The organism is Sphingopyxis flava (assembly GCF_900168005.1).
Lineage (GTDB): Bacteria > Pseudomonadota > Alphaproteobacteria > Sphingomonadales > Sphingomonadaceae > Sphingopyxis > Sphingopyxis flava.
In genome coordinates this window covers 1-45,703 of sequence record NZ_FUYP01000028.1, presented here as the reverse complement: position 1 = coordinate 45,703, position 45,703 = coordinate 1, and the positions used below count along the sequence as shown (strand labels likewise).

General features: G+C 63.1%; 48 protein-coding genes and 4 pseudogenes. 26 read left to right on the top strand and 26 right to left on the bottom strand.

The annotated features are described in order from the left end of the window. Window positions 1–205: 205 nt before the first annotated feature. The 4 genes from B5X69_RS17125 to B5X69_RS17110 are packed head-to-tail and all read left to right on the top strand — an operon-like array spanning window position 206 to window position 2,834. The gene (locus B5X69_RS17125) at window positions 206–1,393 is read left to right on the top strand and encodes a thiolase family protein (RefSeq protein ID WP_079639808.1); all 1,188 of its coding nucleotides are present in this window, start codon (window positions 206–208) and stop codon (window positions 1,391–1,393) included. Beyond that, window positions 1,390–1,650, top strand: a complete 261-nt coding sequence (locus tag B5X69_RS17120) for a hypothetical protein (protein WP_079639807.1) — start codon at window positions 1,390–1,392, stop codon at window positions 1,648–1,650. The genes B5X69_RS17125 and B5X69_RS17120 overlap by 4 nt, the downstream gene beginning before the upstream one ends. Window positions 1,651–1,708: 58 nt before the next feature. Next, window positions 1,709–2,446, top strand: coding sequence for a hypothetical protein (locus B5X69_RS17115; protein WP_079639806.1), 738 nt, complete (start codon window positions 1,709–1,711; stop codon window positions 2,444–2,446). After that, window positions 2,367–2,834: an RcnB family protein gene (locus B5X69_RS17110; RefSeq protein WP_079639805.1), complete on the top strand. Its 468-nt coding sequence runs from the start codon at window positions 2,367–2,369 to the stop codon at window positions 2,832–2,834. The genes B5X69_RS17115 and B5X69_RS17110 overlap by 80 nt, the downstream gene beginning before the upstream one ends. Window positions 2,835–2,903: 69 nt before the next feature. On the opposite strand, the gene B5X69_RS17105 is transcribed toward B5X69_RS17110, so the two are convergent. Next, the gene (locus B5X69_RS17105; RefSeq protein ID WP_079639804.1) at window positions 2,904–3,365 is read right to left on the bottom strand and encodes an SH3 domain-containing protein; all 462 of its coding nucleotides are present in this window, start codon (window positions 3,363–3,365) and stop codon (window positions 2,904–2,906) included. A 165-nt stretch (window positions 3,366–3,530) separates the two neighbouring features. On the opposite strand from B5X69_RS17105, the pseudogene B5X69_RS17100 reads away from it, so the two are divergent. Beyond that, a pseudogene (locus tag B5X69_RS17100) lies at window positions 3,531–4,058 on the top strand (ISAs1 family transposase); the annotation flags it as partial. A 358-nt stretch (window positions 4,059–4,416) separates the two neighbouring features. Here B5X69_RS17100 and B5X69_RS17095 read toward each other — a convergent pair. Both B5X69_RS17095 and B5X69_RS17090 read right to left on the bottom strand, forming a co-directional pair. Further along, on the bottom strand, window positions 4,417–5,361 hold the full coding sequence (locus B5X69_RS17095; RefSeq protein ID WP_079639803.1) for a nucleotidyl transferase AbiEii/AbiGii toxin family protein: 945 nt from the start codon (window positions 5,359–5,361) through the stop codon (window positions 4,417–4,419). After that, window positions 5,358–5,969: a type IV toxin-antitoxin system AbiEi family antitoxin domain-containing protein gene (locus B5X69_RS17090; protein ID WP_079639802.1), complete on the bottom strand. Its 612-nt coding sequence runs from the start codon at window positions 5,967–5,969 to the stop codon at window positions 5,358–5,360. Before B5X69_RS17090 ends, B5X69_RS17095 begins: the two co-directional genes overlap by 4 nt. A gap of 191 nt (window positions 5,970–6,160) precedes the next feature. On the opposite strand from B5X69_RS17090, the pseudogene B5X69_RS17085 reads away from it, so the two are divergent. The 3 genes and pseudogenes from B5X69_RS17085 to B5X69_RS17080 all read left to right on the top strand — a co-directional run. Continuing rightward, window positions 6,161–6,514, top strand: a pseudogene (locus B5X69_RS17085) (ISAs1 family transposase); the annotation flags it as partial. An 8-nt stretch (window positions 6,515–6,522) separates the two neighbouring features. Then, a pseudogene (locus B5X69_RS22485) lies at window positions 6,523–6,681 on the top strand (ISAs1 family transposase); the annotation flags it as partial. Window positions 6,682–6,744: 63 nt separating this feature from the next. Beyond that, window positions 6,745–7,743, top strand: a complete 999-nt coding sequence (locus B5X69_RS17080; RefSeq protein WP_079639816.1) for a 2-hydroxyacid dehydrogenase — start codon at window positions 6,745–6,747, stop codon at window positions 7,741–7,743. A gap of 40 nt (window positions 7,744–7,783) precedes the next feature. On the opposite strand, the gene B5X69_RS17075 is transcribed toward B5X69_RS17080, so the two are convergent. The 3 genes from B5X69_RS17075 to B5X69_RS17065 all read right to left on the bottom strand — a co-directional run bounded on the left by B5X69_RS17075 (window position 7,784) and on the right by B5X69_RS17065 (window position 11,272). Then, a complete protein-coding gene (locus tag B5X69_RS17075; protein ID WP_079639801.1) occupies window positions 7,784–9,187 on the bottom strand; it encodes an NAD(P)H-dependent flavin oxidoreductase in 1,404 nt (467 codons plus the stop codon). A gap of 82 nt (window positions 9,188–9,269) precedes the next feature. Further along, on the bottom strand, window positions 9,270–10,454 hold the full coding sequence (locus B5X69_RS17070) for a glycosyltransferase (RefSeq protein ID WP_079639800.1): 1,185 nt from the start codon (window positions 10,452–10,454) through the stop codon (window positions 9,270–9,272). Then, window positions 10,427–11,272 carry an alpha/beta fold hydrolase gene (locus B5X69_RS17065; protein WP_245798787.1) on the bottom strand — a complete coding sequence of 282 codons (846 nt, stop codon included), beginning with the start codon at window positions 11,270–11,272 and terminating at the stop codon, window positions 10,427–10,429. Before B5X69_RS17065 ends, B5X69_RS17070 begins: the two co-directional genes overlap by 28 nt. A 182-nt stretch (window positions 11,273–11,454) precedes the next feature. On the opposite strand from B5X69_RS17065, the gene astD reads away from it, so the two are divergent. The 6 genes from astD to B5X69_RS17035 all read left to right on the top strand — a co-directional run bounded on the left by astD (window position 11,455) and on the right by B5X69_RS17035 (window position 17,076). After that, window positions 11,455–12,906 carry a succinylglutamate-semialdehyde dehydrogenase gene (astD, locus tag B5X69_RS17060; RefSeq protein WP_079639799.1) on the top strand — a complete coding sequence of 484 codons (1,452 nt, stop codon included), beginning with the start codon at window positions 11,455–11,457 and terminating at the stop codon, window positions 12,904–12,906. 163 nt (window positions 12,907–13,069) lie between these two features. Next, window positions 13,070–13,867 carry a uroporphyrinogen-III C-methyltransferase gene (cobA, locus tag B5X69_RS17055; RefSeq protein ID WP_079639798.1) on the top strand — a complete coding sequence of 266 codons (798 nt, stop codon included), beginning with the start codon at window positions 13,070–13,072 and terminating at the stop codon, window positions 13,865–13,867. Next, on the top strand, window positions 13,855–14,151 hold the full coding sequence (locus tag B5X69_RS17050) for a DUF2849 domain-containing protein (protein WP_079639797.1): 297 nt from the start codon (window positions 13,855–13,857) through the stop codon (window positions 14,149–14,151). The genes cobA and B5X69_RS17050 overlap by 13 nt, the downstream gene beginning before the upstream one ends. 1 nt (window position 14,152) lies before the next feature. Further along, window positions 14,153–15,787 carry a nitrite/sulfite reductase gene (locus B5X69_RS17045; RefSeq protein ID WP_079639796.1) on the top strand — a complete coding sequence of 545 codons (1,635 nt, stop codon included), beginning with the start codon at window positions 14,153–14,155 and terminating at the stop codon, window positions 15,785–15,787. Beyond that, complete coding sequence (locus B5X69_RS17040; RefSeq protein WP_079639795.1) at window positions 15,780–16,205, top strand: DUF934 domain-containing protein; 426 nt, start codon at window positions 15,780–15,782, stop codon at window positions 16,203–16,205. Before B5X69_RS17045 ends, B5X69_RS17040 begins: the two co-directional genes overlap by 8 nt. Then, complete coding sequence (locus B5X69_RS17035; protein ID WP_079639794.1) at window positions 16,198–17,076, top strand: phosphoadenylyl-sulfate reductase; 879 nt, start codon at window positions 16,198–16,200, stop codon at window positions 17,074–17,076. Before B5X69_RS17040 ends, B5X69_RS17035 begins: the two co-directional genes overlap by 8 nt. A 44-nt stretch (window positions 17,077–17,120) precedes the next feature. Here the strand turns inward: B5X69_RS17035 and B5X69_RS17030 are convergent, their stop codons facing one another. Next, window positions 17,121–18,632 (bottom strand): replicative DNA helicase, encoded by a 1,512-nt coding sequence (locus B5X69_RS17030; protein ID WP_079639793.1) that lies wholly within the window; start codon window positions 18,630–18,632, stop codon window positions 17,121–17,123. A 127-nt stretch (window positions 18,633–18,759) separates the two neighbouring features. Here B5X69_RS17030 and B5X69_RS17025 point away from each other — a divergent pair, with 127 nt between their 5' ends. The 7 genes from B5X69_RS17025 to B5X69_RS16995 all read left to right on the top strand — a co-directional run bounded on the left by B5X69_RS17025 (window position 18,760) and on the right by B5X69_RS16995 (window position 23,859). Continuing rightward, window positions 18,760–19,257 (top strand): UPF0262 family protein, encoded by a 498-nt coding sequence (locus tag B5X69_RS17025; RefSeq protein ID WP_079639792.1) that lies wholly within the window; start codon window positions 18,760–18,762, stop codon window positions 19,255–19,257. A gap of 9 nt (window positions 19,258–19,266) precedes the next feature. Then, complete coding sequence (locus B5X69_RS17020) at window positions 19,267–20,025, top strand: glycoside hydrolase family 25 protein (RefSeq protein WP_079639791.1); 759 nt, start codon at window positions 19,267–19,269, stop codon at window positions 20,023–20,025. Then, the gene (locus B5X69_RS17015; RefSeq protein WP_079639790.1) at window positions 20,018–20,476 is read left to right on the top strand and encodes a cytidine deaminase; all 459 of its coding nucleotides are present in this window, start codon (window positions 20,018–20,020) and stop codon (window positions 20,474–20,476) included. The genes B5X69_RS17020 and B5X69_RS17015 overlap by 8 nt, the downstream gene beginning before the upstream one ends. A 38-nt stretch (window positions 20,477–20,514) precedes the next feature. Further along, the gene (dcd, locus tag B5X69_RS17010) at window positions 20,515–21,069 is read left to right on the top strand and encodes a dCTP deaminase (protein ID WP_079639789.1); all 555 of its coding nucleotides are present in this window, start codon (window positions 20,515–20,517) and stop codon (window positions 21,067–21,069) included. Window positions 21,070–21,190: 121 nt separating this feature from the next. After that, entirely contained in the window at window positions 21,191–21,706 is a 516-nt protein-coding gene (locus B5X69_RS17005) for a DoxX family protein (protein ID WP_079639788.1), read from the top strand. A 70-nt stretch (window positions 21,707–21,776) separates the two neighbouring features. Beyond that, window positions 21,777–22,949: a saccharopine dehydrogenase family protein gene (locus B5X69_RS17000; RefSeq protein WP_079639787.1), complete on the top strand. Its 1,173-nt coding sequence runs from the start codon at window positions 21,777–21,779 to the stop codon at window positions 22,947–22,949. A gap of 103 nt (window positions 22,950–23,052) precedes the next feature. Further along, window positions 23,053–23,859 (top strand): acyl-CoA thioesterase, encoded by an 807-nt coding sequence (locus B5X69_RS16995; protein ID WP_079639786.1) that lies wholly within the window; start codon window positions 23,053–23,055, stop codon window positions 23,857–23,859. Window positions 23,860–23,891: 32 nt separating this feature from the next. Here the strand turns inward: B5X69_RS16995 and B5X69_RS16990 are convergent, their stop codons facing one another. The 10 genes from B5X69_RS16990 to phhA all read right to left on the bottom strand — a co-directional run bounded on the left by B5X69_RS16990 (window position 23,892) and on the right by phhA (window position 33,573). Further along, on the bottom strand, window positions 23,892–25,229 hold the full coding sequence (locus B5X69_RS16990; RefSeq protein WP_079639785.1) for a sensor histidine kinase: 1,338 nt from the start codon (window positions 25,227–25,229) through the stop codon (window positions 23,892–23,894). Further along, window positions 25,226–25,960: a response regulator gene (locus B5X69_RS16985; protein WP_079639814.1), complete on the bottom strand. Its 735-nt coding sequence runs from the start codon at window positions 25,958–25,960 to the stop codon at window positions 25,226–25,228. The genes B5X69_RS16990 and B5X69_RS16985 overlap by 4 nt, the downstream gene beginning before the upstream one ends. Window positions 25,961–26,095: 135 nt before the next feature. Next, complete coding sequence (locus B5X69_RS16980) at window positions 26,096–26,707, bottom strand: EF-hand domain-containing protein (protein ID WP_079639813.1); 612 nt, start codon at window positions 26,705–26,707, stop codon at window positions 26,096–26,098. Window positions 26,708–26,880: 173 nt separating this feature from the next. After that, a complete protein-coding gene (locus B5X69_RS16975) occupies window positions 26,881–27,789 on the bottom strand; it encodes a fumarylacetoacetate hydrolase family protein (RefSeq protein ID WP_079639784.1) in 909 nt (302 codons plus the stop codon). Continuing rightward, a complete protein-coding gene (locus B5X69_RS16970; RefSeq protein WP_079639783.1) occupies window positions 27,777–28,913 on the bottom strand; it encodes a cupin domain-containing protein in 1,137 nt (378 codons plus the stop codon). Before B5X69_RS16970 ends, B5X69_RS16975 begins: the two co-directional genes overlap by 13 nt. Continuing rightward, on the bottom strand, window positions 28,913–29,926 hold the full coding sequence (locus B5X69_RS16965; RefSeq protein ID WP_079639782.1) for a carbon-nitrogen hydrolase family protein: 1,014 nt from the start codon (window positions 29,924–29,926) through the stop codon (window positions 28,913–28,915). The genes B5X69_RS16970 and B5X69_RS16965 overlap by 1 nt, the downstream gene beginning before the upstream one ends. After that, complete coding sequence (gene kynU / locus B5X69_RS16960; protein ID WP_079639781.1) at window positions 29,923–31,161, bottom strand: kynureninase; 1,239 nt, start codon at window positions 31,159–31,161, stop codon at window positions 29,923–29,925. The genes B5X69_RS16965 and kynU overlap by 4 nt, the downstream gene beginning before the upstream one ends. Further along, window positions 31,158–31,787, bottom strand: coding sequence for an arylformamidase (gene kynB / locus B5X69_RS16955; protein WP_079639780.1), 630 nt, complete (start codon window positions 31,785–31,787; stop codon window positions 31,158–31,160). The genes kynU and kynB overlap by 4 nt, the downstream gene beginning before the upstream one ends. Further along, window positions 31,784–32,689: a tryptophan 2,3-dioxygenase gene (locus B5X69_RS16950; protein WP_079639779.1), complete on the bottom strand. Its 906-nt coding sequence runs from the start codon at window positions 32,687–32,689 to the stop codon at window positions 31,784–31,786. Before B5X69_RS16950 ends, kynB begins: the two co-directional genes overlap by 4 nt. Beyond that, on the bottom strand, window positions 32,686–33,573 hold the full coding sequence (gene phhA, locus B5X69_RS16945) for a phenylalanine 4-monooxygenase (RefSeq protein WP_079639778.1): 888 nt from the start codon (window positions 33,571–33,573) through the stop codon (window positions 32,686–32,688). The genes B5X69_RS16950 and phhA overlap by 4 nt, the downstream gene beginning before the upstream one ends. 196 nt (window positions 33,574–33,769) lie before the next feature. On the opposite strand from phhA, the gene B5X69_RS16940 reads away from it, so the two are divergent. Next, window positions 33,770–34,243, top strand: a complete 474-nt coding sequence (locus B5X69_RS16940; RefSeq protein ID WP_079639812.1) for an Lrp/AsnC family transcriptional regulator — start codon at window positions 33,770–33,772, stop codon at window positions 34,241–34,243. A gap of 61 nt (window positions 34,244–34,304) precedes the next feature. On the opposite strand, the gene B5X69_RS16935 is transcribed toward B5X69_RS16940, so the two are convergent. Both B5X69_RS16935 and B5X69_RS16930 read right to left on the bottom strand, forming a co-directional pair. Continuing rightward, window positions 34,305–35,117, bottom strand: coding sequence for a Crp/Fnr family transcriptional regulator (locus B5X69_RS16935; RefSeq protein WP_079639777.1), 813 nt, complete (start codon window positions 35,115–35,117; stop codon window positions 34,305–34,307). Window positions 35,118–35,276: 159 nt separating this feature from the next. Next, the gene (locus tag B5X69_RS16930) at window positions 35,277–35,867 is read right to left on the bottom strand and encodes a DUF4142 domain-containing protein (RefSeq protein WP_079639776.1); all 591 of its coding nucleotides are present in this window, start codon (window positions 35,865–35,867) and stop codon (window positions 35,277–35,279) included. Between the two features lie 287 nt (window positions 35,868–36,154). On the opposite strand from B5X69_RS16930, the gene B5X69_RS16925 reads away from it, so the two are divergent. Next, complete coding sequence (locus tag B5X69_RS16925) at window positions 36,155–36,913, top strand: SDR family oxidoreductase (protein ID WP_079639811.1); 759 nt, start codon at window positions 36,155–36,157, stop codon at window positions 36,911–36,913. Between the two features lie 72 nt (window positions 36,914–36,985). Here the strand turns inward: B5X69_RS16925 and B5X69_RS16920 are convergent, their stop codons facing one another. After that, a complete protein-coding gene (locus B5X69_RS16920; RefSeq protein WP_079639775.1) occupies window positions 36,986–37,351 on the bottom strand; it encodes a hypothetical protein in 366 nt (121 codons plus the stop codon). Window positions 37,352–37,464: 113 nt separating this feature from the next. Here B5X69_RS16920 and B5X69_RS16915 point away from each other — a divergent pair, with 113 nt between their 5' ends. After that, on the top strand, window positions 37,465–38,244 hold the full coding sequence (locus tag B5X69_RS16915) for a Crp/Fnr family transcriptional regulator (protein ID WP_079639774.1): 780 nt from the start codon (window positions 37,465–37,467) through the stop codon (window positions 38,242–38,244). A gap of 4 nt (window positions 38,245–38,248) precedes the next feature. Here B5X69_RS16915 and B5X69_RS16910 read toward each other — a convergent pair whose 3' ends face one another. Together B5X69_RS16910 and B5X69_RS16905 are read right to left on the bottom strand one after the other, a co-directional pair. Continuing rightward, complete coding sequence (locus B5X69_RS16910; protein ID WP_079639773.1) at window positions 38,249–39,556, bottom strand: glycoside hydrolase family 130 protein; 1,308 nt, start codon at window positions 39,554–39,556, stop codon at window positions 38,249–38,251. Then, on the bottom strand, window positions 39,537–41,864 hold the full coding sequence (locus tag B5X69_RS16905) for a glycosyltransferase family 4 protein (RefSeq protein WP_079639772.1): 2,328 nt from the start codon (window positions 41,862–41,864) through the stop codon (window positions 39,537–39,539). The genes B5X69_RS16910 and B5X69_RS16905 overlap by 20 nt, the downstream gene beginning before the upstream one ends. 216 nt (window positions 41,865–42,080) lie before the next feature. On the opposite strand from B5X69_RS16905, the gene B5X69_RS16900 reads away from it, so the two are divergent. Beyond that, a complete protein-coding gene (locus B5X69_RS16900) occupies window positions 42,081–42,578 on the top strand; it encodes a hemerythrin domain-containing protein (RefSeq protein WP_079639810.1) in 498 nt (165 codons plus the stop codon). Between the two features lie 256 nt (window positions 42,579–42,834). Here the strand turns inward: B5X69_RS16900 and B5X69_RS22480 are convergent, their stop codons facing one another. After that, a complete protein-coding gene (locus B5X69_RS22480; RefSeq protein WP_079639771.1) occupies window positions 42,835–43,392 on the bottom strand; it encodes a CinA family protein in 558 nt (185 codons plus the stop codon). A gap of 131 nt (window positions 43,393–43,523) precedes the next feature. Between B5X69_RS22480 and B5X69_RS16890 the strand changes: the two genes are divergently transcribed. Next, window positions 43,524–43,928, top strand: coding sequence for a low affinity iron permease family protein (locus B5X69_RS16890; protein WP_079639809.1), 405 nt, complete (start codon window positions 43,524–43,526; stop codon window positions 43,926–43,928). A 186-nt stretch (window positions 43,929–44,114) separates the two neighbouring features. Here the strand turns inward: B5X69_RS16890 and B5X69_RS16885 are convergent, their stop codons facing one another. The 3 genes and pseudogenes from B5X69_RS16885 to B5X69_RS16875 all read right to left on the bottom strand — a co-directional run. Continuing rightward, a complete protein-coding gene (locus tag B5X69_RS16885; protein ID WP_079639770.1) occupies window positions 44,115–45,023 on the bottom strand; it encodes a HEPN domain-containing protein in 909 nt (302 codons plus the stop codon). Beyond that, window positions 45,007–45,321 carry a hypothetical protein gene (locus B5X69_RS16880; protein WP_079639769.1) on the bottom strand — a complete coding sequence of 105 codons (315 nt, stop codon included), beginning with the start codon at window positions 45,319–45,321 and terminating at the stop codon, window positions 45,007–45,009. Before B5X69_RS16880 ends, B5X69_RS16885 begins: the two co-directional genes overlap by 17 nt. Then, window positions 45,318–45,587 (bottom strand): annotated as a pseudogene (locus B5X69_RS16875) (zincin-like metallopeptidase domain-containing protein); the annotation flags it as partial. The pseudogene B5X69_RS16875 and the gene B5X69_RS16880, both read right to left, overlap by 4 nt. Window positions 45,588–45,703 lie beyond the last annotated feature (116 nt).

Below are 45,703 nucleotides of genomic sequence, written 5' to 3'. Positions count from 1 at the left end.
TGCGCGCTCAGGACGATAAGCACAGCATCAAGGTCCGGCGAAGACTCGCCAATCTCTACCCAGACTACCTCCAAAAACTCCTCACCAAAGACACCGTGTTAACCTGAAGCGATTCCCCTGCCCGCTTGCCCCTCCCCTCTTTCGCAGGTGCAGCATTTCGGCTAATTCAACCTCAGACCTTCTTTCCCCTACGGAGTCTTAATCCATGACCGCCACCGATCCCGTCGTTTTCCTCTCCTATGCCCGCACCCCAATGGGAAGCATGCAGGGCGCGTTGTCGGACGCGAGCGCGACCGATCTGGGCGCCACCGCGGTCAAGGCTGCGGTCGAGCGCGCGGGCGTCAAGGGCGACGACATCGAACGCATCTACATGGGCTGCGTGCTGCCCGCCGGGCTCGGCCAGGCTCCGGCGCGGCAAGCTGCGATCAAGGCGGGCCTTCCCAAGTCGGTTCAGGCCACCACCGTCAACAAGGTGTGCGGTTCGGGGATGCAGACCGTGATCATGGGCGCCGAGGCGCTTGCAGCGGGCAGCATCGACCTCGTCGTCGCAGGCGGCATGGAATCGATGACCAACGCGCCATACCTCCTCAAGAAGCACCGCTCGGGCGCGCGCATCGGGCATGACACCGCTTATGACCATATGTTTCTCGACGGGCTCGAGGACGCCTATGAAGCGGGACGCGCAATGGGCACCTTCGCGCAGGATACGGCCGACGCCTATCAGCTCAGCCGCGAGGCGCAGGATGAGTACACGCTGGAGTCGCTTGGCCGCGCCAAGGCGGCGATCGCCGACGGCGCTTTTGCGAGCGAAATTGCGCCAGTGACCATCGCCGGTCGAAAGGGTGATGTCGTTGTCGATACCGATGAAGCGCCGGGCAAGGCGATGCCCGACAAGATCCCGACGCTGAAGCCGGCCTTTGCCAAGGACGGCACCATTACCGCCGCAACCAGCAGCTCGATTTCGGACGGTGCCGCCGCAGTTGTTCTGACGCGGCAATCGGTCGCCGAGGCTAAGGGCAAAAGACCGGTCGCCAAGCTCGTAGCGCATGCCGCGCATGCACAGGATCCCAAGGATTTCACCATCGCTCCGATCGGCGCGATCAACAAGGTCCTGGCCAAGGCGAGCTGGACGATCGGCGATGTTGACCTGTTCGAAATCAATGAGGCTTTCGCCTGCGTTGCGATGTTTGCCATGCACGATCTTGGCATCCCGCGCGACAAGATCAATGTGCACGGGGGCGCGACGGCGCTCGGCCATCCCATCGGGGCGAGCGGCACCCGCATCATCACGACGCTGATCGCCGCGCTGCAACGCCACGGCAAGACGCGGGGCATCGCGAGCCTTTGCATCGGTGGCGGCGAAGCGACCGCAGTCGCCATCGAGCTGGTTTGATACGCGGGCTTACTCCTGCACTCGCTGGCGCCGCGGCGGCCGCGACGCCCGTGCAGGCGAAGCCAGGCGAGGTTTTGCCCGCACCCATGTCAGCCAACGACGCAGAAGCCGTTCAGACGGCGGGCAGCCCGGCCCAAAGTCTTTACACATATGATCAGGCCGCCTGGCCCACGACCGACGCGCTCTTGGCAGCGGTGCCCGAGGCGACATTGGAGACGATCCGCGGCTGGGTGCTCACGCCCGAGGGCGAGAGCTAGCGGGTGACCCATTATACGGGGGGATCCCGGCTCCCCTCACCGCGCTATCTTTTTCCCGGTGTGGATTGGCAAAACGAAGGTCGAGGACGCAAGACTGCGCATCGAAGGCGACGATCGACTTTCCGCCGAGGAAGCACGGCTCGTCGCTGCGTCGGATGCTGTTTCCTCCGAAGGGAAGATGCAATGCGCCGACCGGCCATTCAACCGCGTCATTTTGCCTCATGCGGGAACGGCCGGCGCCGATCTTGTCTATTTGTTGACCCCCCAGACGCAGACGAGCAGCATTCCGCTCGGTGGTCATTATCGCGCCGAGGTGAAGCATGGCAGGATTATTGCCGAGCGCATTTTCACCAACGCTTGCCTTGAGCTGCCCGTCGACAAGGGAGCAGAGACGCTTGTTGTTTCGCATCTGCTCGACCCGATTCCCACCGAAATCCACATCTTCTCGGTCTTTGCAGCGCGCAGGCCGATCTATGTGATTACCGCGAAGAACGAGCGGATATGGGCCGCAGAGGTTTCCGGGGGGAGAAGCGCGGGTGCGCCTTGTCAGATAGGGCTGCGGGCCCCATGGCGCTGCGACAAAGTCGCGACACATTGCGACACTCCTGACCCGAATATAAACGCGGCATTCCAACGCCGTTCAAATCGGGCCGCCTATTCCTTTCTCAGTCATCGGGCAGATCCCCTCCCCCTGACGGATGCAAAGGATTGGCAATATGAAGAAGATGAAATTTCTCACCGCCGGCCTGATTGTCGCGATGATGGCACCCGCGGCGGCACAGGCACAGACCGGTGAGCTTCGCCGTGACCGCCAGGAGATCCGCGAGCAGAAGCGCGACGTACGTCAGGCCATACGTCACGGCGACGCGCGCGACGTGCGCAAGCAGCAGCGCGATCTGCGCGAAGCGCGCAAGGAATATCGCGAGGATTTGCGCGACTGGCGCCGCGATAATCGCTATCAGAACTGGCGCGCACCATTCAAATATCGGCAGTTCCGGATTGGATCGACGCTGCGGCCCACCTACTACGCACCGGCCTACCGGTTAAATTACGACAGTCGCTGGGGCCTGCCTAAGGCGGGACGAAATATCGCCTATGTCCGACACTATAATGACCTGCTGCTGGTCAACGTGCGCAGCGGCAAGGTGATCAAAGTCTATTATAACCACTTCCGCCGGCGCTGAGCGAGGAGACAGTATGAGGGCCGGACAGGCGACCGTCCGGCACTCTCCTGCGCACTGCTGCAGGGGGCATCAGTCGCCCCAGATATGGTCGGCTTCGATCCAGCCGCGCTTCCCCTTGACGTCGAACAGGCACCAGCCCTTCTTGCAATCGGTGATGCGCCCCACCACGCCGGCCTCGGCGCGATAGGAGACCGCTGCTGCAGGATCGGGCGACTGGCGCATCGGACGCACCCCGCCGGTGACGATCGCGGTTCGCGTGCGGCTCAAAAGGCGCGCAGCCATCCAGCCCCGCGTGCCGTCGGGATCCTCGACCTTGCGCCAGTTTTCATGTCGCGCAATCACCTTCACTGGGAGGTCGCGGCGCCGATATTCCCAGATCACCGGCACGTCGGGCGACGGCCCCTTTCGCATCCGTGCCTCATCGACGCTGATCGAGGCCCAATAGGGCAGCTCGGGACTGGACGACTGAGCAGCGGCGGGGCCGATGACGGCAAGACTGAGCGAAATCAGGGCAAATCTTCGGCTGGTCATGGCCAACCCTTGTCAAAATCGGCATAGATTATCAACCGGCCGCAGCGTGCAAACGACCCGTCGTCCACAGCCCTTCGCGGCCAGCGGAATCGCATTTGAAAAATATAGTAGCGCGATGAGTTGATATGGATTCTTTGGGTGTCCTTCACAGTAAGGAGGATATCCATGTCCTGGTTTGCCGCGGCGTTTGATGATCTTCGCGATCCGCGAACGGGCAACGCGCGGCGTCACGATCTGCTGGAAGTGCTGACGATGGCGCTGACGGCGTCGATTTGCGGGGCGGAGAGTTGTTCGGATTTTGCGGATTTCGCGGTGGATCGCGAGGATCTGTTCCGGGAATTTCTGCGCCTTGAGAATGGGGTTCCCAGCCATGACACCTTCTCCCGGATTTTCCGGCTGCTGGATCCGGCAGCCTTTGCACGCTGCTTCGAGCAGTTTCTGACCGCTCTTGGCGAAGCGGGTGCCGGTGTTGTCGCCATCGACGGCAAGACACTGCGGCGCTCGTTCGACACGGCAGCCGGCCGATCGCCGCTGGCGGTGGTGACGGCCTTTGCCTCGTGGACACGCACCGTCATCGGCCAGGAAAGCTTCCGTCCGGGGGAAGGCGACAGCGAAATCCTTGCCGCAAGAGCGCTTCTGGAATGCCCGCATCTCACGGGCCAGCTTGTCACCGCCGATGCCCTGCACTGCCAGACAGTGCCGCGACCGGCTGCTTCATTCTGTTTCCGGCCTCGAGCAAGGGCGCGTCGATCTCGATCAAGGAGACCAATGCTGCCGTCAGGAGCATCAGCCGAAAGAAATAGGCTTGGCGACCAAGCGGGGACGTCGACCGATGACGTGTTCATCAACTTTCCTTTGGCAGCGGCTATGCGCCGACCTTTCGCGCGCTGATCTTCACGATTTTTGTCTGCGGGTTCCGGCTGCACCCGGCTAGGGAGATGGATGACGCCGGGCAGACGGCAATGACAAGCTCTACAACTTGATCGATGAATGCCGTTAGGGCATTCGACTGACTAACAACGGGCAGCCTGGCTAGTTTGCTGCTCGGTTCTTATAGTTGATTCCATCCACGACCGGGGAACCAGTGAAGCTGTCCGCCCCCTTCGGCCGCCGACAGTTCGTGCATAACGGGACCGAGGAAAAGCCGTAGTCGGTCGATCAGTTCGGGAAAGGACGGCGGCTCCAGCGTCGGCGCGGCGCGATTGAGGAAGGCTCGCCATTGAGCGAGCTTGTCCGGCCGCTTCCCGAATTCCGGAGTCAGGCCGGCGGGCCAGTTGACCGGGATCGGCCTAGCGCGCGCATTGAGCGTCCGGCGCACCGCTTCGAGCAGCGTTCCCGCATCGAAGGGGAATGTCTCGGTGATCGCCCATATGTCGTAATGATCCTTGAGCCGCGTCGTGTCGGCATCGAAGCGGACCATCGCATCGAACTTCTCCGCGATCACGCTTTCCGCGGGATAGGCCCGGATATGCGCGGGGGGCAGATCGGGGATGAGGCGCGGATAGTCGAGATCGAGCGGCGCGGGGTGGACCGGATCGCCAAAGCCAATGTCGATCAGGATGGGGATGCGTGTGCTCTTCAGGCACGCTTCGAGCCGGACATGCAGGCCGCGATAATCTTCATCCTCGCGCGTGCGTTCAACCTTCACGCTGTCCGCGACGAAGATCAGGCCATCCGCCGATGCGTCGGTGTCCGGTTCCAAGCGACAAAGGTCCGCGAAGATCGTTCGCGCTGCGTCCACATCATCGTCCCCGAAGCCTAGCAGGTCGAGGTCGCCGGTGGCCCGGAACGGCGCATCCGCCCATGCGGCGAACAACATCGCGCCTTTCAGGACATAGCGGTTGCGCGCATTCGTTCGGGACAGACGATACAACAGCCGTTCGATGCCGTAGCGGACAAGGAGGCGCTGAAAGTCCTGACCGGAGGCGCGCGCCTGGTCGAGCAGGCGTTGGCGGACCGACACCGCCATATCGCGCTTCTGCGGCGGCTTCGTCACGACAGGCTTTCCAAGTAGGGACGCATGACGTTCTGGACGCGGCAGATCGTGGCGTAGCGTCGGAGATCGGCATGAGTCGCCTTGCGCCGACGCAGACCGTCGCGCAGTGCCTCGATCGCCACGTCGAGACCAACCCGGCTGCGATACTTAAAGCAATCGACGATGGTTTTGGCCGGATCGTAGATCGGCACGGCGACGCCTTCGATTTCGGCCGTCATGCGGCCCGCTTCAAAGGCTTCACCCGACGCACGCACCGTTTCGATGCGGAAGGGCAGCGTTCGCGGAATTCGCGCCTTGTGATGGAAGCAGATCCAGACTGTGTGTGGGAGCTGCGTGGTCAGTCCATGATATTGCAGCGCGGACAGGAGCGCGATGACGCCGTGCGGTGCGAGCCGCGCGGCTTCGGCGAGGCTATGCGCCGCGTCAATGTCCTCGGCGTCGGCGAGCTGATACAGCCCGCGCGCAAGCCGGACGAGCTGCCCCTGTTCGCACAGGCGCGCGATGCTCGCCGGCGGGATGCCCGCTTCGCGGAAATCCCGCGCCCGCGCGATCCCGCGCGAACGGGCAATGGCAATAGCCTTGTCTGACAGGGTTGCTGCTACGTTCATGCGGCCTTGATGATACAAAATGTCGGCACTTGTCAATAAGTGCCGACATTTGGTGTCGGTCGTCGCGTAGGCTTTTGAGCCAGTGACGCTCAAGCCAACCCGCCCAGGCGAATCGCATTTGAAAAATATAGTAGCGCGATGAGTTGATAGGGATTCTTTGGGTGTCCTCCGCAATAAGGAGGAGGATATCCATGTCCTGGTTTGCCGCGGCGTTTGATGATCTTCGCGATCCGCGAACGGGCAACGCGCGGCGTCACGATCTGCTGGAAGTGCTGACGATGGCGCTGACGGCGTCGATTTGCGGGGCGGAGAGTTGTTCGGATTTTGCGGATTTCGCGGTGGATCGCGAGGATCTGTTCCGGGAATTTCTGCGCCTTGAGAATGGGGTTCCCAGCCATGACAGCTTCTCCCGGATTTTCCGGCAGCTGGATTCGGCAGCCTTTGCACGCTGCTTCGAGCAGTTTCTGACCGCTCTTGGCGAAGCGGGTGCCGGCGTTGCCGCCATCGACGGCAAGACATTGCGGCGCTCGTTCGACACGCCAGCCGGCCGCGCCGCAGCCGAAAGGACCATGCCCCCGAAAATCTCGCAACCTTGCGCAAGCTCGCCCTCAATGTCCTGCGAACCGCCAAACCCGAAATCTCCATCAGGAGAAAACGCAAACGCTCCGGATGGTCCAACGCCTTCCCCAAAACCATCCTCGGTCAAATGCGATCGCCCTGCCTTCGCGGCCGCGGCCTCTTGACCCCCGGCGGCGGCCGCGCTCTATCGGCGGCCATGCTCGATTCGCCTCGCCCCAAACGCCCGCGCGTCATCGTCACCCGCCAGCTCATGCCGCACGTTGAGGCGCGCATGGCTGAGCTGTTCGAGGTCGTGCTATCGGCGCACGACCGCGCCTTTTCGGTCGAGGCGCTGAAAGCCGCCGTCGCGGATTGCGACGTCCTGGTGCCGACGGTGACCGACAATATTACCGCTGAAATTCTCGACGCCGCCGGGGAGCGGCTCAGGCTGATCGCCAATTTCGGAGCCGGGGTCGACCATATCGATCTTGCCGCGGCGCGCGCGAAAGGCATCATGGTCTCGAACACGCCGGGGGTCTTCACCGAAGACACCGCGGACATGACAATGGCGCTGATCCTCAGCGTCCCTCGCCGGCTCGCGGAAGGCGAAAAGCTGATGCGCTCGGGCAAGTGGGAGGGCTGGGCGCCCAGCACGATGCTGGGCCACCGCGTTGGAGGCAAATTGCTCGGCATCATCGGCATGGGTCGCATCGGGCTGGCGGTCGCCCGCCGCGCCCGCGCCTTTGGCCTTTCGATTCACTATCATAACCGCAAACGCCTGCCCGCCGAAGTCGAGCAGGAACTCGGCGCGAGCTATCATGCGAGTATCGACACGCTGCTTCGCATCAGTGACGTGGTCACAATCCACTGCCCGCACACCAGCGAAACGCACGAAATGGTGAACGCCGCGCGCATTGCGGCAATGAAGCCGACCGCCTACCTCATCAACACCGCGCGCGGGGAGATCGTCGACGAAAAGGCGCTGATCGCGGCGCTCAAGAGCCGCCGGATCGCGGGCGCGGGCCTCGACGTCTATGCGCAGGAGCCGGTAGTCGACCCCGAATTGCTCGCGCTCGACAACGCCGTTCTCCTTCCGCACCTCGCGTCAGCGACAATCGAAGGACGCGAGGCATCGGGCGAAAAAGTCATCGCCAACATCCGCGCCTGGAGCGACGGCCACCGGCCGCCGGACCAGGTGCTGGAGGGATGGGTCTGACATCCATCGTCCCGGCTTGCGCTGAGACGAGGTATCAGAATTAATCCCCCGTCAAAATCCGGTCGACCAGCTGCTTCACCGTTGGGGTGAAGTTGTTCGAATAGAAGGGGTCGGTCTTGAAGTTGAACGCGGCATGACCTGCAAACATCAGATTCTGTTCGGTGTCGCCGCCGTGCGCGATGTCCTGCAGCGTTTTCTGGATGCAGAAGCTGCGAGGGTCGGCGAGATAGCCGGTCGAATAATCATCATGGTCCTTCCACGATGAAAAGCCGCAGTGCGAGAGGCATCCCATGCAATCAGCCTGATCCTTGCGGATCATCGCCTTGTCGTCCTCGGTCACAAAGACCACCGTGTTGTCGGGGGTCTTCAAGGCTTCGCTATATCCCTCGGCCACCCAGTCCCGCGCGCGGGCGCGATCGTGGGGCGTAACCCAGAAATTCTTGCCCTTCACCCCGACATCGAGCTGAACGATATGGTCGCCCGCCTCCTGCTTTGAATAGGGAATCTGGCGTTCCGAGCGCATCTCGAGATCGCGCAAGAAGGGGTTTCGCACCGCGCTGGAATAAAATCCCGTGGGCGAGAAGCGGTGAAGCAGCACGTCGCCTTCGTCGAGGGTGCGGAGGCGGTCTTTCCATGCCTGCGGGATCGGGCTTTCTTCGGTCAGCAGCGGCCGCGTCCCATATTGGAAGGCGATCTGGCCAAGCTCCGGATTGCCGATCCAATGCTCCCAGTCGCGCAGGTACCAGACGCCGCCTGCCATCACGATCGGCACATCGTCTGCAATTCCCTCGGCGCGCATCGTGTCGCGCAGCGCCTTGACGCGCGGATAGGGATCCTCGGGGACCAGCGGGTCCTCGGCATTCGATAGACCATTATGTCCGCCGGCGAGCCAGGGATCCTCGTAGACGACCGCTGCCATGAGGTTGGCAACCTTGTGATAGGCTCGCTTCCACAGCGCACGAAACGCGCGCGCCGACGAAATGATCGGCAGATAATGAACATTATGCCGCGCCGCGATCTCGCTCAATTTATAAGGCATGCCTGCCCCGCAGGTGACGCCGGTGACGAGCCCCTTCGTCCTTTCGAGCACACCTTCGAGCACGCGCTGCGCGCCGCCCATTTCCCAAAGCACGTTGATGTTGATGGCGCCTTTGCCGCTTGCAATGTCGTAGGCGCGCTTCACCTGCTCGACCGCACCGTCGATCGCATAGCTCACAAGTTCGTCGTGTCGATCACGCCGTGTCAGGGCGCGATAGATTTGCGGGATGATCTTGCCTTCGGCATCATAGCTGTCGGCGTTCACGGCCGACACAGTGCCGATGCCGCCTGCCGCGGCCCAAGCGCCGCTCGACCGATGATTGGTCGCCGATACGCCCTTGCCACCCTCGACCAGCGGCCAGACTTCGCGTCCGCCGTAGACGATGGGCTTCAAACCTTTGAACACTTCAGAACCTCTTTCTGTCCGCCGGCTGCGCACCCGCGAGCCGACCCCTACCGTTTCCGTAAGCGGAAGACGGTCCTCTTTGTCAATCGATCCCCATCCAGCGTCCGCTGAAAAGACCATAGCCTTCAAGCGAGCGAGCATAGAGCCTTTCATAGGAATCGACCATCATTGATTCGTCAAATCCTTCTGCGGCCGCGCGCCGGTTCGCCGCGCCAAGGGCCGCGCGAAGCGCTCCATCGTCTGCCAGCCTCAGCAGTGCGGCGCGAAACGCCGCTTCATCGCCCGGGATGAACGGCCGGTTTTCGTGCGCCACCATCGCTGCGACGTCGCCGACATCGGGGCTGATGACCGGAAGGCCCGCCGCCATCGCTTCGATTACTGCAATCGGTGCCTGTTCGCTAAGCGAGGACAGGGCAAGCAGGTCGAAATGGCCGATCCAGCGCGCTGGCTCGGGCATGAAGCCGGGCATGACGAGCCGATCCTGCATGCCGCAGGCCACCGCCTCGGCGGCAATCGCCGCGCGCTCGGGACCCTCGCCAACGATTACCAGTCTCACATGCGGCGGCAGAATTGCCACTGCGCGAACGAGCCGCGGCAAATCCTTGACCTTGCGCAGGCCGGCAACCGTGCCGATCACGACCTCGCCCGCACGCCGCACGAGGCCGGGGATCAGCATGGTCGGACTTCGAGAATAGGCAGACACGTCTATCCCGTTGCGGATCAGCCGCGTGCGCGCACTCATCTTCCATTCGGCGGCGGCGATCTTTTGGAGCAGAACCGACGGCACGACCAGCGCCTCTGTAGCCGGGAGCGCGAGACGGCGAAACGCATTGCGCTTCCAGTTGCGCTGGACGCTCTCATCCTCGTTGAACCCGTCCTCATGGTGAACGAGCGGCGGCAAGCGCATAAACGGCGCAAAGACGCGGCGCGCCATAACTGCGTCCATCGCCCCCCAATTATAGCTGAGAACGAGGTCGAAGTGCTGCATATAGGCAGCCAGGTCGCGGTAGCGGGCGAGCGACGGCTTGCCGTAAAGCGGCGGCGCATCGTGCGGGAAATTCACCTTTATCCCCGGCGCGATCGCGTCGCGCGCGCCGAGCGCGCCGGGCATTGCCGAGAGGATCACATGCTGCGCACGATCTCCCATGAGGTTCATCAGGCGCACCGCGCGCGCTTCCTTGCCGCCGAGCGAGAAGCTCGAATGGAGGTGCAGGATGCGGACCGGGTGCTCGCGGCCGGTCACGATGCGGGCAGGTCCGCGAGCCAAGCATCGACCGCCGCAACGGCGGCGGGTTCGTCCATCGTCGGCGCGTGCCCGACGCCGGGCACTTCAACGACCCGCGCGCGCGGCAGCATCCTGGCCATCTTCGCTGCCGCCCGCCTTGCCAGAATGTCCGAAAGCGCGCCGCGCAGCACCAGCACCGGAATGTCGCCGAAGGCCCGGTAGGCCGGCCACAGGTCGACTGGCTGCTCGGGCGCTGGCAGGCGCAGCGGGGCCGCGATCTGCTTGTCATAATCCGTGACGATCCGCCCCTCAGGCGTCAGCCGATGGGTGCGTTTGGTGAGGCGCAGCCAGTCGTGAAGACCATAATCGGGATACACGGTCGAATTGAGTTGCGCCAAGGCGCGCGCCGCATGGACCCATGTCGGCTGGCTGCCGCCGGCCCCGATATAGTCGCGGATGCGTTCGAGCCCCTTCGCTTCGAGTTCGGGGCCGACGTCGTTGAGGACGGCGCCGACGAGCCGCCCGGGCATGCTGGCCGCCATCAGAATCGATACCAGCCCGCCGAGCGATGTGCCGATTGTCGCAAAGCGGCCAATCTGGAGCTCATCCAAGAGCAGCGAAACATCCTCGACATAGATCGGCGGGACGTAGGTCATAGGATCCTTGGCATAGGCGCTTTCACCGCGGCCGCGAAACTCGACAACGATGGTTCTGCGCGTCTTCGCAAGGTGCGGCGCGAGCGCCTCGAAGTCGCGGGCATTGCGCGCAAGACCGGGCATGCAGAGTATGGGCGGCGCGTCCCCGGCTTCCCCGGGGCGGGCATAGACGCGGGCGTGCAACCGGATGCCGTCGGCGGACATCCAGAAATGATCTGTCCAGTCGCGCCCTGCGGCCCGGATGTCCTGCTCGACCGAAATGGCCCGTCCCCTTTTTGCGCGTTTCCAGACGCCGTCTATCGCCAACCCGGCGGCGCCGTGCAAGCGGTGCATCGCGGTCGGCGCGGTTGCCGCCACTCGCTTTCACCGATAAGAGGCGAGCGACCATGAGCGAAGAGCTGCTTTCTTTCGAACCCGCGACCGGCGAAAGCCTATGGCGCGGGCCCGTCAGCCGCGTCGACGACGAGGTCGAGATTGCCCGCCGTGCATGGCCCGCCTGGGCGGCACAGGCCGTCACCTTTCGCGCCGAAGCGCTCCGCCGGTTCGCCGACCGGGTGAAAGCGGAGGCCGAGACGCTCGCCGATCTGATCGCGCGTGAAACGGGCAAGCCCCTCTGGGAAGCGCGCACCGAGGTCGAATCGGTCGCAAACAAGGTCGACATTTCGGTAAAGGCCTATGCCGAGCGCACCCCGAACCGCCGCATCGAGGGCGCGATGGGGCTGCGCAACGCGGTGCGCCACAAACCGCACGGCGCGCTGGCCGTGCTCGGCCCCTATAATTTCCCGGCACACCTGCCCAACGGCCATATCACACCCGCGCTGCTCGCGGGCAATTCGGTTCTGTTCAAGCCGTCCGAAAAAACCCCGGCGACCGGCGCGAAACTTGTCGAACTCTTCCATAGCGCGGGCGTCCCCAATGAGGTGCTGCGCCTGGTGATCGGAGGCCCTGCGACGGGAAGAGAGCTCGCTTCGCACGAGGGGATCGACGGGCTGCTCTTTACCGGCTCGGCACGCACCGGGCTTGCCCTCAGCCGCCAGTTCGCCTCAACGCCCGGCAAGATGCTTGCGCTCGAAATGGGGGGCAATAACCCCATTGTGGTCTGGGACACCGCCGATCTTCGCGCCGCCGCCATTCTCGTCGTCCAGTCGGCCTTTCTGAGCGCGGGGCAGCGCTGCACCAATGCCCGCCGGCTGATCATCAAGGACGCCCTGGCCGACGGGTTGCTCGAAGAAGTGAAGTCGCTCGCGAATCGGTTGATCGTCGATCATCCGCACGCCGATCCCGCACCCTATATGGGACCGGTGATCGACAATGAGGCGGCGGACGGCCTGACTGAGAGCTTCCTCGTCCTGATGTCGAGCGGCGGCCAGGTCATCCGCCACATGACGCGGCCGCAGGCAGGCCGCCCCTTTCTGACGCCCGGTATCATCGACGTCACCGCCATGGCCGAGCGCCCCGATATCGAGCTGTTTGGGCCGTTGCTGCAGGTCATCCGCGTCGAAAGCTTCGAGGCCGCGATCGCGGAGGCCAACAACACGGCCTTTGGACTTTCCGCCGCGCTGATCGGCGGGACACCACAGCTTTACGACCAATTCTGGGCGAACGCACGTGCCGGCGTTATCAATTGGAACCGCCCCACCAACGGGGCCTCTTCCGCCGCTCCTTTCGGAGGCATCGGCCTCTCGGGCAATCATCGCCCCAGCGCCTTCTATGCCGCCGACTATTGCGCCTACCCGGTCGCGAGCAGCGAAAGCGACGCGCTTCGCGCCTCGATCGGGGTGGGACTGCGCGATACGCAGGATGGCAAACCCCCATTGATCCGCAAGGGGTTTCTGTAACCAGCTTCCGGCATGGAGGCGATCCCTAGTCTGCGCTGCGCTCTCGATCTGCGGGCGCCGGCACCGGGTCTGCTTTGCGGACGATCGTGGGCGCAATTTTACCTTCACCGGCATCAAAAAAGCCTGCTTTGCCATATGGACGCCCGCCGCTCATCTACGCGGCATGGAAAAGACTCCTCCGCTTGCAGGCAAGCTGTGGCTCGTCGGCGCCGGTCCCGGCGATCCCGACCTGCTGACGCTGCGTGCCGCCCGACTGCTCACACGCGCCGATCTCGTCGTTCATGACGGGCTTGTCAGCGACGATGTGCTCGCCTTGATCCCGCCCGATGTGGAACGGGTCAGCGTCGCCAAACAGCGCAGCCGTCACTCGATGCGGCAGGAGAAGATCAACGAGCTGCTCGTTCGCGAGGCGCGCGCCGGCAAGCAGGTGGTTCGCCTGAAGGGCGGCGATCCCTTCATTTTCGGGCGCGGCGGTGAGGAGCTTGACGCTGCGCGCGAAGCGGGCATCGATTGCGAGGTTGTCCCTGGCATCACTGCAGCGGCGGGCTGTGCCGCCCAGGCCGGCCTCCCTCTCACCCACCGCGCCGACGCAAGCGCCGTAAGCTTCGTTGCGGGGCAGTGCAAGGATCTGACGGACCAGAACTGGTCAGGGCTCGCCGGGCACGGCCGCACGCTTGTCATTTACATGGGGCTCGCAACGGCATCGGCGATCGCCGACAAGCTGATTACCGACGGGGTCTCGCCTGGACTGCCGGTTGCGGTGATCGAGCGCGGCACCGCAGCCGATGCGCGGGTGCTTCGCACGCTGCTGACCGACCTCGGCGACCTTGTGGAACGCGAAGCGGTCAAGAGCCCTGCGCTCATCGTCGTGGGCAAGGTAGCGGCGCGCGCCGACGCGCTCGACTGCCTCGGCGCCGCGGCCTTCACGACTTCAACGAGGGATTTTTCATGCAGCTTTTGACGGGCAACGACCTGAAATCGGGCGCTGTGATCTGGTGGACCGGCCGCGGCTGGTCGCGCCATGTCGAGGACGCCGTCGACGTCGGCGATCAGGGCGAGGCGATCCTCGCCGCCGAGGACGGCGCGCGCCGGGTGAACGGCGGCTATATTATCACCGCCGAGAATACGCCGGACGGGCCGCGCCCTTCCCATATCAAGGACCGCATCCGTGCCCTTGGGCCGACGGTCCGCCCCGACCTGACACTGAAACCCGCCGATCCGGCGGCCGGCGACTGGGTGATCTGACATGTATAAATATGACCAATATGATCAGGCGATGGTCGACGCGCGCGTTGAGGAATTCCGCGACCAGACCCGCCGCCGCATCGCGGGCGAGATGAATGACGACCAGTTCAAGCCGCTCCGGCTCAAAAATGGTCTCTATCTGCAGCTTCATGCCTATATGCTGCGCGTCGCCATTCCCTACGGCACGCTCAATTCGAGCCAACTTCGCAAGCTTGCGGAAATCGCGCGCAAATATGACCGTGGCTACGGGCATTTCACCACGCGCCAGAATCTCCAGTATCACTGGATCAAGCTTGAAGAGGCGCCCGACATTCTTGCCGAGCTCGCGACGGTCGAGATGCATGCGATCCAGACCAGCGGCGAAAGCATCCGCAATATTTCGGCCGACCAATATGCGGGCGCCGCCGCTGACGAGATCTGCGACCCGCGTCCGTGGGCAGAGCTCTTGCGGCAGGCGACAACCTTTCATCCCGAATTCAGCTACCTGCCGCGCAAGTTCAAGATCGCGGTCATCTCCTCCGCCGCCGACCGTGCGGCGCTGCGCTGGCACGACTGTGCGCTGCGTATCGTACGCAACGACAAGGGCGAGGAGGGCTTTGAAGTCTACGCAGGCGGCGGCATGGGGCGCACACCCTTCATCGCTTACAAGATTCGTGACTTTTGCCCCGCGTCGCAGATTTTCTCCTATATCCAGGCGATCCTGCGCGTCTGGAACCATCACGCGCGCCGTGACAATATCCACAAGCAGCGGATGAAGATACTGGTCCATGACCTCGGCGAGGAGGAGTTCCGCCGCCAGGTCGAGGAAGAGTTCCAGCATTTCCTGACGCTCGGAACGGACTTTCCGCAGGCCGAATATGACCGGATCGCGGCCCATTTCGCGCCGCCCCCGTTTGAAACCGGCCTAGCCGATGAGATTGACCGAGCCGACCCCGATTTTGCGATCTGGGTCGATCAGCAGGTGATCGCGCACAAGGCGCCGGGATATGCGATCGCGAATATCAGCCTGAAGCCGATCGGCGGCATCGGCGGCGATATCACCGCCGAGCAGATGGAGATCGTCGCCGGCCTCGCCGAGCGCTACAGTTTTGACGATGTCCGCGTGACGCATGCGCAAAATCTTGTCCTGCCGCACGTCCGCAAGGTTGATCTTTACGCGGTTTGGGAAGCGTTGCGCGATGCAGGGCTCGCGGACGCCAACCTCGATCTTGTGACCGACGTTATCGCCTGCCCCGGGCTCGATTATTGCACCCTTGCCAACGCACGATCGATTCCGGTCGCGCAGAAGATCCAGCAGCGGTTCGCCGACCTCGACCGCCAGCGCGACCTCGGCGAGCTCAAGATCAAGATCTCGGGCTGCATCAACGCCTGCGGTCACCACCATGCGGGGCATATCGGCATTCTCGGCGTCGATCGCAAAGGCACCGAGAATTACCAGCTGCTGCTTGGGGGGTCGGGCGCGGAGGATACCACGCAGGCCAAGATTACCGGACCCGGTTTCGACGAAGACGGCGTGGTCGATGCCGTCGAGCGCGCGATCGAATGCTACCGCAGTCATCGCACCGAGGGCGAACGTTTCCTCGATACCTATCGTCGCGTCGGCTTCGACGCCTTCAAGGAGGCTATTTATGGCTGAGGCTCTGCGTTTCCGGAACGACGATCCGGTCGAGGAACCCGCGGTCTCGCTCGATGCTTTCCTGGCGCAGGATAGCGCAAGCGCGGTGCGGATCGAGGCGGGCGACGATCCGCGCCGACTGATCCCCCATCTTTCGAGGGTGAAACTGGTTGAGATCGGGATCCCGCGCTTTCGCGATGGCCGCTGCTTTACCTCAGCGCGAATCTTGCGCGAGGCGGGCTATGAGGGCGAAATCCGTGCCGAAGGCGATGTGCTCGTCGATCTCGTCTTCTTCATGCGCCGCTGCGGTTTTGACAGCTTTGCCCCGCAGGCGGGGCTGAACCGCGCCGATGTTGACGCCGCGCTCAGCCGATATCCGCATGTCTATCAGCACGCCGCCGACGGCGCTGTGCCGATCTGGAAGCTCCGGCATGGCTGACACCTCCAAGATCCCGTTCGCATCGAGCGAAGTCGAGGCTGCTCATGGTCACCCCCGACCGGCAGATGTCTCGGCGGCGCGCGCTGCGAGCGGCGACAAGGGGGAAGAACGACATCGCGACCGGATAAATGTGGCGCCGCGCTTCACCCAAGCCGACGTCATCCGCCTCAACAATCTCTTCCGCGGTCAGGACGCAGCGGAAGCGGTGGCAAGCGTGCTTGGAGCGGGACTGATCGGCGATACAGCGATCGTCTCGAGCTTTGGCGCCGAAAGCGCGGTGCTGCTCCATCTGGTGACGCAGATCGCGCCCGACATCCCGATATTGTTCCTCGACACGGGCAAACATTTCCCTAAAACGCTCGCTTATCGCGACGAGCTGGCGGCGCGCCTCGGTCTCAACGTCGTCAACCTGACCCCCGATACAGAAGAGCTTGCGAAGAAGGACGCGACCGAACTGCGCTGGTCTTATGACCCCGACGGTTGCTGCGAGATACGCAAGGTCAAGCCGCTCGAAAAGGCGCTGACCGCTTACGACGCCTCCATCACGGGCCGCAAGGGCTTTCAGTCGTCCACCCGTCAAGGCCTGCCCCGCTTCGAGCTCGATGGGAGCAGCGGACGGCTGAAGTTCAATCCGCTCGCGAACTGGACGCGCGAGGATCTTGATGCCTATTTCGAGGCGCACAAGCTTCCGCGTCATCCGCTCGAGGCACAAGGCTATCCTTCGATTGGCTGCTCGCCGTGCACCTCGAAGGTCAAGCCCGGCGAGGACCCGCGTGCGGGCCGTTGGCGCGGCTGGGACAAGACAGAATGCGGCATCCACGAGGCCGTGACCCCGCTCGCCGAAGACCCCGCGAACGATCCGGCCTTTTAATCACAGTCGCAAGGACGACGCTTAGCTTTCGATCGGAGGAATGCCTACTCATAGTCGGCATAGGCCTGGCTTTCGTCGGCCAGATCGCTGAATTTCGTCGTCTTGGCGTCGAAGTGCAGGCGAATTTTGCCAGTCGAGCCGTGACGCGATTTGGCGACGATCACTTCGGCGAGCCCGAATACCCGCTCCATCTCGGCCGCCCATTCCTCGTGCGCTGCGTGGATCTTGACATCGTCGCCTTCAACCGGACGCTTGGGTTCGCGCGCCGCGACATAATAATCTTCGCGAAATACGAAAAGCACCATGTCTGCGTCCTGCTCGATCGAGCCGGACTCGCGAAGGTCCGAGAGCTGCGGGCGCTTGTCTTCACGGCTCTCAACCTGACGGCTGAGCTGCGATAACGCCATCACGGGCACATTAAGTTCTTTAGCCAACGTCTTGAGACCACGTGAGATTTCCGAAATCTCCTGCACGCGGTTGTCACCGCTTCGCGAGGATCCTTGAAGAAGCTGAAGATAGTCGACCACGATGAAGCCGATGCCGTGACGCCGCTGAAGCCGGCGCGCGCGGGTGCGCAGGCCGGCGATCGTCAAGCCGGGTGTGTCGTCGATGTATAAGGGCAGGGTTTGAAGTTGCTGCGCAGCGCGGCTTAGCTGCTGGAACTGATCCTTGCTGATCTTGCCCATGCGCAATGCCTCGCCCGATACGCCCGACTGCTCGGCAAGAACGCGCGTCGCGAGCTGGTCAGCCGACATTTCGAGGCTGAAGAAAGCGACCTTTGCGCCCATATTCTTTTCAGGTGGAATGCCGTCTTCGTCGTCGCGGCGATATCGCTCGGCGGCGTTATAGGCGATATTGGTCGCCAGCGACGTTTTGCCCATGCCCGGACGACCCGCAAGAATCATCAGATCGCTGTTGTGCATGCCGCCGATCTTGGCGTTCATGCTGCTGATACCGGTGGTGATACCCGACAAATGTCCGCCGGAATTGAGCGCGCGTTCGGCCGCTTGGAGCGCTGTGAGGCTCGCAGCGCTGAAGCTCTTCACCGAGCCCATCTCGGCTTCGCCGCCCGCTACGCGATAAAGCGCGGTCTCGGCCTCTTCGATCTGCGCCTGCGGATCGACGCTTTCGCTGGTATCCAGCGCGCTGTCGACCAGCGTGCGGCCGACATCGACCAGCTCGCGCAGCAGCGCAAGGTCGTATATCTGCCGTGCAAAGTCGCGCGCACCGATCAGTCCCGCACCGCTCCCGGTGAGCTGCGCAAGGTAGCCGACCCCGCCGACTGCCTTCATCGCCTCGTCATTTTCGAAATAGGGCTTGAGCGTAACGGGTGTGGCAATGCTGTTGCGCTCGATCAGCGCCATCGCCTGCGCGAAAATGCGGCCATGAAGCGGCTCGAAGAAATGTGCAGGGGTGAGCTGGACGGGCAAATCCTCGACGACGCGATTGTCGATCAGAATCGCGCCCAGAAAAGCCGCTTCAGCCTCGACATTGCGCGGCAATTGACGGTCGTCCCCGGACGAAGCCGGGGCGGGAATGAGGGCAAGCTCGGGCATAGGGTCTTCATGCTTTGCTGGTCGCTGCAGCGCAACCGGCGATATTCTCAAGTCTATCATAACTGTGGAATGCTGTGAATAAGTCGCCCTTGCCCTTCGCTGCGCGCCAAGTAGAAGCACAACCGGCATGACCGATCTCGACCCCTCGAAGCAGCGCATCATTTCGGTCGAGCTCGACGAGAGTTCGATCGTCTGGCGCAACCCCGATGTCGAGCAGGAGCGCCGGGTCGCGATTTTCGACCTTATTGAAGATAATAAATTTGTCCCTCAGCGTGGACATCCCGACGGTTATGCCGGGCCCTACCGGCTGCGGCTGCGGGTCGAGGAAGGGCGGCTGATCTTCGAAATCAGCCGCGAGGACGGATCTGCGCTCGAGGCGATTATCCTCGGACTTGGGCGGTTCCGCCGCCCGATCCGCGATTATTTCGCCATTTGCGACAGCTATTATCAGGCCATCAAGACGGCGACCGCGCAGCAGATTGAGACGGTCGACATGGCGCGGCGCGCGCTGCACAATGAGGCGGCCGAGATGCTGATGGACCGCCTCGACGGCAAGATCGCGGTCGATTTCGATACCGCAAGACGGCTCTTCACGCTGATTTGCGTTCTCCATATCAAGGGCTGACGGGTGGCAATGGGGGCGACATTCACGAGGCGCAAGGGGCGGGCCAAGCCTCGGCGAAATTGGCGCGGGGCGATTCTGCACTGGCTGCGCCGCACGCTCGCGCTCGCTGCGCTTATCCTGCTCGCGATCGGGCTCGCCCTCTGGTGGGCGGCGCGCTGGACCCCGCCACGCGAGAGATATCCGCTGCAGGGGGTCACGATCGACGCGGACAACGGCGACGTGCACTGGGGATCGATCAAGGCCGCGGGCGCGGACTTTGCTTATATTTTTGCGACCGACGGCGACCGCCGGGTCGACCCCATGTATGCGCGCAACATGGCCGCAGCGCGCGAAGCAGGGATGCGCACAGGGCCAATCCATCGCTACGATCTTTGCAGGCTTGCGACGGATCAGGCTGCGAATTTCATTCGCCAGGTACCGCGAAGGATCGATGCACTGCCGGCGGCCGTCTGGCTCGACTATGACAATCGGTGCCCCGACCGGCCCACGCGCGCGCTGCTGTTGAGCGAACTTGCGACCTTCCTTGCCCAGATCGAGGCGCATATGGGCAAGCGCAGCCTGATCGCGCCCGGTCCGAAGCTGGAGGCCGACTACAAGGTGACAAGCGGGATCGCGCGCACCACATGGCTGCGCCGCAATTTCTTCACCCCCGATTATGGCGCTCATCCCTGGGCGATGTGGCAGGCCAATGACTATGTGCGGTTGTCGGGCGCTCGTGGTACCGTCGGCTGGAACGTCGTCCGCGCCGAAGGATTGAGTGATGAGTGACCATGAAGCCCGCGACGCTCTGATCGCCGCCGCACGCGACGCCGCAGCCCGCGCTTACGCCCCCTATTCGGGCTTTCAAGTGGGCGCCGCGCTGCTCCTCGACAATGGCGATGTCGTCACCGGCGCGAATGTCGAAAATGCAAGCTATGGCCTGACGCTGTGCGCCGAAACCGCCGCGATCGCCAAGATCGCCAACGAAGGCTGGCTCGACCGGCTTAGCGCGGTCGCGATTATCGGAGGACGAGCGGAGGGCGATGCGCTGCTTGGGAGCGACCCGGTCCACCCCTGCGGCCGGTGCCGGCAGATATTGAACGAAGCTGCGGAACGTTCGAAAAAGGACATCGCCGTCCACTGCGCCTCAGCCGATGGCCGCACCGTGAAGAGCTATAGGCTGAGCGAACTCTTGCCCGCAGCCTTCGGCCCCAAGGATCTCGGGCTCATCGCTGACTGACCGCTTGCGCAACGCGCGCCGTGCCGACAAGAGAAACCATGGCCATTCTTTCCGACAAATGGATTCGCCAAGCCGCCCGGACGCAGGGCATGATCGAGCCGTTCGTCGAGGCGCAGCGCCGCGACGGTTGCATCAGCTACGGGCTCTCTTCCTACGGCTATGACGCGCGCGTCGCGCCCGAATTCAAGATCTTTACCAATGTCGACAGCGCCGTCGTCGACCCCAAGGATTTTGCATCGAACAGTTTCGTGGACCGCGAAACCGACGTCTGCATCATCCCGCCAAACAGTTTCGCACTCGCCCGCACGGTAGAATATTTTCGTATCCCTCGCGACATCCTTGTCATCTGCCTCGGCAAATCGACTTACGCACGCTGCGGGATCATCGTGAACGTGACCCCACTCGAGCCCGGCTGGGAAGGCCATGTGACGCTCGAATTTTCGAACACCACCCCGCTTCCGGCCAAGATCTATGCGAACGAGGGCGCGTGCCAGTTTCTGTTCCTCCAGGGCAATGAGCCATGCGAGACGAGCTATGCCGATCGGGCAGGAAAATATATGGGGCAGAAGGGCGTGACCCTGCCAAAGCTCTGAACGGGCGGGCCGACGGCAGCCAAAGCTCTGATCTCCTCGCCCCCGTCAACAGGCGGAACCTCCCGGCGTCCCGAGCGTCCTTCGCACAAGCGGACGGGGCGCGAAAAACGGAGGATCCCCCATGTCCATGATCGCCGTCTTCTTCGGCCGCCTGTTCATCGCCGTCATTTTCCTCGTCTCCGGGATCAGCAAGCTGATCCATGTGTCGGACACCCATGCAATGATTGCCGCCGCAGGGCTTCCCGGCGCCCTCGCTGTGCCGACGGGCTTATTCGAGCTTCTCGCGGCCTTGTGCCTCATCTTCGGGGTCGCCACGCGGCTGTGGTCGATCCTCCTTGCGGTCTTCGTGCTCCTCACCATCCTCTTCTTCCACCGCGAGTTCACCGACCCGGTGCAGGCAATGGCCGCCATGAAGAATCTTGCAATCGCCGGCGGCCTGCTTTGCCTCTTCGGCTATGGTCATACGCGCTGGAGCTATGACGCCCTTCGCCAGCGCCGGCGCGACGAGCATGCAAAATATGAGGCCGAACGCCGCGCCAGCGAAGCTGAGCTGCGCGCCGCGCGCGCAGAAGGCCGCGCCGAGATGGCCGGCGAATCCGCCGTCATCGTGGAAAAGCGTCCTTTCTGGCGTCGATGACGCTTCGCGCTTGGCATCTCTTTCGGCCTGCGCTAGCCTCCACTTAACGTTTACGTAAAGGGAGGCTCCCATGGCGGACACGCGCGAGTTCGACATCATCGTCTATGGCGCCACGGGATTCACCGGGCGGCTCGTTGCGGAATATCTTGCCGCGCATTACGCAGGGAGAGGAGACGCGCCCAAATGGGCGATGGCGGGGCGCAGCGCGGGCAAGCTCGCCGAAGTGCGCGAGCTGATCGGCGCGCCCGGCAACACGCCGCTGGTCATCGCCGACGCGGGCGACCCACAAAGCCTCGATGCGATGGCAGCGCGCACTCGCGTCATCCTGACGACCGTCGGTCCCTATCAGCTCTACGGCAGCGCACTCGTCGCCGCCTGCGTTCGCCAAGGAACCGCCTACGCGGATCTGTGCGGCGAGCCGGGTTGGATGCGCGAGATGATCGACACGCATCAGGCGGCCGCTCAGCAGTCGGGTGCACGCATCACCTTCAGCTGCGGGTTCGATTCGATCCCGTTCGACCTTGGTGTGCTGTTCCTGCAGGCGGAGGCGGTGAAGCGCCACGGCATCCCCGCACCGCGCGTCAAGGGCCGGGTGCGCAAGATGCAAGGCGGCGCCTCGGGCGGCACTATCGCGAGCCTCAGCGAAACCTTGAGGGCTGTTGCCAAAAAGCCTTCGCTCGCGCTTCTCCTCCAGTCATCCTTTGCCCTTACCCCCGGGTTCGAGGGACCGCATCAACCAACCGGCCTCATCCCCGAATATGATCCCGCGGCGGGGACCTGGACGGCGCCATTCGTGATGGCGCCGATCAACACCAAGAATGTCCACCGCACCAATTTCCTCCTCGGTCATATCTGGGGGAAGGACCTCGTCTATGACGAGATGGTGATGACAACGATCGGCGATGCCGGCAAGGCGATGGCCGAGGCGATGGCGAAAGCCAATCCCTTCGGCGACGCGAAGCTGAAACCTGGCGAGGGCCCGAGCAAGGAACAGCGCGAACAAGGCTTTTACGACATTCTCTTCATCGGCGAGTATCCAGACGGCCGCGAGGTCCGGGCAAGCGTTCAGGGCGACCGCGACCCGGGCTATGGCTCCACTTCAAAAATGCTCGCAGAAACAGCTATGGCATTGCTCGAAAGCAAGGGCGAAGGCGGTGTTTGGACACCCGGCGCGCTATTGGGTGAGCTGCTCATCGGCCGGCTGACGCGCGAGGCCGGTTTGACTTTCCAGATCGAGGATTGACCGCCAGTCCCATCGCTTGTTTCGGACTTGCCCGATGCGTCGAGGCGCAGCGCAAACCCTCGTCCCGGCAAGGCACGATGAGCCATCAAAGAAGAGCCCTCCCATGACTGACCGCCCCTCCCTGTCTGCTCTCGACACGCTTCTTGCCACACTGAAGGTGGAGGATGGCCGCGCCAGGGCCCATATCGATGAAGGCTGGATGCAAGGCCGCACGGCCTATGGCGGGATCAGTTCAGCGCTCGCGCTCGCCGGCACGATGGCGATCCATCCGAGCGAGGCTCCGCTGCGCTATGCGCAGATCAGCTTTGTCGGGCCGGTGGGCGGCGACTGCACCATCGAAACGCGCGTGCTGCGCCAGTCGAAATCGAGCCTGTTCGTCGATGCAGGGGTTACGAGCGCCTCGGGCTTCGGGACGGCTGCGGTTTTCGCCTTCTCGCCCGACCGGCCAAGTCACCTCGACCACAACCGGCTGACAATGCCCGAGGCCCCGGACCCGGAAACGCTCGCACCGGTCCCCGACCATAAGGTCCGGCCGGCCTTCACCCGGCATTTCGACATGCGCCCGACCACCGGCCCGCGCTTCGCGTGGAGGAGCGACGTCGGCGAATATCTGACCTGGGTTCGCTTTGTCGAGGAACCCGCCTGTCACCCGGCGGTCGCCCTCCTTGCAATGGGCGATGCGCTACCTCCCGCCGCGATGGCGCTGTTCACCGAGTTTGGCCCTATCAGTTCGATGAACTGGACGGTCAACATGCTGACCGCAACCCCGCGCACCGAGGGCGGCTGGTGGCTCCTGTCGGCAAAGACGGGCTATGCGCGCGCCGGCCTCTCGGTGCAGGACATGATGCTGTGGAACCGCGCGGGTGAGCCGGTTCTCAGCGGAAGCCAGGCCATCGCGATTTACGCTTGACGTTCATCTTCCCTCCAATCTGGGGGCTGAACTCAAGCGGCCGGCAAGGTGATCACCGCATCGAGGCCGCCGCCCGCACGGTTGGCAAGCGTCAAGCTTCCGCCCTCGCCTTGCGCGATCTCGCGCGCGATGGAGAGCCCAAGACCCGCGCCGCCGGTCGCCCGGTTGCGCGACTCCTCGCCGCGCGCGAAGGGTTCGACGAGCGTGCGAATCTGCTCGTCGGTGAGACCTGGACCATCGTCTGACACGGTAATCCGCGCCCAACCATCGGCCGCGCCAACCGACAGGCGGGCGCGAACGCCGTAGGCGACCGCATTGTCGACCAGATTGCGAAGCGCCCGGCGCAGCAACAGGGGCCGGGCCGTGACGGCGGCGTCGACCGCGCTTTCCACGATGACATCGAGACCCTGCTCGCGGTAGTCGGCGACAAGATCGGTAACGAGCCCGTCAAGCGCGACGCGTTCGCGGGCATCGGTCCCCGCTCCCGCGCGCGCGAGCGCCAGAATATCGGCGAGCATCGCCGTCATTTCCTCGATCGAGGCAATCATCTTGTCGCGCAGCAAAGCATCGTCGACCTGCTCGACGCGCACGCGAAGGCTCGCAAGCGGCGTGCGCAGATCGTGCCCAACCGCACCGAGCATCCGGTCCTTGTCCGCGAGCATCGCCGCGATCCGCGCCCGATAGGCGTTAAAGGCACCGATAAGGTCACGCACGTCCGAGGGGCCTGCCTCGGCGAGCGGCTCGGCATCGCGCTGCGCCGGGTTGGCCCGCGCTGCGCGCGTCAAGCCGCGCAGCGGCGCCGCTGCGCGCCATGCAATCACGAGAATTGGAATGAGGAGCAAGAGATAGAGCGAGAGCGTCTGCCACAGCAGGAAGCCCTGCAGGCGATTGCCTCCCGCCGGAATGCGGCTGCGAACGGCATAAAATTGGGCGCCTACTTTCGCAACGACGATGACTGTTTGCCCGGGAAAATTGGCGCGTCGGCGGAGGTTTCGCGGTGGGAGGGCCCATGCCTCCACCGAATCCGCCTGCACTTCGGCCTCGGCCATCAGCCCTCCGACATATCGAGCAAGATCGGGACGCGGAACGGCATGAGGCGGCACGCTCGGCGGCGCCCCCGAAATGCGAAGCCGCTGGACGCGCTCGCGCCCCTCGCCCGCATGACCCCGCGCCTCGCGCTCGCCGCGCCGGTCCCGTTCGACCGCATCGATGATCCGCGCCACCGCCATACCGCCGCCATGGGCAAGCTGCTGCTGTTTCTGCCCGCGGACCAGGAGCGCAAAGTTGATCGCCTGGGCGACGAACAGCGTGACCGCCACGGCAAAGACAAGCTGACCGATCAGGCTCTTGGGCCACAGGCGCAGCGTCATGATGCGGGGCCCAGCCGCCTGACCTCGCACGCCAGCGTGTAGCCGCCGCCCCACACCGTCTTCACGAACTGCGGTCGCGCGGGGTCTTCTTCGATCTTCTTGCGCAGGCGGCTCACCAGATTGTCGATCGCGCGGTCAAAAATATCGGCCTCGCGGCCCCGCACCATGTCGAGCAGGCGGTCGCGGCTCATCACCTGCCGCGGATGGCGTACCAGCGCGCGGAGCAGGTGATATTCGCCCGAAGAGAGCGTCACTTCCTCACCCGCCTCATTCACAAGCACGCGCTCGACTTCGCGCAGGACCCAAGGCCCGAAGGCGTAGCTCGTACCGCCCGGGTCGAGGGCGCGGCCGCCCTGCTGCGTGCGGCGCAGCACTGTCCGGATGCGCGCGACCAGTTCGCGTGGATTGAAAGGTTTGACGACATAATCATCGGCCCCGATTTCAAGCCCGATGATCCGCTCGGTGTCCTCGGCGCGCGCCGTGAGCAGGATCACGGGGATGCTGCTGGTCTCGCGCAGATGCCGGGTCAGCGAGAGTCCATCTTCGCCCGGCATCATGATGTCGCTGACGACAAGGTCGATGCTCTTGGCACGCAGGATCGAACGGGCTTCCGCTGCACTCGCCGCATCGCTGACGGCGAAGCCCTGGGCTGCAAGATACTCGCCAAGCGGCTCGCGGATCGACGGTTCATCGTCGATCAACAGAATGCGGGGCGCGTCGCTATCGGTCATCATAACCCTGCTTTGGATACCGGTTCGCCCACCGGCCGCGGGGGCCGGTGGGCGATACCGTGCTGGCAGGGACCAGGCGCAAAGGCAATGCCAGGGAGAAGAGGAAAGCCTGCCTTCAGCCGGTCTTCGGCCAAATTATTCGGAGGCCGGAGCAGCGGCGCGCTGCCCCCGCTTTGCCTTCCATGCCGCGCGCTGGGCCCGGCGTTCTTCGGCCGTCACCTGGCCGTCCTTGTTTGTATCGAGCCGGTCAAAGCGCGCGAGCGCAGCAGCCTCGAACTCGGCTTGACTGATCGCCTTGTCGCCGTTGGTGTCGGCCTTCATCATCATGCCCTGATGGCCTCGCATGCCGTGATGACCGCCCCGCTTGCCGTGCAGGCCGCGCAGGCCGCGCTTGCCCTCACCGGCCTCGCTAGCCTCGGCACTACGCTTTTCCTTCCTTTCGGCGCGCTTGGCCTCACGGCGTGAATTATGCTGGTCCCACTCGGTCTTGCTGATGCTGCCGTCCGAATTGGCGTCGAGCGCGGCGAAGCGCTTCGCCTGCATCGCGGCCTGGCGCGCTGCCTGGTCGGCTGCATCGAGCTTGCCGTCCTTGTTGATGTCCATCTTGGCGAACATGTTCGCTGCGCCCGTCTGCGCCTCGGCGCGGGTCAGCACACGGTTGCCCTCGGCATCGCCCATGCCGCGCTCGCCAGGGGCGGCCAGCGCAGGTGCGGCGATCAGCGCCGCGCCCAATGTCAAAATCGTCATCTTCTTCACGTCACGAACTCCTGTCAGGGGACCCTCGCGAGAAGGGGGAGAGCCGGGTCCCGATGAAAGCCTTCTAGGGTCGACTTGTCCCAGTCTCTTGCCGCGGAGAGGGAAAATTGTCGCAAATTGTCGCATAAGCCCCGTCCCGTTCATATGGGGGCAAGCGAGGGCGCTCAGACAGCGACCACGGGGTTGCGCAACATGCCGATTTTCTCGATCTCGCATTCGACGATGTCACCTGGCCACAGGAACTCCTGCGGGTCGCGACCGGCGCCGACGCCGGCAGGAGTGCCAGTTGCGATGATGTCACCGGGTTCGAGCGTCATCACGCTCGAAATCTCGGCTATCAGCTGCGCGACGTTAAAGAGCATGAAGCGCGTGTTGCCGTTCTGCTTTTCAACACCGTTGACGCGTGTCTTGAGCGTGAGATCCTGGGGATCGCCGATCTCGTCGGCGGTGACGATGCAGGGCCCCATCGGCGCGAAACTGTCCTGACCCTTAGATACGATCCACTGTCCCGCGCGGCGGCAATCGCGTGCCGAGACGTCGTTGATGACGGTATAGCCAAAGACGTGATCGAGCGCGCGCGCCTCAGCGACGCGGCGCGCCGTCTGGCCGATGACGACGGCAAGCTCGGTCTCCCAGTCGAGCTGCCTTGTCACTCTGCCATTATGACCGATGGGATCATTCCACGCAGCGACCGCGGTGGGCGGCTTGGAGAAAATCACGGGTTGCTGCGGCAATTCGCCCGACGTGTCGAGGCTGCGGGCCGATTCGGCCACATGCTCGGTGTAATTGAGACCGATGCCGAAGATATTCTTGCGCGGACGCGGGATCGGCGCGAGGAGCGCGACATTGCCTTCCGGAAGCGAGGTGCCGACGAAATCCGCGCTCGTGCCGCTGGCCAAGCTCTCCTCGAGGAAGCGCAGGGCCACCGGACCCAGATCGATGAAATCGAGCATCGTCGAGGGAAGGTCATGCCCGATCGCCGCGCCAAAATATTCGACATCGACCACCAGCCCGGCGTGAAGAAGGCCGAGGCGCGGTTCGATCTCGAGCGTGCGATAGGTCACAAAGCGCATATTTGACGTCCGTCATTATCCTTGAAAACATCCTCGATCCGAACGCCGAGCGCCTCCATCACGGGAAAGTCGTTGAAGGAGAAAAGAAATGCCTCGTCGACAGGATCGAGGTTGACATGCTCGTGCCACGTCCACGCCGGCACGCAGAAGATATCGTGCGTCTGCCAGTCAAAACGCTGGCCGCCAATGATCGAATAGCCCTGCCCGCCTGCAACATTATAGATGACGTTGCCGGTATGCCGATGCGCCTTGCCGCGAAAACCCCCTGGGAGCCGCTGCATATGAGCGCCCATGGTCTGAAGGGCCCAGCCGCCAGTCAGCGGGTTCGCATAGCGCATCATATGGCCATCGAAAGGCGATCCTTCGGATACTTCTGCAAGGTTGCGCAGCGCGTCGCGCACGGCATCCCAGCGATAGACCATCACCGGCGAATAGGCCTTGTCCCACGCCGCAATGCCTTCGGGCCGCAGCCCCGCGCCGCCATAGCTTTGCGGCAGATCGTTGACCGGGAAGGCGGCGGCCTGTGCAGGCGCATCATAAACCGCATAGAAATTGGTCTCTAGACAGTTCATCAGCGGAATGTCGAGCCCGTCCTGCCAGATCGACACCTCACCTTCGGCATCGACCCCATGATCGTGCCAGCAGCCATTGGGGGTCAAAACATAATCATTGACGCCAAGAGTGATCGGATGGCCATCGACGACGGTATAGGCGCCCTTCCCTTCCATGATGAACCGGTGCGCCGAGGCGGTGTGCTTGTGCGCAGGGGTAATCTCTCCCGGTCGCATCGCCTGCATGCCGCTGAACAGCCAGCCGCACACCGCCGTATTCTCCCGCCCTGCATCGCTGTCGTTGAGGAGGGTGACGACGCGTCGTCCCGCTTCGTCGGGTTTGACCAGCTCGATCGCGCGCAGACACATGTCGCGCATATGGGCATAGCGCCACAACGTCGGGCGATAGCGCGTCTCGGGCTCCCACGGCTCGATGGCATTGGCCCGTTTCCAAAATGCGCCAGCATTGCGCTTCGCAAGCTCGCCATAGAATATTTCAAGCTCAGTTGTATCGGTGACGCGCGCTCGCCCGAGGACATTGTCACGGGGATCGACGATCGCCTTGGCTGTCATCACGGCGCCTCCTCACTGGAACCTGGAGATTGGACTTCATCGATAAAATATGCCGATGCGCGCGGCGTGCGGTCGACCGTCAGGTTGAAGATGTCGAAGCGATTATAGCCGCCGATGATGTCGTGCATCAGCTTGGGCCTGACACACTCGCCAAGGTCGATGTCGGCATAGACGATGCCTTCATCATCAATCAGTGCCTCGCCCATCACCTGGCCGTGCGGGTCGATAATGCCCGAAAAGGCGCTGTTGGGGCGCGAAAGCAGTTCGCGGTTGCCGGGTCGCCCCTCCGACATTGCCGCGATGATTTCCTCGCTCACCGCCGAACAGGCCGTGATGGTGAAGATCTTGCCCTCGAAACTGTGCGCGATCGCGCGGATGCGGATCGCCTCGGCCATGTCATAGGAAGCAGGTGCCACAGGAAGTGCGATGTAATTGGCGACATGCACGAGCTCGCCCTGCGACAACAGCGCAAAGCGTGCCAGCGTATTGGTGTTCTCGCCGCAGGCCAGCGTCCCGAGCCGGCCGACGGGCGTTTCGTAAACGCGGATCGAGCTGCCATCGCCGCCCGCCCAGCTCAGTTTCTCGGCCCAGGTGGGAACGAGCTTTCGGTGGCGTCCAAGCAGGCTGCCATCGGCGCCAATGACAAGGTTCGTATTGTAGATGGTGCCGACGCTGAAGGGATCGCGCTCGTTCACCCCGATCACCACCGTGCAATCATGATCGCGCGCCGCCGCGCACAGCGCCGCGACCTCGGGCCCTTCTGCGAGAACGGCGGAGCGGTAGAGGCGTTGGTGCCATTCGGCTCCCTCGATCGGCGTCATCAGCCAGTTCCAATAGGGATAGCCGGCGACGAACACCTCAGGAAAGGCGACAAGCCTCGCGCCGCGCCCGGCTGCCTCTGCGATCAGCGAGCAGGCCTTGTCGACTGTCGCGGCCGGATCGAGGAAAACCGGCGCCGCCTGCACGGCCGCCACTCTCGACTTGGGCAGAAAAGGCGTGGAGGGCTCGCTCATGTCACCGCCGCGCGCACTTGATATTCGCCCCTGGCCCAGGCCTTGGTCGCGCAGACCTTTTCGAGCCGCTCGACCGTCTCGACGATGTCGCGGTAGCGCAGGTACAGCGGCGTCAGCCCGAAGCGCAGCACGTCGGGCGCGCGAAAGTCCGCAATGACGTCGCACGCCTTGAGCGCCTGGACGATCTGGTAGCCCTTGGGGTGGGCATAGGCGACCTGACTGCCGCGCAGCGCCGGTTCGCGCTCGCTTACCAGCGTAAAGCCGTAGCGAGCGCAGAGCGGTTCCATGCGCTCCATAAAGAGGTCCCCGAGCGCCAGGGACTTTCGGCGCAGCTCAGCCATATCGGCCTCAAGCATCAGCTCGACCCCCGCCTCGAGCGCAGCGAGCCCCAGCACCGGCGGCGTGCCGCAGAGGAATCGCTCTATGCCGCGCGCGGGCTCGTAAACCTCCTCGAAGGCAAACGGCCGTGCATGGCCGAACCAGCCCGAAAGCACGGGTGTCGCCGTCTGATGCCTCGCCGCGGCAAACAAATAGGCGGGTGCGCCGGGTCCGCCATTAAGAAACTTGTAGCCGCAGCCGATTGCGAAATCGGCGTGGGCGCCATTGAGATCGACAGGGATCGCCCCGGCGCTGTGGCTTAAATCCCAGATGACGAGCGCGCCGGCAGCGTGGGCCTTACGCGTCACGTCTGCCATGTCGCGGATGCGTCCCGACTTGTAGTGAACCTGGGTGAGGAGCAGCGCCGCCACATCATGATCGAGCGCCTCGAGCACGGCGTCGGGCTCGGCCGCCACTGCCCTCACGCGTCCGCCCAAAAAGGCCTCGACGCCTTGCATCATATAAAGGTCGGTGGGAAAATTGCCTGCCTCGGAGAGCAGCTTGCTACGCCCTGGCCGCAGCGACAGCGCCGCGGTCAGCGCCTTGAAGATATTCACCGACGTCGAGTCGGTCGCGATGATCTCGCCTCGCGCCGCTCCGAGCAGGCGGGCGATCTTGTCGCCGATCCGCTGCGGCGCCCTCGACCAGTCCGCGCCGAGCCACGACATGATCAGACCCTCCCCCCATTCCTCTGTCACGACGCGGGCGAGCCGGCGCGCGGTCGACCTGGGCAGGGCGCCGAGCGAATTACCGTCGAGATAGATGAGCCCGTCGCGCAGATGAAAGCGGTCGCGAAATCCGGCGAGCGGATCGGCCGCATCAAGCTTTGCAACGTCGGCCAGAAGGGCATCGGTCATGCAGCGTCTTTCAGAACTGCACGCACCGGGCTCGCGTCAGCGCCCACGATGCGGAGCGGCAACGCGATGAGCTCGTAACGTCCGGGGGGCACGTCATCGAGAACAAGGCCCTCCAATATGCGCATGTCGGCCGCCTTGACCGCGCGATGCGCGTCGAGCGTCTTCGACTGTTCAGGATCGAGCGAGGCGGCATCGGTGCCAATCAATCGCACTCCCAATGCCCCCAGCCGCGTGATCACCTCGCTGGCGACCGCGGTGAAATCGCTATCCCACGCCTCGTGGGGGAAATGCTCGTAGGTGCGCAGCAACACGCGGGTTGCGCCGTGAAGCGCGTCCCAGTCGACATCGCCGACCTCGACCCGGCCTTGTGCGTGACGCACGTCGAGAAGCACGCACGGACCGATATAGGGTTCAAGGTCGCACTCGGCCGACGACGCGCCGTCATTGGCATAGTGGAACGGCGCATCGCCATGTGTTCCGGCGTGGAGCGGCGTCGAGATCGCGCCCACATTGACCGGACAGCCCTCGCCGATCACCGCATGGCGCGTGATCGCAAAGGGCGGCTCGCCAGGCCACACGGGCAGGTCAGGGTGAAGCGGCTGCGAAATGTCCCACAGCCTGCTCATGCGGGACATTCCGTCGCATAGTCTCCGCCTTCGCGCGGCGCGATCAGCTCGGTGCGCATCGACCAGAGTTCGGGAAAGAAGCTGAGGCTGAGCGCTTTGACCAGATAATTGACTCCCGACGAGCCGCCCGTGCCGGGTTTGTGACCGATGACCCTTGCCACGGTCTTCATGTGCTTGAAGCGCCATTCCTGGAAATAATATTCGAGCGCAGTGATCTTCTCCGCGAACGTGTAGAGATCCCAATAGCGCTCGACGTCGGTATAAATCGCGCGCCACGCCTTCTCCACCGCCTCCGAAGGTTCATAAGGCTGCGTCCAGTCGCGCTCCAGATGGCTCGGGGGAATAGCAAAGCCGCGCCGCGCGAGCAGCCGGAGAAGCTCATCATAGAGCGAGGGCGCTTCGAGGGCCGCGCGCAGCCGCTCCATCGCACCTGCGTCATCCTTGTGCACGACCATCATCTCGCCGCGCTTGTTGCCGAGGCGATATTCAAGCTCGCGATATTGCCGCGACTGGAACCCCGAGGCGCGGCGCAGGAAGCCGCGAAAAGTAAGGAAGTCATGCGGGGTCAGCGTCGCGAGCACTTCCCAGCTGTGGATCATGTGGCGCTGGATCGTTGCGATGCGGTCGAGCCCCTTGCCTGCCCGCGGCAGTTCGTCGGCGCGGATCGCGTCCGCGACCAGCTGGACCTCGTGGAGCACCAGCTTGATCCACAGCTCCATCGTCTGATGCATGATAATGAAGAGCATTTCATCAGGCTTGTCCGACACGGGCACCTGCGCCGAGAGAAGTTGCTCGGTTTGAATGTGACGCGCGTAGGTGAGACCATTGTCCCACTCGATGGTCTCGCCATCGATCTCGGTCTCGAAGACGTCGGTATGGCCGTCCTTTGTCTGCCTGATCATCGCCGCGGCTTCCGTTTCATGAAGGCCGGTCCCCGCCGGACCGGCTGGAGAGGACCATCATAGACCCGGTCACCGCGAAAGCCATCTTCGGGCTGAAGCGCGGGTTCGCCCGAGATATTTCTGTAAATGCCCGCGAAATCCGCCTCCTCGGTTGCGCGGAGCAAGTGAACGAACCCTTCGACCACGAAATAGATGTGCTGGAATCGGTCGAAATGATATTGGGTCCGCATCACGCGCTCGATATCGAGCCAGACGCGGCGCGGCGCGGGCGAGGTCAGCGCGGCCACGCACTCGGCATAACTTGACAAGAGCCCGCCTCCGAACGCGCGCAGCTCGCCCTCTTCAACCACCAGCCCGAACTCGGTCGTATAAAGCCAGAGCCGCCCGAGAAAATCGGCAGCGCCCAGCTTTTCTGCGCGCAGTCCCGCCTCGCCATAGGCGACGAGAAACTGCGAAAACGCAGGATTGATGAGCATGGGGACATGGCCGAATATGTCGTGGAACATATCGGGCTCTTCGCTATAGCCGATCCGCTCGGGAGGCCTGAGGAAATTGGCGGCAGGAAAGCGCCGGTTCGCAAGATGCTCGAAAAATGGCCGGTTCGGGATCCAGCCGGGCACCGCGACGACCTCCCATCCGGTTGCAGGCCCAAGACGGCGGTTGAGGTCGGCAAAATCGGGTATTCCCCGCGCGATGTGCCCAAGCAGCTTTAAACCCTTCAGGAAATCACGGCACGCGTAGCGCGCGAGCGCGGCGCTTTGCTGATGAAAAAGCGTCCGCCACGTTTCATGCTGCTTGAATGTGAAGGACGCCCAGTCCTGGTCGATCGTCCAGTCGGCAGCCGCCCCTTCGGGCGGCGCATCATAGATGTGGCTTGCCGGCACCTCTCTCTCCCAACAGCAAAACGATAGGGCAGGCTGCGAAAAACATTGTCCGCAATTGAAGGCCCCTCGAGGCGCGACAGCGTTAATCGTTCTTCAAATGGAGATGCATTGAAGCTATTGTTCTTCGCAGATGCGGCATTCGACCAGAAATGAAGGCGCCATCGAGGGTACGGCAGAACAGACTGGTGGCAAGGAAATGGACAGGCTGGACTGGAAAATCATTGCCGCGCTCGAAGAAGACGGGCGAGCATCCTTCGCCGACCTTGGCGAAAAGGTGGGTCTCTCCAAATCCCCCTGCTGGTCGCGGGTACGCAATCTTGAGAAGCTGGGGGTTATTGCCGGCTATGCCGCGTCGCTCGACCCTTTCGCGCTCGGGCTCGAAGTCCAAAGCTTCGTCGAGGTGCGGATAAATCTCGATGCACATCTTGAGTTCGAGACCGCAGTCCTCGCGCATCCTGCGGTCGTCGAGTGCCACACAACAGCGGGCGACAGCGACTATATGCTCAAGGTTTATGCGCGATCCGTGCACCATCTTGATGAACTGCTGCGGCACGATCTTTCGAAGCTTCCGGGCGTTCACCGTCTGGCGTCGGTCGTATGTCTCAAATCTATCAAGCGGCAAGGCCCCCTCGCCGAATGGGCGCAGACGAGCGCGCAGCTCACGCGCTAGAGGCGCACCGCCATTTGCATATGTGCCTGTATCCCCCGCGATAACGAAAAAAAGTTGGCGATCAGGACAGAAGTCCAAGCGGAGCCGCGCGGTCGCCGTCGGTGGGAAAGCCTGCAAAGACCGGCACATCCGCGGTCTCAAACAGCGGCGCGACACGGTCGACCCCGGCACCGGCCTCGCCGAAATGGAGATAATTGGGATTGAAGGCAGCAATTGTGCTGAGCCCGGCAAAATCGGGAACGCGCAAGCGCAATCGGCCAAGTTCAACCCCGCATCGCCGCCGAAGCTCCTGTACGGTGCGGTTAACATGTACCTGAGTGAGCCCGGTTGCTTCGGCAATCTGCCATTGGGTAAGAAAGAAATCGCACTCGCCATCATCGGGATTGGGCGCTCCACGCTGACGCACGTAGATCTCGCAGAGCAGATGCGCGACCCGCTCCAGCGCATGTCGCTGCCCGAGGCTAATCATCCATTCGCGCTGCACAGCCGCCGCCACAAGTTCGCTCCAGCAGAATATCTGTGTGATATTGGGGCAGCGGCGCAGTAGCGCGCAGGCGTCGGGACGCGATATTTCCGCCACGCTCGCGGCGCGCACCGCCGCGAGCGAATGGTCGGAGCGCGCGACGGTAAATAAATCCAGATCGCAAAGCTGCCCTGGCATGTAGATGGCGAGAATCTGGCGGCGCCCATCGGGAAGCTCCTTATATTTCTGCACCCAGCCAGACAGGACGACATGAAGCACGCGGGGATGCTCCCCCTCACGCACCATATCTTCGCCTTTGCGATAATCGCAGGCGTTTCGCGCAAGACATGCCTCCCATAGCACCCGCTCGCCGGGCGTCATCAGCCTGTTGAGAATTTCACGAAACGGCATGGAGACGAACCTTTTCCCTGACCATCAGACTGAACCGCGAAGATCGGCAAGTCCTTGACCCATGTTAGGCCGCCCGCTCTTCTCATCGCGCGGCGGGACGGGGACCACGAGAGCGGCCCTGCAGGCCTTGCTGAGAGCGCCCGCGGCAGGGAGCCTGCTTCACCGGGCTGCGCCTGAGCCCCCTGCCGGGACCTTTATTTCACGAAGCATCTTCAGGTGTCCGTCGACAACGGGCGCGGTGGAACTTGCAAAGTCGCGAAGCGCTCCCTGGGTCCCTGTCTGGGCAAAGCCACGCAGCTCGGCCAATGCAGCCTCATGCGCCTTGCGTTGCTGATCAAGATAAAGACTATCGAAATTGTCGCCCGCCGCGCGCAGGGCCGCAAGATCGGCTCCCTGCTGCGACGTTGGATTGACGGCAAGCGTCAATCCCTCGGCGGCGGCAGCGGTCTTCAGCTTTGCGCTCGATGCGGTGTGATCCGATATCATCTTGGCTGCAAAATCGCGGAGCTCTTTCGATTTCGCCTTGTCTTGCGCCACCTTGGCCGAATCGATTTCAAACTGGTCGCTCGCGGCCATTCGGTTGGCGAAGTTCTGCGGGTCGGTGGTCGCGGCGCCAGCCGTGCCGACGGGCGGGCTTACCTCGCCGGGCATCGTCCCGTCGGCGGCCTCCTTCGGCGTTGTGGCATCGGGGCTGTTACAGCCGGCGAGGAGAATGGCGGCGGCGAGCCCTGCCATGCGCGGATGGATCATGTTCGGTCTCCCTTGCTTGATAGGACACCGACGCCAAGGGAATGGAGAAGTTCCCGGACAGGAGATATTTAATGGTCCTGCGAACTTAATCCACTCATAGGGTGCACGCACTAGCGTGAAAGCGCTTGCCGGCGGAGCATCAAACCCCTGGTCGGGATCGGCAAAGAGCGCCGCATTGATCCAGGTTGTGAAATCTCAAATAAGTCAGGTCTGAGCCTGAGCGTCTCGGAACGCAGTGACCTCGATAGGGGTCGATGTGCTGAACGACACGCTTCAGAAAGATGCTTATGATCGACGAAAATGACGCTCACACCTTCCTGCCGGATCTTAAGGGCCGGTCGGCGATTGTCACCGGCGGCACGACCGGCATCGGCCGGGCGATCGCGGTGCTGCTAGCTAGTTATGGCGTCAAGGTTTTTATCTGCGGCCGGACCCCTGAGCACCTTGAAGACGCCCTGCAGCGCATTGCCGAAGTCGGCGAAGGCGATGGCATCGCTCTTGATCTTTCGATTCCGGATGATGTCGATCGGTTCTTCGAGGCGGCGACGGAGTTCCTGAAGGAGATCGACATCTCCGTTATCAATGCAGCGATCCCTGCCGACGCCCTCGCCGACGCGGGTGAAAGCGAGGCGCGCTATCAGATCGCGACCGATTTCACCGCATATCTCCTCTGCGCACAGGAAGCGGCCCGGCGGATGCACGCGGGTAGCGACATCATCCTCATCGGTTCGATGTCGGCGGTATCAACCCCGCCAGGAAGCTCGCTTTATGTTGCCGCGAAAGCGGGGATAGAGGGCTTCGTTCCTGCTTTTCGGAAAGAACTGGCAGAGCAGGATATCAAGGTGGGCCTCATCGAACCCGGCTTTACGGGCGCCGACTTTCAATATCCGGATTATCCTCCCGAAGCGCAGAAAAAGCTCATCGCAGAGGAACGAATGCTCCGCGCTGAAGATATTGCGGTCGCGGTCCATTATATGCTGAGCCAGCCCCGCCGCGCCGCCGTATCGCTGATGCGCGTGGAGCCCCGGCGAGAGCGTGAAGCCTGACGAGGCTGGAGCGGAAACAGCTTTGCCTCGCCCCGTCCGGCGCGCAGCGGGCTCCGGTTTCGACGGCGCCAGTCAGCGGCTTCCGCCCTGGGGAGCATCTGCCCCGACTTTTGGACCGTGATCCGTACGAAGCATTTTTCCCCCGCCGCCGCCCTGCGCATCGGAATCAAAGTCTTCAGGGTTACCGCCGCCCCCTGCACCGGCGCCGCTTCCGCTAACCGCGCCGCTCGCTTGGCTGCGTCGGCGGCCGCGATTGGAAGCGCCGGTCACGTCGCCCGCGTCGCGTGCATTCCTGGGATAGTCTTCCGGCCGGACCGTGCCGACATTCTCGCGGTCCTCGACCTTCTCGGGTGGCTGCGGACCATCGCCGCGCGTATCGGCATGCGGCGTGTCGGGTCGGGCATCACCCAATGGGCCGCGTGGAACTGTATCGGACATGAGTTGGCTCCTTCAGTCCCCTCGCCAGTCCAACGCGTGAGCCGGAGCGGTGTTGCACAGCCGCCTGCAACGAAAAGGCGGGTGACGGCGTTCCCCGGGCGAAAGGAGTTGCTGTGCGTCCAGACAGGCTTGCGCTCACACCCGATATTGCAAATGACCTGCCCGCGAACCAAGGGCTGGACATATTCGTCCGCAAGCTCTTGAGCCACAGCGCACTCGCGCCTGACGATCAGCAGGCGCTGCGGCTGCTACCATTCACCCCCCGGCGCCTTGACGCGGGCGATTATATTCTTCGCGAAGGCGAGCGCTCCGAGGTCTGCCCGCTGCTCCTTTCAGGCCTCGCCTATCGGCACAAGTTCGCCGCCGATGGGGGACGCCAGATCGTGGCGCTGAAGATGCCCGGCGATGCGCTCGACCTGCAGTCGCTGTTTCTGCGGGTTGCAGACCACAATCTCCAGGCGCTGACCGTCGCCGACATTGCCATCGTCCCCATCAAGGCTCTTGAACAACTGGTAAGGGCGCGAGGCACCATCGCCCGCGCGCTCCTCGTCGACATATTGATCGAGGCGTCGATCGGGCGCGAATGGCTTCTCAACATCGGCCGGCGCAACGCGCTCTCCCGCCTTGCGCACTTCCTGTGCGAGCTCGTCTATCGCCTGCACGTCACGACGGTCGAGCCGCCGGAGCGGGTCGACGTGCCGATCACCCAGGAACAGCTCGCCGACCTTCTCGGCCTGACGCCGGTCCATATCAATCGAACGCTGAGGTCGCTGGAGGATGCAGGCGGAATCATCCGGCAAGGCCGGAAGCTTGTCATCGGCGATGTCAACGTGCTGCGCGGCATCGCCAGCTATTCGGATATCTACCTCCACCGCGGACAGCAGACAGGCTGACGCGTCAGATCATCAGGCTCAGCAGATCGTCGATCCCGGTGACCGCAAACCCGATCGCGCTGTCCGAAATGCCGTAGGGAATGAACAGCTCGTGGCCGACGCGCATCGCCCCGCAAGTGTAGACCACATTGGGAACATAGCCCTCGCGATCGCTTTCCGCCGCGGAAAGGATCGGGCAGGCGGTACGCCCGATCACCTTTGACGGATCGTCCCGGTCAAGCAGCGCCGCGCCAAGACTGTATTTGCGCATCGCACCGACACCGTGGGTAAGCAATATCCAGCCTTCGTCGCACTCGATCGGGCTACCGCAATTGCCCATCTGGACAAATTCCCATGGAAAGGCGGGGCGCAGCAGCATCGTGCCCTCATCGTCCCATCTATTGAGCGTGTCCGAGGCAAGTAGCGTAACATTCTTGCCGTCTTGCCGCCCGACCATCAGATAGCGGCCTCCGATCTTTCTCGGGAACAGCGCCATGCCCTTGTTGCGCGCCGCCCGTCCCATGAGCGGTTCGAGGCAGAAGCGCGTGAAATCGCTCGTCCGCAGCATCTCTGAGCGAATCTCGCGCCCTGAATAGGCGGTGTAGGTTCCAATATATTCGCACCCGCCATCGTCATGGGTAAACTGGACGAGGCGCAGGTCCTCGAGCCCGTTGCGCTGCGCCTCGGTGACGGGAAACAGCACGCTGTTCGAGATCGCGCTGTCGGGCTGGCGATGCACCGTCACCGCGCCCTCAGGCCCCATATGATGGCGGTCGTCGACGACGCCCGCCATCGCCGGTCCCGACTGCGGCCAAAGCCGAAAGTCGCCCCCGGGCCCGATAATCCCCTCGCGAAAGGCAACCGAACTGATATGCCCTTCTCCGACCGCGCGTAGCGACATCACAAAGCGCTGCTGGTCAGGGTCGAGGCCGGTCTGGTCGGGATGCGGCACCACGCTGGGGTTCATCAGCGCTGCGGCGGCATAGCTGTATTCGTGGCAGAAATAGGCGCCGATCAGCCGCTTCTTGACGGGCGAGACCGATCCTGCAGCAAGTTCCACATCTTCGGCAATCTCGGCGAAGCGCTCATCGAATATTCGGCCGATCTGCCAGTGGCGTTCGGAAAAATCCTTCCAGATAAGGTCGAGCTCGGCCTCCGCCTGATCATCGTCAAGCTTTAAAATGTCCTGGACGAGTTGCGCCGCGCGCGAGGGCTCGGACACGCTCGCCTGCCAGGCGAGGTGAAACGGACGCAAGACGACGCGCGCGGGGTCCGCGTGCAGCTTTTCCCGAAGAATGCGCAGCGGCGTATGATCAGGTCTGCATATCAGCATGAACGAAGCCGACGTCCTTCCTGGCCCCCCTCGGCCAGATTAGGGCGTCCATCGCCTGATAAGCAAGGTGAAATGCCAGAGTGGATTCAGCGCCCACATTCCGATTGATGCCCCGAGGCGTCAGCCCGTCATGGCAGCGACCGGTCTCCGTGCTTGCCAGCGCTTCGCCGCGGTCATTGGCACCGAAAAACCAGTACCAGGCCGCCTCGGCATAGCGCCGCCAGCGCTCGTCGTGCCTTGCGGCAAGGGCAGCGCCGCAGGCAGCAATCGTTGCCCAGGCCTCAAGCGGCTGCTGATCGAAGGGCAGCAGGTCGTGGGACCGGCCAAAGCCCTCCGACCCCACGGGCCGAAAGCAGCCCGTCGCAGCTGTCTGCTGCTCGCACAGCCAACCTAGTGTTTTAAGCCCGGCCTCCTTCCAGGCAGCAACCTTGAGAAGAGTGCCAGCGCGCAGCAGCGCCTCGGACAAGCGTGCATTGTCATAGGCCAGCGTCGGCTCGAACCAATCCCAATCGTCTCGCGCCGAATGACTGCGAAGCTTTTCCAGATAGGCAGCGCCGCATCCCAATATTTCACTTGCCGCCGCATCCGACGGGAAACGGCCAAGAACTTCGGCTGCCCCGAGCATTGCGAAGGCAACCGCGCGCGGGCTACGCACCTCGGCGACAGCGCAGGCCGAGCGGTCGAACCAGTCGCGCGCCCATCCGGCAAGCTCGTTCGAGCGCGCGCGCGCGGCACAATGGCCGAGCGCCCAAATGGCGCGTCCATTGCTGTCGTCGGAGCCGCGATCTTCGAGCCAGCGGCGATCGTAGGACATGAAATTTCTGAAAGCCCCTTCATCCGGATTCCAAGCGTGCTGGATGAAGGCGGCAAAGCATATCGCCCGGCTTTCCCATTCAGACGCGATCTGGCCGCCAAGGCTGTTCACGAGAATGAGCGCCCGGGCAACGTCGTCGATGCAATAGCCGTGATCACGATCGGGCACCACACCGCGCCCGTGCTGCAGGATACCGACATCGTCGCACATGTCCGCAACCCCCGAGAGCGAAGGGGCCGTGCGCCGGGTCGCGGAGATACGGGGCGGCTCCATAATCGCCATGTCAAGAAGCGCGGCGCACTGGTCGACGATCTGGGGCCAGGCAGTGCGCCTTCCGCGCTCATAGGCACGGCGCTGCAGCGCGCGGCGTTTGTCGGCCGATTCGAGGAGCCCGAGGACCGCATCGGCGATAGCCATACTGTCGCCTTGCGGCACCAGGAGACCGACGTCGTTTGAAAGCAATTCGCGGGCGTGAACGAAGGGGGTCGATATGACCGCGCGGCCAAGCGCGACGGCATAAGAGAGGGTGCCCGAGGTCACCTGGGCGAGGTTGGGATAGGGGGCAAGATAGATGTCGCAAAGCTCGATCTGGTCGAGAAGCTCTTCGGTCTCCAAAAAGCGGTTGTCCCACCCGATGTTGGCGCCGACCCCGAGATCCTCGGCAAGCGCCTGAAGGCTTTCCCGATAGGCCTCCCCCTCGGCTGCGATCAGATTGGGGTGGGTCGCGCCGACGATGCGATACAAAATGTCGGGATGCCGCTCGGCAATCGCGGGCAAGGCGCGGATCGCAGTTTCAAGCCCCTTTCCCGGCCCGAGCAATCCGAAGGTCGAGAGTATGGGCCGGTCGCCGATGCCGAGCTCGGTTCGAAGCGGGGACTTCTCGCAAAAGGGTCGGACCGGGGTCCCATGTTCGATGAGGGTGACCGCGTCCGCGGACGCGCCATAAGTCTCGATCAGGACCTGGCGGCCATAATCGCTCATCACCATCAGCCGCGAGGCCCGCGCGACGAGCCCATCCATGATTCGCCGCTGCTCCGCGCTTGGGGAGGCGAGCACGGTATGAAAAGTGACGATGAGCGGCGCTGCGATACGCTCGACGAGATCGAGCAGCATCGCGCCCGCAATTCCGCCGAATATTCCGAATTCATGCTGAATCCAGACGGCATCGACGCCGCTTCGATTAATCGCGTGCGCCGCGGCGCGGTAGGAGGCGGGATCCTCGGCCTCGATGACGCAGGCGACATCGGTATCGCGCGGATCCGCGGGATGGGCGCGCAGTGCATAGACATCGATTCCGATGTCAGGATGCTCGCACGTGAGATGATCGAAGATGTCAGCGGTATAGGTCGCAATTCCGCAGCGCCGGGGCCGGAAACAACCGACAAGGGCAATCCGGCGCGTGAGGGGGGGCGATGACGAGAAGGAAGAAAGCGTCGGGCCGACTTCCGCGTCGGCATAGTGCGGGAAAAACCTGTCTTCGACGTCATATTTCATAACGGGCCTTCCAGTTCCAGTACCAACTCAGCCTTCGAAATACGCGGCAGAAGGTCCCGGAGTTGCGCCGAAATCGCCCGCCAAACATCCGAATCCCTCCTTTTCTAACCCATGTTGCGAAAAGCGAAAAATCCTCCGCGATGGCTGGCATGATTTGGAACCGTATGACGCCGGTCGGCGTCGATGAAATATTCATCCGATAAGGAGCGCCATCGCATGCCGACGACGATTGATATCGATGCCACGCACATTCTCGCCGCTGATCATCGCAAGGTGGAGGGCTTGTTCGAAGACTTCGAACGCGCATCGAGCGCGAGCCGCAAGGCGAGCCTTGCCCGTGAAATCTGCACCGAACTGAAGATTCATGCACAGGTCGAGGAAGAGATTTTCTATCCCGCGCTGCGCGGCAAGATTGAGGACGATCTCTACTATGAGGCCTTTGTCGAGCATGACGGGGCGAAAACCCTGATCAATGCGATTGAAGCCAGTACGCCCGATGATGAGTTCTTCGACGCGCGCATCACCGTCCTCAAGGAGGAGATCGCGCACCATGTCCGCGAGGAAGAGAAACGCCACGACAACATGTTCCAGCAGGCGCGCGCATCCGGCGCCGATCTGGAGGCGCTCGGCGAGCGGATCCTCGCGCGCAAGGAAGAGCTGATGGCGATGGCCAAAGACGGCGGGCTGCCCCCTGCACAAACCGTTACGATGTAGCGACGTCAGCTTCTCACGTTCAAAGGGCGCAATTTACCCTGCGCTCTGGCCGTATTACGTCCGCGGCAAGCGCGTGCCGATCCATGATAAAGGCCGGCATATCCATCGCCGAACCTCTCCTTGCGAGGGGAGCTGCGCTCAGCCGAATGTTACGGGGCAATGTCGGCGCCGTCTTCGCGATCGACGCCTTCAAAGCGTCGGTCATATCTTGCGAGCAATTTTCTTGCAGCATGGCTCGCCCCGTTTCCGGTCAGCGCTAACGGTTCCTCGCGCTGTCATTGGCCGCATCGATCATCATCCCTAATGCCGCGGCGACCGCGCTATCGAGCACCCGCCGCCGTCCAAGCTCTCCAAAATGACATTCGCGCTGAACGAGTCGTCCCGCGCGATCCGCTGAGGCCAAATGGACAAGTCCCACCTCTTCGTCGCCTTGGCGGGGGCCGCAAAAGCCGGTGATGGCAATCGCCACATCGGCACGGCTATTCTTAAGTGCCCCTTCCGCCATCGCCGCTGCAACGTCCGAATTAACGGCCTCGCATCGCTCCACATCATCACGACCGACGCCGAGCAATTCGCATTTGGCATCCGCGGAATACACGACGAATCCCCGCTCAAGATGGGGGCCCAGCACCGCGTCGCCCGCGAGGACGGCTGCGAGCTGACCGCCGGTGCAGCTCTCTGCGGTCGCGAAGGAGAGTTTGCACTCCGCAAGAAGACGCGCAAGCTCGGCGGCCCGATAATCAATATCTTCGGCGGGTGTGGTTGTGGCAGTGCGCCTGCCCTGCCCTTCGCCATGCTGCGTGATTTGGTTCATTGCGACGAAACGGCACGCGACAGCGAAGGTTGCGATCGCTCCTTCTTGAGGGAGCGAAGTTGCGGCATCGGCGTTAGCGGATCGGACGATTGCCGGGTCTCCGCATCGCCCGCAAATCGATGGAGGACAGCATGAATCGCATATTCACCCGGATCGCCTCGAGATGTGCCCGGCTGATGGGTGAGCCTGCGACCTTCATCGTCGCGGTCGCCTTCATCATCGTCTGGGCAGCGAGCGGCCCGATTCTGCAATTCTCAGATACGTGGCAGCTTATCGTAAACACGGCGACGACCGTACTTACCTTTCTCGCGGTATTTCTGATTCAGAACAGCCAGAACCGCGACGGCGCGGCGATGCAGGCCAAGCTCGACGAGATTCTGCGCGCATTGGATACGGCACGCGTCGAATTCGTCGGGATCGAGCATCTGACCGACGTCGAGATCGAAAAGATTCGCGATGCGCTCGAAGCCGACATCGCGGGCAAGGAACGCGGTGACGGCCACCGCAGCGTCGAACGCCTGCTCAAACGGCTTTAAGGTTGGCCGCCGGAACTGGACGTCGCCACGTTGCTGTAACCGCTGGTCTTGGGGCTGCGACGAGGGGGATTGTTTTCCTGTTATTTGCCCAGCACACCGAGAGGCGCTCCCCTAAAGATAGAGGGGGGTGATGCTGCTAAAGCTTGGACGGCAGGAGGGATGGCGCGAAAGCGCTTCATCCAACCTTTACTCGGGGCCGCCCAACGCCGCGAGATGCTCGCGGCAAATCGTCTCGACGAGGCGCTCGAGCACGGCGACGCGCTCGCCGATCCAGCTCAGTTCCTCGGCGCTGATCTTGAATTGAGGCGAATATCTCGCCTGGACATATGCGAGGCGCAGCAGCTCGAAGCAGCGGCGGCTGAACTTGTTGTCGCGCGGCCAGGCTTCGATGAGCGCGGGGGCGATCTGCTCGCACTGCGAGCGGAGGAAATTGAGCCGGTGCGACTTGGGACTGTGAAGCGAGAGCGACAAGAGCAAGCAATGATAATAGCGCTCAACCGCTTGGTGATAATTGAACGCCGCGACTTTAGCGCCGCCGCGTTCGCGGTGGAATTCAGCTCCTGCGCGAAACTCGCCTGCAGTGGCAAACCACTCCTCGAAATACTTCTCCGCCTCGACCCGCGCTTCCTCAGGCGGCAGGTTGCGCGGCTGCACGAACTCGAACCCTTCGGCCTCGTAGAGCGCGATCCCCTGCTCGACGATATCGACGAAGAATGGCCGCCCGCGCTCGAGCTGCGCGTTCACGTCCTTCAGCGAATGGACGATGAAGCTCACCGGCGCGGTCAGCGTCTTCGCGATCGTGAACGCGCGCATCAGGCGGTCCTCGGCCGCTGACCAATGCTCGAACTCGGTGAGCCGGTCATAATTGACCACGACGAGGATGTCATAGTCGGAGTGATATCCGCCGATCGGATCATCGACCCAGTCGCCGCGGCCATAGCTGCCGTAGAGCAGAATTTTAAGAATGCGGCCCTTCCGGTTCCAGTCGGCATTGCCGCGCGCATGCGCGGCGGCAAACTCCTCGAACAGGATGCGCACCACCTCGGCAAGCTCGCGCTGCTTGGCTGGCGGGAGATGATCAAGGCCGGTTAGCATGAGGCCACCCTGAAAGGCGCCGGGCCGGATGGCAAGCCCATCCGGCCCGCTTGGGATCAAAGCCATGGCTAGACGAGCCAGGGCAGCCGCGCATGGACCAGATGCCGAGCGCGCGCGCAAAATCTTCGGTGACCTCCTCGACGGTAATGCCATGCCGCCTGGCGAGTTCGTCATAGGGGGTCTTGTCGAAGCGGATCGCGAGCAGAATATCGCCTAGCCGCTCGTTCATCCAGGCACGCGCATGCCCCATCCGGCCTTCGGCATCCGCAGTGACGGTCGAGAGATTGCGGCGCTTCATTGCTCGCCTCTCGCAAAAGTCATGAGATAGTCGCTCGCCTTGCTCGCCTGACTAGCGGCGCGGAAGATCGCCTTCTCGTCGTTCCGCAGCACCGAGAGCCATGATCCGATATAGTCCGCATGCCGAACGGTCGGGGCGATTCCGAGCGACGCGCAAGTGAAAGCACTGGCCATCTCGGCGACAAGCTCCTCCTTCGCATACGCCTCTGAGCCAAACCCACCCTTCTGATCGCGGTCGAGGCGGCTGCCGTGGCCTGTCCAGTGCCCTTTATGCCGATATCGGCATAAGGTTCATAATGCCGTAACCCGGATTATGCCGCATGGCATCGTAGGATCTCGTGTTTCCGCGATTTGGTGACGTGCCGCTTCGGCATATTCCTGGT

Bases quoted from the DNA above. Each gene is read 5' to 3' on its own strand.
- B5X69_RS17125 (WP_079639808.1), top strand. From the start codon at position 206: ATGACCGCCACCGATCCCGTCGTTTTCCTCTCCTATGCCCGCACCCCA.
- B5X69_RS17110 (WP_079639805.1), top strand. From the start codon at position 2,367: ATGAAGAAGATGAAATTTCTCACCGCCGGCCTGATTGTCGCGATGATG.
- B5X69_RS17105 (WP_079639804.1), bottom strand. From the start codon at position 3,365: ATGACCAGCCGAAGATTTGCCCTGATTTCGCTCAGTCTTGCCGTCATC.
- B5X69_RS17090 (WP_079639802.1), bottom strand. From the start codon at position 5,969: ATGAACGTAGCAGCAACCCTGTCAGACAAGGCTATTGCCATTGCCCGT.
- B5X69_RS17080 (WP_079639816.1), top strand. From the start codon at position 6,745: ATGCTCGATTCGCCTCGCCCCAAACGCCCGCGCGTCATCGTCACCCGC.
- B5X69_RS17065 (WP_245798787.1), bottom strand. From the start codon at position 11,272: ATGTCCGCCGACGGCATCCGGTTGCACGCCCGCGTCTATGCCCGCCCC.
- astD (WP_079639799.1), top strand. From the start codon at position 11,455: ATGAGCGAAGAGCTGCTTTCTTTCGAACCCGCGACCGGCGAAAGCCTA.
- cobA (WP_079639798.1), top strand. From the start codon at position 13,070: ATGGAAAAGACTCCTCCGCTTGCAGGCAAGCTGTGGCTCGTCGGCGCC.
- B5X69_RS17050 (WP_079639797.1), top strand. From the start codon at position 13,855: ATGCAGCTTTTGACGGGCAACGACCTGAAATCGGGCGCTGTGATCTGG.
- B5X69_RS17045 (WP_079639796.1), top strand. From the start codon at position 14,153: ATGTATAAATATGACCAATATGATCAGGCGATGGTCGACGCGCGCGTT.
- B5X69_RS17040 (WP_079639795.1), top strand. From the start codon at position 15,780: ATGGCTGAGGCTCTGCGTTTCCGGAACGACGATCCGGTCGAGGAACCC.
- B5X69_RS17035 (WP_079639794.1), top strand. From the start codon at position 16,198: ATGGCTGACACCTCCAAGATCCCGTTCGCATCGAGCGAAGTCGAGGCT.
- B5X69_RS17030 (WP_079639793.1), bottom strand. From the start codon at position 18,632: ATGCCCGAGCTTGCCCTCATTCCCGCCCCGGCTTCGTCCGGGGACGAC.
- B5X69_RS17025 (WP_079639792.1), top strand. From the start codon at position 18,760: ATGACCGATCTCGACCCCTCGAAGCAGCGCATCATTTCGGTCGAGCTC.
- B5X69_RS17020 (WP_079639791.1), top strand. From the start codon at position 19,267: ATGGGGGCGACATTCACGAGGCGCAAGGGGCGGGCCAAGCCTCGGCGA.
- B5X69_RS17015 (WP_079639790.1), top strand. From the start codon at position 20,018: ATGAGTGACCATGAAGCCCGCGACGCTCTGATCGCCGCCGCACGCGAC.
- dcd (WP_079639789.1), top strand. From the start codon at position 20,515: ATGGCCATTCTTTCCGACAAATGGATTCGCCAAGCCGCCCGGACGCAG.
- B5X69_RS17005 (WP_079639788.1), top strand. From the start codon at position 21,191: ATGTCCATGATCGCCGTCTTCTTCGGCCGCCTGTTCATCGCCGTCATT.
- B5X69_RS17000 (WP_079639787.1), top strand. From the start codon at position 21,777: ATGGCGGACACGCGCGAGTTCGACATCATCGTCTATGGCGCCACGGGA.
- B5X69_RS16995 (WP_079639786.1), top strand. From the start codon at position 23,053: ATGACTGACCGCCCCTCCCTGTCTGCTCTCGACACGCTTCTTGCCACA.
- B5X69_RS16990 (WP_079639785.1), bottom strand. From the start codon at position 25,229: ATGACGCTGCGCCTGTGGCCCAAGAGCCTGATCGGTCAGCTTGTCTTT.
- B5X69_RS16985 (WP_079639814.1), bottom strand. From the start codon at position 25,960: ATGACCGATAGCGACGCGCCCCGCATTCTGTTGATCGACGATGAACCG.
- B5X69_RS16980 (WP_079639813.1), bottom strand. From the start codon at position 26,707: ATGACGATTTTGACATTGGGCGCGGCGCTGATCGCCGCACCTGCGCTG.
- B5X69_RS16975 (WP_079639784.1), bottom strand. From the start codon at position 27,789: ATGCGCTTTGTGACCTATCGCACGCTCGAGATCGAACCGCGCCTCGGC.
- B5X69_RS16970 (WP_079639783.1), bottom strand. From the start codon at position 28,913: ATGACAGCCAAGGCGATCGTCGATCCCCGTGACAATGTCCTCGGGCGA.
- B5X69_RS16965 (WP_079639782.1), bottom strand. From the start codon at position 29,926: ATGAGCGAGCCCTCCACGCCTTTTCTGCCCAAGTCGAGAGTGGCGGCC.
- kynU (WP_079639781.1), bottom strand. From the start codon at position 31,161: ATGACCGATGCCCTTCTGGCCGACGTTGCAAAGCTTGATGCGGCCGAT.
- kynB (WP_079639780.1), bottom strand. From the start codon at position 31,787: ATGAGCAGGCTGTGGGACATTTCGCAGCCGCTTCACCCTGACCTGCCC.
- B5X69_RS16950 (WP_079639779.1), bottom strand. From the start codon at position 32,689: ATGATCAGGCAGACAAAGGACGGCCATACCGACGTCTTCGAGACCGAG.
- B5X69_RS16940 (WP_079639812.1), top strand. From the start codon at position 33,770: ATGGACAGGCTGGACTGGAAAATCATTGCCGCGCTCGAAGAAGACGGG.
- B5X69_RS16935 (WP_079639777.1), bottom strand. From the start codon at position 35,117: ATGCCGTTTCGTGAAATTCTCAACAGGCTGATGACGCCCGGCGAGCGG.
- B5X69_RS16930 (WP_079639776.1), bottom strand. From the start codon at position 35,867: ATGATCCATCCGCGCATGGCAGGGCTCGCCGCCGCCATTCTCCTCGCC.
- B5X69_RS16925 (WP_079639811.1), top strand. From the start codon at position 36,155: ATGATCGACGAAAATGACGCTCACACCTTCCTGCCGGATCTTAAGGGC.
- B5X69_RS16920 (WP_079639775.1), bottom strand. From the start codon at position 37,351: ATGTCCGATACAGTTCCACGCGGCCCATTGGGTGATGCCCGACCCGAC.
- B5X69_RS16910 (WP_079639773.1), bottom strand. From the start codon at position 39,556: ATGCTGATATGCAGACCTGATCATACGCCGCTGCGCATTCTTCGGGAA.
- B5X69_RS16905 (WP_079639772.1), bottom strand. From the start codon at position 41,864: ATGAAATATGACGTCGAAGACAGGTTTTTCCCGCACTATGCCGACGCG.
- B5X69_RS16900 (WP_079639810.1), top strand. From the start codon at position 42,081: ATGCCGACGACGATTGATATCGATGCCACGCACATTCTCGCCGCTGAT.
- B5X69_RS22480 (WP_079639771.1), bottom strand. From the start codon at position 43,392: ATGAACCAAATCACGCAGCATGGCGAAGGGCAGGGCAGGCGCACTGCC.
- B5X69_RS16890 (WP_079639809.1), top strand. From the start codon at position 43,524: ATGAATCGCATATTCACCCGGATCGCCTCGAGATGTGCCCGGCTGATG.
- B5X69_RS16885 (WP_079639770.1), bottom strand. From the start codon at position 45,023: ATGCTAACCGGCCTTGATCATCTCCCGCCAGCCAAGCAGCGCGAGCTT.
- B5X69_RS16880 (WP_079639769.1), bottom strand. From the start codon at position 45,321: ATGAAGCGCCGCAATCTCTCGACCGTCACTGCGGATGCCGAAGGCCGG.